This is a genomic window from Flagellimonas sp. B-3, assembly GCF_056857835.1.
Genome location: NZ_JBSXNW010000011.1, coordinates 1 through 57,671 on the forward strand (window position 1 = coordinate 1; position 57,671 = coordinate 57,671).

The 57,671-nt window shown below is 41.0% G+C and carries 54 protein-coding genes and 1 other RNA gene (1 of these 55 running past the window's edge); 27 read left to right on the top strand and 28 right to left on the bottom strand.

What is annotated here, in order from left to right:
* Positions 1–1,634 (top strand): BspA family leucine-rich repeat surface protein (locus AC13CS_RS01100; RefSeq protein WP_482888330.1); only part of this gene is annotated, 1,634 nt, incomplete at its 5' end.
* A gap of 783 nt (positions 1,635–2,417) precedes the next feature.
* Here AC13CS_RS01100 and AC13CS_RS01105 read toward each other — a convergent pair.
* Entirely contained in the window at positions 2,418–3,329 is a 912-nt protein-coding gene (locus AC13CS_RS01105) for a metallophosphatase (protein ID WP_293163901.1), read from the bottom strand.
* Between the two features lie 204 nt (positions 3,330–3,533).
* Positions 3,534–4,355, bottom strand: a complete 822-nt coding sequence (locus AC13CS_RS01110) for a 5'-nucleotidase (protein ID WP_293163898.1) — start codon at positions 4,353–4,355, stop codon at positions 3,534–3,536.
* A gap of 7 nt (positions 4,356–4,362) precedes the next feature.
* On the opposite strand from AC13CS_RS01110, the gene AC13CS_RS01115 reads away from it, so the two are divergent.
* The 15 genes from AC13CS_RS01115 to AC13CS_RS01185 all read left to right on the top strand — a co-directional run bounded on the left by AC13CS_RS01115 (position 4,363) and on the right by AC13CS_RS01185 (position 18,626).
* The gene (locus tag AC13CS_RS01115) at positions 4,363–4,896 is read left to right on the top strand and encodes a DUF6913 domain-containing protein (RefSeq protein WP_293163895.1); all 534 of its coding nucleotides are present in this window, start codon (positions 4,363–4,365) and stop codon (positions 4,894–4,896) included.
* Between the two features lie 4 nt (positions 4,897–4,900).
* The gene (gene dapA / locus AC13CS_RS01120; protein ID WP_293163892.1) at positions 4,901–5,791 is read left to right on the top strand and encodes a 4-hydroxy-tetrahydrodipicolinate synthase; all 891 of its coding nucleotides are present in this window, start codon (positions 4,901–4,903) and stop codon (positions 5,789–5,791) included.
* Positions 5,792–5,899: 108 nt separating this feature from the next.
* On the top strand, positions 5,900–6,733 hold the full coding sequence (locus AC13CS_RS01125) for an outer membrane protein assembly factor BamD (RefSeq protein ID WP_293163889.1): 834 nt from the start codon (positions 5,900–5,902) through the stop codon (positions 6,731–6,733).
* Between the two features lie 24 nt (positions 6,734–6,757).
* Positions 6,758–7,084: a DNA-directed RNA polymerase subunit omega gene (locus AC13CS_RS01130; protein WP_163627834.1), complete on the top strand. Its 327-nt coding sequence runs from the start codon at positions 6,758–6,760 to the stop codon at positions 7,082–7,084.
* Between the two features lie 3 nt (positions 7,085–7,087).
* Positions 7,088–8,293: a bifunctional phosphopantothenoylcysteine decarboxylase/phosphopantothenate--cysteine ligase CoaBC gene (gene coaBC, locus AC13CS_RS01135; RefSeq protein WP_293163884.1), complete on the top strand. Its 1,206-nt coding sequence runs from the start codon at positions 7,088–7,090 to the stop codon at positions 8,291–8,293.
* Positions 8,286–9,176 carry a type IX secretion system protein PorD gene (gene porD / locus AC13CS_RS01140; protein WP_293163881.1) on the top strand — a complete coding sequence of 297 codons (891 nt, stop codon included), beginning with the start codon at positions 8,286–8,288 and terminating at the stop codon, positions 9,174–9,176. The genes coaBC and porD overlap by 8 nt, the downstream gene beginning before the upstream one ends.
* Positions 9,177–9,434: 258 nt before the next feature.
* Entirely contained in the window at positions 9,435–11,087 is a 1,653-nt protein-coding gene (gene recN, locus AC13CS_RS01145; RefSeq protein WP_293163879.1) for a DNA repair protein RecN, read from the top strand.
* 127 nt (positions 11,088–11,214) lie between these two features.
* Complete coding sequence (locus AC13CS_RS01150) at positions 11,215–12,027, top strand: SDR family oxidoreductase (protein ID WP_293163876.1); 813 nt, start codon at positions 11,215–11,217, stop codon at positions 12,025–12,027.
* A gap of 54 nt (positions 12,028–12,081) precedes the next feature.
* Positions 12,082–13,089 carry a glycosyltransferase gene (locus tag AC13CS_RS01155; protein ID WP_293163873.1) on the top strand — a complete coding sequence of 336 codons (1,008 nt, stop codon included), beginning with the start codon at positions 12,082–12,084 and terminating at the stop codon, positions 13,087–13,089.
* A gap of 1 nt (position 13,090) precedes the next feature.
* Positions 13,091–14,047 carry a CdaR family protein gene (locus AC13CS_RS01160; RefSeq protein ID WP_293163871.1) on the top strand — a complete coding sequence of 319 codons (957 nt, stop codon included), beginning with the start codon at positions 13,091–13,093 and terminating at the stop codon, positions 14,045–14,047.
* On the top strand, positions 14,044–14,637 hold the full coding sequence (gene coaE, locus AC13CS_RS01165; protein WP_293163868.1) for a dephospho-CoA kinase: 594 nt from the start codon (positions 14,044–14,046) through the stop codon (positions 14,635–14,637). The genes AC13CS_RS01160 and coaE overlap by 4 nt, the downstream gene beginning before the upstream one ends.
* A 64-nt stretch (positions 14,638–14,701) precedes the next feature.
* Positions 14,702–16,285: a sensor histidine kinase gene (locus AC13CS_RS01170; protein ID WP_293163865.1), complete on the top strand. Its 1,584-nt coding sequence runs from the start codon at positions 14,702–14,704 to the stop codon at positions 16,283–16,285.
* A gap of 9 nt (positions 16,286–16,294) precedes the next feature.
* The gene (locus AC13CS_RS01175; RefSeq protein WP_163627842.1) at positions 16,295–17,011 is read left to right on the top strand and encodes a response regulator transcription factor; all 717 of its coding nucleotides are present in this window, start codon (positions 16,295–16,297) and stop codon (positions 17,009–17,011) included.
* A 539-nt stretch (positions 17,012–17,550) separates the two neighbouring features.
* Positions 17,551–18,015: a hypothetical protein gene (locus tag AC13CS_RS01180; RefSeq protein ID WP_293163861.1), complete on the top strand. Its 465-nt coding sequence runs from the start codon at positions 17,551–17,553 to the stop codon at positions 18,013–18,015.
* A 266-nt stretch (positions 18,016–18,281) separates the two neighbouring features.
* Positions 18,282–18,626 carry an IS1/IS1595 family N-terminal zinc-binding domain-containing protein gene (locus AC13CS_RS01185; protein ID WP_482888331.1) on the top strand — a complete coding sequence of 115 codons (345 nt, stop codon included), beginning with the start codon at positions 18,282–18,284 and terminating at the stop codon, positions 18,624–18,626.
* Between the two features lie 160 nt (positions 18,627–18,786).
* Here the strand turns inward: AC13CS_RS01185 and AC13CS_RS01190 are convergent, their stop codons facing one another.
* The 8 genes from AC13CS_RS01190 to AC13CS_RS01225 form a co-directional block, all read right to left on the bottom strand.
* Positions 18,787–19,278 (bottom strand): gluconokinase, encoded by a 492-nt coding sequence (locus tag AC13CS_RS01190; protein WP_293163858.1) that lies wholly within the window; start codon positions 19,276–19,278, stop codon positions 18,787–18,789.
* Positions 19,271–20,194 carry a tRNA (adenosine(37)-N6)-dimethylallyltransferase MiaA gene (gene miaA / locus AC13CS_RS01195; RefSeq protein ID WP_293163853.1) on the bottom strand — a complete coding sequence of 308 codons (924 nt, stop codon included), beginning with the start codon at positions 20,192–20,194 and terminating at the stop codon, positions 19,271–19,273. Before miaA ends, AC13CS_RS01190 begins: the two co-directional genes overlap by 8 nt.
* Entirely contained in the window at positions 20,191–21,036 is an 846-nt protein-coding gene (locus AC13CS_RS01200; RefSeq protein WP_293163850.1) for an ion transporter, read from the bottom strand. The genes miaA and AC13CS_RS01200 overlap by 4 nt, the downstream gene beginning before the upstream one ends.
* Before the next feature lie 3 nt (positions 21,037–21,039).
* Entirely contained in the window at positions 21,040–22,374 is a 1,335-nt protein-coding gene (locus tag AC13CS_RS01205) for an exonuclease domain-containing protein (RefSeq protein ID WP_293163847.1), read from the bottom strand.
* 14 nt (positions 22,375–22,388) lie between these two features.
* Complete coding sequence (locus AC13CS_RS01210; protein WP_293165244.1) at positions 22,389–23,048, bottom strand: YggS family pyridoxal phosphate-dependent enzyme; 660 nt, start codon at positions 23,046–23,048, stop codon at positions 22,389–22,391.
* A gap of 313 nt (positions 23,049–23,361) precedes the next feature.
* Positions 23,362–24,597, bottom strand: a complete 1,236-nt coding sequence (locus tag AC13CS_RS01215; RefSeq protein WP_293163844.1) for a DUF1015 domain-containing protein — start codon at positions 24,595–24,597, stop codon at positions 23,362–23,364.
* A 6-nt stretch (positions 24,598–24,603) separates the two neighbouring features.
* Positions 24,604–25,491 (bottom strand): 3-hydroxybutyryl-CoA dehydrogenase, encoded by an 888-nt coding sequence (locus tag AC13CS_RS01220; protein WP_293163841.1) that lies wholly within the window; start codon positions 25,489–25,491, stop codon positions 24,604–24,606.
* Between the two features lie 53 nt (positions 25,492–25,544).
* Positions 25,545–26,510, bottom strand: a complete 966-nt coding sequence (locus AC13CS_RS01225; RefSeq protein ID WP_293163838.1) for a Gfo/Idh/MocA family protein — start codon at positions 26,508–26,510, stop codon at positions 25,545–25,547.
* A gap of 114 nt (positions 26,511–26,624) precedes the next feature.
* Here AC13CS_RS01225 and AC13CS_RS01230 point away from each other — a divergent pair, with 114 nt between their 5' ends.
* Positions 26,625–27,266 carry a protein-L-isoaspartate(D-aspartate) O-methyltransferase gene (locus AC13CS_RS01230; RefSeq protein ID WP_293163835.1) on the top strand — a complete coding sequence of 214 codons (642 nt, stop codon included), beginning with the start codon at positions 26,625–26,627 and terminating at the stop codon, positions 27,264–27,266.
* A gap of 486 nt (positions 27,267–27,752) precedes the next feature.
* Here AC13CS_RS01230 and smpB read toward each other — a convergent pair whose 3' ends face one another.
* On the bottom strand, positions 27,753–28,214 hold the full coding sequence (gene smpB / locus AC13CS_RS01235; protein WP_293163832.1) for an SsrA-binding protein SmpB: 462 nt from the start codon (positions 28,212–28,214) through the stop codon (positions 27,753–27,755).
* An 80-nt stretch (positions 28,215–28,294) separates the two neighbouring features.
* Here smpB and AC13CS_RS01240 point away from each other — a divergent pair, with 80 nt between their 5' ends.
* The gene (locus AC13CS_RS01240; RefSeq protein ID WP_293163829.1) at positions 28,295–29,041 is read left to right on the top strand and encodes a DUF6503 family protein; all 747 of its coding nucleotides are present in this window, start codon (positions 28,295–28,297) and stop codon (positions 29,039–29,041) included.
* A gap of 158 nt (positions 29,042–29,199) precedes the next feature.
* Here the strand turns inward: AC13CS_RS01240 and AC13CS_RS01245 are convergent, their stop codons facing one another.
* Positions 29,200–29,724 carry a histidine phosphatase family protein gene (locus AC13CS_RS01245; RefSeq protein ID WP_293163826.1) on the bottom strand — a complete coding sequence of 175 codons (525 nt, stop codon included), beginning with the start codon at positions 29,722–29,724 and terminating at the stop codon, positions 29,200–29,202.
* Between the two features lie 72 nt (positions 29,725–29,796).
* On the opposite strand from AC13CS_RS01245, the gene AC13CS_RS01250 reads away from it, so the two are divergent.
* Positions 29,797–31,242, top strand: a complete 1,446-nt coding sequence (locus AC13CS_RS01250; protein ID WP_293163824.1) for a PorP/SprF family type IX secretion system membrane protein — start codon at positions 29,797–29,799, stop codon at positions 31,240–31,242.
* Position 31,243: 1 nt separating this feature from the next.
* Here the strand turns inward: AC13CS_RS01250 and AC13CS_RS01255 are convergent, their stop codons facing one another.
* The 5 genes from AC13CS_RS01255 to clpB form a co-directional block, all read right to left on the bottom strand.
* Positions 31,244–31,840, bottom strand: a complete 597-nt coding sequence (locus AC13CS_RS01255) for a TetR/AcrR family transcriptional regulator (protein ID WP_293163821.1) — start codon at positions 31,838–31,840, stop codon at positions 31,244–31,246.
* 175 nt (positions 31,841–32,015) lie between these two features.
* Positions 32,016–33,080, bottom strand: coding sequence for a membrane dipeptidase (locus tag AC13CS_RS01260; protein ID WP_293163818.1), 1,065 nt, complete (start codon positions 33,078–33,080; stop codon positions 32,016–32,018).
* A gap of 8 nt (positions 33,081–33,088) precedes the next feature.
* Complete coding sequence (locus AC13CS_RS01265) at positions 33,089–33,556, bottom strand: RidA family protein (protein ID WP_293163815.1); 468 nt, start codon at positions 33,554–33,556, stop codon at positions 33,089–33,091.
* Positions 33,557–33,567: 11 nt separating this feature from the next.
* On the bottom strand, positions 33,568–34,881 hold the full coding sequence (locus tag AC13CS_RS01270; protein ID WP_293163812.1) for a gluconate:H+ symporter: 1,314 nt from the start codon (positions 34,879–34,881) through the stop codon (positions 33,568–33,570).
* 161 nt (positions 34,882–35,042) lie between these two features.
* Entirely contained in the window at positions 35,043–37,643 is a 2,601-nt protein-coding gene (gene clpB, locus AC13CS_RS01275; protein ID WP_293163809.1) for an ATP-dependent chaperone ClpB, read from the bottom strand.
* Between the two features lie 142 nt (positions 37,644–37,785).
* Between clpB and ytxJ the strand changes: the two genes are divergently transcribed.
* Positions 37,786–38,175 carry a bacillithiol system redox-active protein YtxJ gene (gene ytxJ / locus AC13CS_RS01280; RefSeq protein WP_293163807.1) on the top strand — a complete coding sequence of 130 codons (390 nt, stop codon included), beginning with the start codon at positions 37,786–37,788 and terminating at the stop codon, positions 38,173–38,175.
* A gap of 77 nt (positions 38,176–38,252) precedes the next feature.
* On the opposite strand, the gene AC13CS_RS01285 is transcribed toward ytxJ, so the two are convergent.
* Positions 38,253–39,437, bottom strand: a complete 1,185-nt coding sequence (locus AC13CS_RS01285) for a hypothetical protein (RefSeq protein ID WP_293163804.1) — start codon at positions 39,435–39,437, stop codon at positions 38,253–38,255.
* Positions 39,438–39,690: 253 nt separating this feature from the next.
* Between AC13CS_RS01285 and glyA the strand changes: the two genes are divergently transcribed.
* Positions 39,691–40,965 (top strand): serine hydroxymethyltransferase, encoded by a 1,275-nt coding sequence (gene glyA, locus AC13CS_RS01290; RefSeq protein ID WP_293163801.1) that lies wholly within the window; start codon positions 39,691–39,693, stop codon positions 40,963–40,965.
* Positions 40,966–40,981: 16 nt separating this feature from the next.
* On the opposite strand, the gene AC13CS_RS01295 is transcribed toward glyA, so the two are convergent.
* From AC13CS_RS01295 to AC13CS_RS01325, 7 genes are all read right to left on the bottom strand, one after another.
* Complete coding sequence (locus tag AC13CS_RS01295; protein ID WP_293163799.1) at positions 40,982–41,647, bottom strand: hypothetical protein; 666 nt, start codon at positions 41,645–41,647, stop codon at positions 40,982–40,984.
* Between the two features lie 175 nt (positions 41,648–41,822).
* Positions 41,823–42,491: a response regulator gene (locus tag AC13CS_RS01300; RefSeq protein ID WP_293163797.1), complete on the bottom strand. Its 669-nt coding sequence runs from the start codon at positions 42,489–42,491 to the stop codon at positions 41,823–41,825.
* A gap of 28 nt (positions 42,492–42,519) precedes the next feature.
* On the bottom strand, positions 42,520–44,580 hold the full coding sequence (locus AC13CS_RS01305; protein WP_293163794.1) for an ATP-binding protein: 2,061 nt from the start codon (positions 44,578–44,580) through the stop codon (positions 42,520–42,522).
* A 353-nt stretch (positions 44,581–44,933) separates the two neighbouring features.
* Positions 44,934–45,107 carry a hypothetical protein gene (locus AC13CS_RS01310; RefSeq protein WP_293163791.1) on the bottom strand — a complete coding sequence of 58 codons (174 nt, stop codon included), beginning with the start codon at positions 45,105–45,107 and terminating at the stop codon, positions 44,934–44,936.
* Between the two features lie 138 nt (positions 45,108–45,245).
* Positions 45,246–45,980, bottom strand: coding sequence for a LytR/AlgR family response regulator transcription factor (locus AC13CS_RS01315; RefSeq protein ID WP_293163788.1), 735 nt, complete (start codon positions 45,978–45,980; stop codon positions 45,246–45,248).
* Between the two features lie 607 nt (positions 45,981–46,587).
* Positions 46,588–46,977 carry an acyl-ACP thioesterase domain-containing protein gene (locus tag AC13CS_RS01320; protein WP_293163785.1) on the bottom strand — a complete coding sequence of 130 codons (390 nt, stop codon included), beginning with the start codon at positions 46,975–46,977 and terminating at the stop codon, positions 46,588–46,590.
* Positions 46,978–47,140: 163 nt separating this feature from the next.
* Positions 47,141–48,184 carry a glutaminyl-peptide cyclotransferase gene (locus AC13CS_RS01325; protein ID WP_293163782.1) on the bottom strand — a complete coding sequence of 348 codons (1,044 nt, stop codon included), beginning with the start codon at positions 48,182–48,184 and terminating at the stop codon, positions 47,141–47,143.
* Between the two features lie 98 nt (positions 48,185–48,282).
* Here AC13CS_RS01325 and ffs point away from each other — a divergent pair.
* The 3 genes from ffs to fsa all read left to right on the top strand — a co-directional run bounded on the left by ffs (position 48,283) and on the right by fsa (position 49,911).
* Positions 48,283–48,381: signal recognition particle sRNA small type (gene ffs / locus AC13CS_RS01330), an RNA gene on the top strand.
* 24 nt (positions 48,382–48,405) lie between these two features.
* Positions 48,406–49,215 (top strand): SDR family oxidoreductase, encoded by an 810-nt coding sequence (locus AC13CS_RS01335; RefSeq protein WP_293163779.1) that lies wholly within the window; start codon positions 48,406–48,408, stop codon positions 49,213–49,215.
* Between the two features lie 39 nt (positions 49,216–49,254).
* Positions 49,255–49,911: a fructose-6-phosphate aldolase gene (gene fsa, locus AC13CS_RS01340; RefSeq protein WP_163626312.1), complete on the top strand. Its 657-nt coding sequence runs from the start codon at positions 49,255–49,257 to the stop codon at positions 49,909–49,911.
* Between the two features lie 396 nt (positions 49,912–50,307).
* On the opposite strand, the gene AC13CS_RS01345 is transcribed toward fsa, so the two are convergent.
* Entirely contained in the window at positions 50,308–51,666 is a 1,359-nt protein-coding gene (locus AC13CS_RS01345) for a transaldolase (RefSeq protein WP_293163775.1), read from the bottom strand.
* 202 nt (positions 51,667–51,868) lie between these two features.
* On the opposite strand from AC13CS_RS01345, the gene AC13CS_RS01350 reads away from it, so the two are divergent.
* Positions 51,869–53,497 carry an ATP-binding cassette domain-containing protein gene (locus AC13CS_RS01350; protein WP_293163773.1) on the top strand — a complete coding sequence of 543 codons (1,629 nt, stop codon included), beginning with the start codon at positions 51,869–51,871 and terminating at the stop codon, positions 53,495–53,497.
* Here the strand turns inward: AC13CS_RS01350 and AC13CS_RS01355 are convergent.
* On the bottom strand, positions 53,494–54,207 hold the full coding sequence (locus tag AC13CS_RS01355) for a hypothetical protein (RefSeq protein WP_293163771.1): 714 nt from the start codon (positions 54,205–54,207) through the stop codon (positions 53,494–53,496). The genes AC13CS_RS01350 and AC13CS_RS01355 overlap by 4 nt on opposite strands.
* Positions 54,208–54,423: 216 nt before the next feature.
* Between AC13CS_RS01355 and AC13CS_RS01360 the strand changes: the two genes are divergently transcribed.
* On the top strand, positions 54,424–54,954 hold the full coding sequence (locus tag AC13CS_RS01360; protein ID WP_293163768.1) for a fasciclin domain-containing protein: 531 nt from the start codon (positions 54,424–54,426) through the stop codon (positions 54,952–54,954).
* Here the strand turns inward: AC13CS_RS01360 and pheT are convergent, their stop codons facing one another.
* On the bottom strand, positions 54,955–57,366 hold the full coding sequence (pheT, locus tag AC13CS_RS01365; RefSeq protein ID WP_293163765.1) for a phenylalanine--tRNA ligase subunit beta: 2,412 nt from the start codon (positions 57,364–57,366) through the stop codon (positions 54,955–54,957).
* A gap of 129 nt (positions 57,367–57,495) precedes the next feature.
* Here pheT and AC13CS_RS01370 point away from each other — a divergent pair, with 129 nt between their 5' ends.
* Positions 57,496–57,671, top strand: partial view of a TlpA disulfide reductase family protein gene (locus AC13CS_RS01370; protein WP_293163762.1) — the 5' portion only. It continues 1,069 nt past the right edge of the window; 176 of the gene's 1,245 nt are visible here — the first part of the coding sequence; its start codon is at positions 57,496–57,498; its stop codon lies beyond the right edge, outside the window.

Here is a 57,671-nt window from a genome sequence, read left to right on the forward strand (position 1 = left end):
CCGATGGCACGGCCAAAGTAGATGCCACGGTGACCATAAAAGTGACAGCGGTCGACCCAGATAATCAGTCCCCGGTGATCGAGGCACAGGAATTTACAGTGTCCGAAGCGATCACCGATTCCGATGAGATCGGACAGGTAGCGGCCACCGACCCAGAGGATGACGACCTTACCTTTGAGCTGATCGCGAACGACAACGACCTCTTTCTACTGACCACGGCAGGGATGCTGACCTTGGCCGAGGGCAAGACATTGGACTTTGGGACCGCCACGGAGCACAGTATAACGGTAAGGGTGAGCGATGGCAACACCACGGCCAATGCGGAGATCACCATAAAAGTGACCCAGGGCGCCACCAACTCGGCCCCGGAGATCGAGGCACAGGAGTTTACCGCAAAGGAGGACATAGCCGATACTGATGTAATAGGTACGGTGACCGCCACCGATGCCGACGAGGACGAGCTTACCTTTGAACTGACCGAGAACGACAACGACCTCTTTATGCTGACCGCGGCAGGGGAACTTACCCTCGCCGAGGGCAAGACCTTGGACTACGAGACCGCTACGGAGCACAGCATTACCGTAAGCGTAACCGATGGCGAGGAGACCGCCGAGGCCACAATAACGATAAGCGTGGAGAACGTGATAGAGGGCATGGCCGAGGACCCAGACTCCTTTATTACCACTTGGAAGACCGAGACCGATGGAGAAACCATTCATATGGGAATAAACAACGATTACAACTATGACTTTACCATTGACTGGGGCGATGGTACGGTGGAAGAGCTTACCCAAGCTAATAATATCCAAGAAACCCATACCCATATCTATGCCACAGCGGGCACCTATACCGTGGCCATACAGGGTGAGTTTTCAGCTATTGATATGTCTTTTCCTGCTAGTTATGAAAACCTTATAAGCTTGGAACAATGGGGCAACATACAATGGAAGTCTTTTAATCGGGCTTTTTACAATTGTGAAAATATGGTGTACAATGCCACGGATGTCCCCGACCTTTCCAATGTGACCGATATGAGTAATATGTTCGATGGAGCCACTTCCTTTAACGGGGATATCAGCAGTTGGGATGTAAGCAGTGTGACCACGATGTATCAAATGTTCTATGATGCCACTTCCTTTAACGGGGACATCAGCAATTGGGACGTAAGCAATGTGACCAGTATGAGTTATATGTTCTATAATGCCACTTCCTTTAACGGGGACATCAGCAGTTGGGACGTAAGCAATGTGACCACGATGAGTGGTATGTCCCGTGATGCCTCTTCCTTTAACGGGCATATCAGTCCTTGGGATGTAAGCAATGTAATCTATATGGGCAAAATGTTCAAAGGGGCTACCTCTTTTAATAGAAATCTTGGCAGTTGGGGTATTGGCAGTGTAACAGGCATGAGTAATATGTTTGATAACTCTGGGATGTCCAAGGCCAATTTGGGCAGTACATTTATAGGATGGAACAACTTTGTGGAACAGAACAATGGCCCCCAAGGAATTACTTTGGGATTGGACAATCTAGCCATTTGTTTAGGTAGTGAAGGTTACAGTGCTTTCCAAAACCTGTACGACAACCATTCGTGGGATTATACAGGTCAATATACATTTGAGGAATGTAATTGATTTTTCAAAATAGATTTTGAGACATACCACTGAGAGGCCTAGATGCTTCTCGGTGGTTTTGTTTTTGGTTGTTTGCTGCTCGATGCTCGGTGTTAGAAGTCGGGTGTTCGTTTCTGGTTTTAGGTTTCAAGTTGCTGAGTTATTGGTTGTTTGATGGCTGATGCTCGGTGTTGGAAGTTGGAACATGCACTTGACACTTGATGTCTGTCATTCTGAAAGAGCAGAGCGATTGAAGAATCTCCCAGACATTGAGGAGGTGGAGATTTTTCGCTTTCGCTCAAAATGACACTGTTGACCGCCCACTGCGTTATTCGGTTATTTGCTGCTCGATGTTGGAAGCCCGATGCCCGAAGCCCGAAGTTCAAAAGCAAATCTGTTCGTGCAAATTCGAGAAATTAGTGTCAAAGCGCAATAACCGAATAACCCAATAACTTTGTAACTCCGAACTTGATGCCTGAGTTTGTCATTCCTGCGAAGGCAGGAATCCATTTTTTAAAGAAAGCTGGGAACACATCATAAAAATAGATTTCTCACGCTCCCGTTGGTCGGTTCGAAATGACATAAAGCAATTCGTGGCCATTCGTGGAATCCGTGTCTGCCGTAGGCAGGAAATTTACTTTGCTGCACTCGTCCCCTCTCTGGTCTCCCCCAAAGGAGAGAAGAAGGATTATGGGAGGACTTCAAACCTATCACTTCTTGTCTGCCTTTGCCAGCAGGCGGGCGCTCGAAAAGTTATTTTTTGTTTCTTACAAACATCAAACATCAAACATCAAACATCAAACATCAAACAGCAATACTTACACCATTTGCAGAAGCATTTTTGTCCGTATCAAAATAGAAATCGATGCGGCCCAGATTAATGCCGAAGCACCCCACTTGATTCACTAACACGGAATTTCCGTTTTGGTTAGTGCGTACATCGGGTTTGTCCAAAAAGGTATGTGTGTGTCCGCCAATAATCAAATCAGTATGGTAGGTTTGTTGTGCCAATCGGGTATCGCACGGTCTATCGGTATTTTTGTAATCGTAGCCCAAGTGCGAAAGGCAGACTATCAAATCGCATTGTTCTTCCTCTTTCAGTTGCTTCTCCATATCAAGGGCAATTTCGTAAGGGTTCAAGTATTGGGTTTCTTTGTACAGTTTTTGGGTCACCAATCCATCCAATTCAATACCAAGTCCGTATACTCCGATTTTTACACCATCGACCATGTAGATTCTATAAGGCTTTACATAACCATCCATCACGGTATTGGAAAAGTCGTAGTTGGCGGAAATCATTTCAAAAGTGGCATGGGGCATCTGTGCCAACAGTCCATCTATGCCATTGTCAAAATCGTGGTTCCCAATGGTGGATGCGTCGTACTTGAGCTTGCTCATTAGTTTAAATTCCAATTCGCCCCCATAAAAGTTGAAGTAGGGCGTACCCTGGAAAATATCCCCGGCATCAAAAAGCAGCGTATTGGGATTTTCGTTGCGGATCTGTTCCACCAAAGTGGCCCTGCGCGCAATTCCTCCCAAGTTTGGAAATTTGGAGTGGGAAGCGGGGAAGGTATCAATATGGCTGTGCACATCGTTGGTATGCAAAATTGTGATGTGCTTTTTCCCTAAATTGGAACACGAACTTAAACTAAGGCCTCCCAAACCAATTAAGGTGGAGGCAGCAGTGGTGTTGGTAATAAAGTCCCTTCTTTTCATTGGTCACTTGTTAGTTTATATTGCACTTTAGTGCAAGGCTTTGGGGTTCTGTACATATCATCATAAGAGTTATTGAGCTATAGATTATTGAGTTATTAAAGTGTACCGTCCAAATAACTTAATAAAGGTTTACAGTTTCATTGTTTTTCAAAACCTATGGATTTTCAATCAATAGTAGTTTTAAATTTTGTTGCTCAGTTTAGCTTAATCCAATTGTATAAAACGATTATCTACCACAGCTTTTAAGGTGTCTACTTTTTTAAAGTAATCGATTATGGCATTTCGTAAAAGATAATCGGTCTCGGTCGTTGAAATAATTTCATCAAAAAAACCAACACTGGGACCGCCATTTACCAAATAATCGGATGTAGCCACGTAGTAATTCCGGTTTTCGTCAAAAGGTTGTCCCTGTATATTCACGTTTTCCAGGGAACGGTTCTTGTCCGTAATAATTTGAATACCCGATACAGGGTGCCTGCGGGAAGATTTTGCCACAAAATTGATCAACTGTCGTGTAGCAGAACCGCTTAGTTCAACCACTTCAATATAGTTTTCAAAGGGCATTACTTCATAAGCATTGCGGGCACTTACATCGCCTTCGGAAATTATAGAACGTACCCCGCCAGCATTCAACACCACAAAATCCAATTTTTTTCCTGTTCTGGAATTGAAAATAGGGGAAGCCTGTTCAAAAACAATGTCCGCCATTAAGTTGCCCATGGATGAGGTGCGTTCTCCATCGTTCAGTAACAGCGGTTTTGGAGCGTAGGCCAAGGTGCTGTCCAGTACTTCGTTGATTCTGTTTTTGTAGGGTTCCACAAAGCTGGCTATGGAATCGGTTTGGGCAATGGTAGAGTCGATGGGAATTTGCTTGCCTTTGATTTCCGTAAGTTTCCCCGTATCATTTTTACAGGAGAGCAAAAAACAAAAAGTTATAAATATAACAAATTGTTTAAATTTTAGATTATCCACGTGCGTATCTTTGTTAAGTCGTCTTGGTAGATTATTTACCTTTGTAAAAATCATCAAAAATATGTTTTTGAAAGGACTCCAAGACAAATTTAAGGTTAAATCCGGGCTTAAATATTTACAGGGAGAAATGGAAAAGCCCTCGAAGTCCGTGACCAGGGAGAAGGGAATAACCAGCGTTGGCTGCATAGTGGATGTTGATAATTTCCAGAAGGCGGAGACCTTTTATGAGCTTATTGATGAGTTCGGATTAAGGCCCAACGCTATAAAAATTATTGGCTATAAGCGGGAGTACGACAAAAATTCACCGTATACCATACAAATGTTCTCTGATAAGGACTTAGGTTGGAAGGGCCAAATAGAGAACAGCTACGTTCTTGAGTTTTTGGGCAGGGAATACGATATGTTGGTCAATTATTACGAGGAGGACAATTTAATGATGAAGCTGTTGTCCGTAAAAACCCCCGCTCGGCTCAAGGTTGGATTAGGTGCCCAAGACCCCAAGCTCAACGATTTGATCTTAAACATACCCTTGAATGATTTTAAATTGTTCAAGAGTGAGTTGAAAAAGTATTTAAAGATCTTAAACGAAATTTGAACAAATGGAACAGTTGATCGGAACAGGAGTAGCATTGGTAACCCCGTTCAGAGAAGATTTATCGGTAGATGTAGCTGCCTTGGAAAGGATAGTTGAACACAATATTCAAGGAGGTGTGGATTATTTGGTGGTATTGGGAACAACAGCCGAATCCGCAACCCTTTCCCAAGCAGAAAAGCAATTGGTGGTCGATATTGTAGTGCGCACCAATGCTGGCAGGCTTCCATTAATACTTGGTGTGGGAGGAAACAACACAATGGCCGTGGCCAACGAATTAAAAACATTGGATCTGTCCGAGATTGATGCCATTCTCTCCGTATCGCCATATTACAACAAACCTACGCAAGAAGGCATATACCAACATTTTAAAGTGATTGCCGAAGCATCGCCCATACCAATTGTACTATATAATGTGCCTTCTAGGACAGGAAGCAATATGTTGCCCGAAACGACCCTAAGGCTGGCCCATGAATTTTCCAATATCGTGGGAATTAAAGAAGCATGCGGGGATTTGGTGCAGATTGGTGAAATCATCAAAAACAAACCGGAAAGCTTTTTGGTGATTTCCGGTGACGATGCCACAGCCTTGCCAACCGTTTTGGCCGGTGGGGCCGGAGTTATCTCGGTTTTGGGCCAGGGATTGCCTACGCTTTTTTCGGATATGATCAAACTAGGTTTGGAGGGCAATGCAAAAGAAGCTTATGGAATACACCATAAACTGTCGGCGTTAATGTCGCTTATTTTTGAGGAAGGTAATCCGGCAGGGATCAAAAGTATTTTTGAAAGCAAGGGTGTTTCAAAAGCAACAGTTAGGCTGCCACTGGTTGAAGCGACCCCTGTATTAAAAGAAAAAATAAGTGCTTCGCTAAAGTCACTGGACAGGGCACATGTTTAAAATTCGTTAAATGTTGCCCAAATTATTGGGGATTGGCCATTGTACCCTTTACATTTGAGTGGTGAAAATTCATTTTTTATATCCATTCAATATCACTAATTTTGCAAAATGTTTTTGAATATGAGGTCAATACTCCTTTTTTGTTGTGCAATGGCACTCCTTGTATCCTGTAGCGAGTACCAAAAGGTACTGAAGGAAACCGATGTGAAGGCCAAATACGATATGGCCGAAAAGCTGTACAACGAGGGTGATTATAAAAGGGCAGTTCGTTTGTTCGAGCAAATTGCGCCCAAATACGTTGGTAAGCCCCAAGGAGAGCGGGTAATGTTCTTTTTTGCCGACAGTTATTTCAAAAACGGTGACTATTATTTGTCAGGCTATCAGTTCGAACGCTTTATAAAATCGTATCCACGAAGTGATAAAATCCAAGAAGCGAGCTTTTTGGGAGCAAAAAGTTACTACATGCTGTCTCCAAGATATTCTTTGGATCAAACGGAAACAGACAAAGCCTTGTTGAAACTCCAAACCTTTATCAACAATTATTCCGAATCGGAATATTTTGAGGAAGCCAACGCCATGGCCAAGGAGTTGACCACCAAGAAAGAGAAGAAACAGATAGAAATAGCGAAACAATTCAACAAATTAGGAAAATTTAACCTACCTGTTTTAATTTCAGCTATAACTGCGTTCGATAATTTTATAACTGATAATCCAGGTTCGGTATATAGGGAAGAAGCCCTTTATTACCGAATTGAAGCCGCTACAGAGCTGGCTTTGAACAGTACAATGGACAAGAAGAAAGAGCGATTGGAAGACGCTCTTGACTCCTATAATAATTTAATACGCTATTTTCCGGAATCGAAATTCAAAAAAGAAGCAGACCAACTTGCTGAAACGATTCAACAGGAATTGAGCGTATATTCAACTTCCTTATCCAAATAAAAATTAGTTTTTAAACCACTGCACATGCAAGATTTGAAAAACACCAAGGCCCCGGTTTCCACAGTAACACTCAATAGAAACGAGTTTGACGAAAAAACCGAAAACATTTACGAAGCCATTTCCATCACGGCCAAAAGAGCGATCCAAATCAATTCAGAAATAAAAAAGGAGTTATTGGAAAAGCTTGAAGAATTCGCCACATACAGCGACAGCTTGGAAGAAGTGTTCGAAAACAAAGAACAAATCGAAGTTTCCAAGTTTTACGAAAAGTTGCCAAAACCACACGCTTTGGCAGTACAAGAGTGGTTGGAGGATAAAATTTACTACAGGAATACAGCGAAAGACGCTTAAGAAATGCTTGGCGGTAAAAATATCCTTTTAGGAATTTCCGGGGGAATTGCCGCGTACAAGACCACATTTCTTGTTCGTTTACTGATTAAAGCTGGTGCCCAGGTCAAAATTGTAATGACCCAGAGCGCCAGCTCTTTTGTTTCTCCACTTACGCTTTCCACACTTTCCAAGAACCCAGTTTTGATGGATTTTGTGAACGAAGAGGATGGAAGCCTGTCCTGGAACAACCACGTGAAACTCGGTCTTTGGGCAGATATAATGTTGATTGCGCCAGCCACGGCCAACACGTTATCGAAAATGGCCAATGGAACCTGCGACAATTTGCTTTTGGCAACCTATTTATCGGCCAAATGCCCTGTTTACTTTGCTCCTGCCATGGATTTGGATATGTACAAGCATCCTTCCACCAAGAACTCTCTGGATAAACTTGAATCTTTTGGCAACACCATGATTCCAGCGGAATCTGGCGAATTGGCTAGCGGCTTGCACGGAGAAGGTCGTATGGCAGAACCTGAGAACATTGTAACATTCATTCAGGAAGATTTAGCCAAAGGACTCCCGCTATCAGGAAAAAAAGTACTGATTACGGCAGGCCCAACACAGGAGGCTATTGATCCCGTTCGTTTTTTGGGAAATCGCTCCACCGGAACCATGGGATTTGAACTGGCCAAAAAAGCAGGCGATTTGGGAGCAAAGGTTATTTTGGTTTCAGGTCCAACGCATTTGAACATCAACCACAATTCCATTCAACTGATTCGGGTAACTTCTGCACAGGAAATGTACGAAGCATGCCATAATTATTATGCAGACATGGATGTTGCCATTTGTGCTGCTGCAGTGGCTGATTATCGACCTAAATCTATCGCAGCGGAAAAAGTAAAGAAAAAGGAGGGTGAAATGTTCATAGAGTTGGAACGTACTCCGGATATTCTCATGTCGCTCGGCGAAAACAAAAAGAATCAATTTTTGGTAGGTTTTGCCTTGGAGACCCAGAACGAACTGGAAAATGCCAAAGGCAAGCTCAAAAGAAAACATTTGGACGGCATTATCCTTAACTCATTAAAAGATGATGGTGCGGGATTTGGAGGCAACACGAATAAAATCACCTTTATAGATAAGAATTCGAACATAAAAACGTTTGATTTGAAGACGAAGCCCGAAGTGGCTTCCGATATTTGGCAAGAAATTATCTCCAGAATCCATGCGTAACATACTGTTTTCCATTTTTCTATTGCTTGTTACCCTTGCTCTCCCAGCGCAAGAACTGAATTGTGAGGTAACCGTGAACTCTGACCAAGTGGGACAGACCAACCAGCAGATTTTTAGGACTTTGGAACGTTCCCTCAACGATTTTGTGAACAAAACAAAGTGGACGAACAGGACTTATCGTGAAAATGAGCGGGTAAATGCACGTATGTTTATTACGGTAACTCAATACGAATCGGACCATTTTGAGGCCAATATCCAAATTCAGTCTACACGACCCGTATTCAATACCACTTATGAAAGTCCCGTGTTCAATTACAAGGACAATTCCTTCAATTTTCAGTATCAGGAATTTCAACCTTTGGTGTATAATCCAAACAATTTCGATTCCAATTTAGTAGGTGTTATTTCGTACTACATGTATATTATTTTAGGGTTGGATGCCGATACCTTTTCCTTGGAAGGCGGAAACGATTTCTACCGCCAGGCCCAAAATATTGTAACACAGGCACAAAGTTCCAGTTACAGCGGATGGAGTCAGGATACAGGTGATCGTAGCCGTTTTGAATTGGTCGACAACCTATTGAGCAACTCTTTTAGGGAATATCGCATCGCCATGTACAACTACCACAGAAAAGGGCTCGATATCTTGGCGGACAATAACAGTACGGGCAAACAAATCATTGCAGGAAGCCTACGTTTATTTGAAACCCTTATAAGCCGAAGGCCCAATGCCTTTTTGATTCAGACTTTTTTTGATGCCAAGTCCGAGGAAATCCAGAACATCTTTTCCGATGGTCCCAAAGTGGACATTGTAAAACTCAAGGAAACCCTAAACAAAGTGGCTCCATTTTATTCCAGCACATGGAATGAAATAAATTACTAGTTCAATCTGTTGTGCATTTTGAACATACAGCTCAGTTCTAGGCGTCAGTTCGAGTGATTTTGAGGAACGAAAAATCGCGTTGCATTGAGCGGTGCCGAAATGTATCGAGAACTTTTTTAGACAAAAATTCTTTTTCTCGATACAAATTTCACTCATGCTATCGTGAAATCCACTCGAAATGACGAATTTTTTCAAAATGCACAATGGGTTAGTGCAGTTCTATAAAGAGGTTTATCTTTACGGGTAAAATCTTCGATATTGCTAGTAAATCTATCCATCCAAAATTATGCACTCATTGATGATGTAAGTGTTTCGTTTTCCAACGGATTCACTACAATAACGGGTGAAACGGGCGCAGGGAAATCAATTCTTTTGGGAGGTCTTTCCATGGTATTGGGAAAACGCGCCGACCTATCATCGTTAAAAAATACGGCACAAAAATGCGTGATAGAGGCAGAGTTCGATGTGTCCAAATACCAACTCCAGTCTTTTTTTGAGGACAATGATTTGGATTATGATGACAAAACCATTCTTCGTCGGGAAATACTGCCCAGCGGAAAATCCAGGGCATTTGTGAACGATTCCCCCGTTACTTTGGATGTGATGCGGACATTGGGCGACCAATTGGTGGATGTGCACTCCCAGCACCAGACCATGCGACTTACCGAAAATGATTTCCAGATGAAGGTATTGGATGCTCTGGCCGACAACTCAGAAAACTTGTCAACATACGCCGAAGAGCTTGAAAGATTACGAACGGCATCCAAAGAACTTCAAAAATTGGAAGATTTTCAGACTGAAGCAGATAAGGAACACGACTACAACAGTTTTTTGCTTGAAGAATTAGAGGCTGCAAAGCTCAAAGAAGGCATGCAGGAAGAGTTAGAGGCCGAATATGAGCAATTGAACAATGTGGAGCAGATTATGGAGCAATTGTCCGCAGGCCATCAATTGTTGAACGATGAACAATTGGGCATTGTGGGCCGCCTTACCGATTTAAAACGGGCATTTCAAGGTTTAACGGATTTTGGGGCTGACTATAAATCGTTGAGCGATAGAATTCAATCCGTATTGATTGAAACTGACGATATTGCTTCTGAACTGGAGCAATTACAGGAAAGTGTGGAAGCTGACCCAGAACGTTTGGAAGTAGTCAATGGGAAATTGCAGCAACTCTATGATTTACAGAAAAAACACCATACCGATTCAGTATCCGAATTGATTGCCATTCGCGAAGATTTGACTCAAAAAGTGGATGCCGTGGCCAATATTGAGTCCAAAATCAAAGCAAAAAGAGAAGAGGTTTCTGAGATTACCAAAAAAGTGGAAGCATGGGCCCAAAAAATAAGCGATGGTAGAAAAGCCGTCATTCCAAAGTTGAACGAAAGGCTTCAGGCAAACTTGGCATCTTTAGGTATGCCATCAGCTACTTTTAATATTAAGGTAAATCCGTCCAAATCGTTCAAAACCAATGGAAAAGATGATCTGGTATTCTTGTTTTCTGCGAACAAGGGTTCCAATTATGGCGAACTGAAAAAAGTAGCATCAGGCGGGGAACTTTCCCGTATTATGCTGACTATAAAATCTATTTTGGCCGAGTATGAAAATCTGCCCACCATGATGTTCGATGAAATCGACACAGGGGTTTCGGGAGAAATATCAAACCGAATGGGGGAGATTATGCAGCAAATGAGCAGTACCATGCAAGTCTTTTCCATTACCCACTTGCCGCAGGTCGCATCAAAAGGAAAATACCAATTCAAGGTCTATAAAGAAGAAGGTGCGGAAGGAACAAGCACACACATCAAACAATTAAGCACGGATGAGCGTGTACGTGAACTGGCCGAAATGTTAGGTGGTAAGTCCTTATCCGAATCCGCTTTGGCCCACGCCAAGGAGCTATTGCAATAAAGTATTTTGATGAAAAACTCGTCACCCTGAATCAAGTTCAGGATGACAGAAATCTATATTCTTAAGGATGTTAACAATCAAAATAGTTTAAATATCTTTGTCACACAATCAACAATTGCAAGAAATTATGGCATACAATCTTTTAAAAGGTAAAAAAGGAATCATTTTTGGTGCTCTGGATGCAAACTCCATTGCTTGGAAAACTGCAGAACGTGTTCATGAAGAAGGGGGTGAGTTTGTGCTTACCAACGCACCCATCGCCATGCGAATGGGGCAAATAAATGAACTTGCGGAAAAAACCAATTCAGAAATTATTCCCGCCGATGCCACTAACGAGGAGGACTTGAAAAACTTGGTGGAGAAATCCATGGAGATTTTGGGAGGAAAACTGGATTTTGTGCTCCATTCCATCGGTATGTCCGTAAACGTTAGAAAAGGAAGACATTACACAGATGAAAACTATAGCTTTACGGAAAAAGGCTGGGACGTATCGGCATTATCTTTCCATAAAGTTATGCAGTCGCTTTATAAAGCTGAAGCGATGAACCAATGGGGAAGTATAGTTGCTTTGACCTACATGGCTGCGCAGAGAACATTCCCAGATTATAACGATATGGCGGACAACAAGGCCTATTTGGAGTCCGTGGCAAGAAGCTTTGGTTATTTCTTTGGAAAAGAACACAAGGTGAGAGTGAACACAATTTCCCAATCTCCGACCCCGACCACAGCCGGACAGGGTGTAAAAGGGTTTGATGGATTCATCAACTACGCGGAAAAAATGTCGCCATTGGGCAACGCCACCGCAGATGATTGTGCCAACTATACGGTATCACTTTTCTCGGATTTGACCAAAAAAGTGACCATGCAGAACTTGTTCCATGATGGTGGGTTCTCCAATACAGGGGTAAGTCAAGAAGTAATCGATGAGTTTTCGAAATAAACTTTAAAAAATATATGGGAAGCCACTCTTTTTAGGGTGGCTTTTCTGTTTGAGATGAACACTTTTTTTTCCATAGTGGTCCCGGTTTACAATAGACCCGAAGAAGTTCGGGAACTCTTGGAAAGCCTTCAAAAACAAGACTTCCAGAAAGATTTTGAGGTGGTTGTTGTTGAGGATGGGTCTTCACAAAGTTCGGAGGAAGTAGTGGATAGGTTTCAGGGCAAGTTGAACATTTCCTACTACTTCAAGAAAAATTCGGGACCCGGGGACTCCAGAAATTTTGGAATGCAACATGCCAAAGGAAATTATTTCATCATTCTGGATTCGGACTGTATCCTGCCAAAGCAATATTTGTCCGAAGTGGACAAGGAACTAACAAGGGAGTTTGTACACTGTTTTGGTGGCCCCGATTCCGCAGATGCTTCGTTCACCACTGTACAAAAGGCCATAAACTATGTAATGACCTCTTTTTTTACCACTGGAGGCATAAGGGGAGGGGAAAAGGCTGTAGGAAAGTTTCAACCCCGTAGCTTTAACATGGGCATTTCCAAAAATGCTTTTGAAAAAACGGGAGGTTTTGGCAGAATTCATCCGGGCGAAGACCCGGACCTTACTTTCCGGGTTTGGAAAGCAGGGTTTGAAACCCGATTGTTCCCAAAAGCTTTTGTGTACCATAAAAGGCGTATAAACTGGAATAAATTCTATATTCAGGTGAATAAATTTGGGATGGTTCGCCCCATACTCAACAAGTGGCATCCCGGAACGGCAAAACCGACTTACTGGTTTCCAACTTTGTTTATGTTGGGATTGTGCGTTGCCATAATCTTGGCTATTGCAAGGCTTTGGTTGCCTTTAATGCTGTATGTGTTTTATTTTTCAATATTGTTTTTGGATGCTTTAATACGGAACAAAGACATAAAGGTGGCCATTTTAGCCATTTATGCGGCTTTGACCCAATTTACGGGATATGGAATTGGTTTTTTCAAGTCCACAATGTTGCTTAACTTTAGTAATAAGAATCCAGAGGAATTGTTTCCCAAACTATTTTTCAAGAAAAATTAAAGTGTTTAAAAAGGTATTGAACGGCCTCAATCAAAAGAAAGCGAAAGTGTTTTCGCTGTTTCTGTTATGCTCTTTTTTGGCGTGGTTTATTAGCAACCTGTCCGAAACGTATGAGTCTCGTACCTACTTTACGCTAAACTATCGTAATCTTCCGGATTCGTTGTTGTTGGGGAAGAATTCAAATGATGAAATTGAAGTCAAACTCAGAACCAGCGGTTTTCAATTTTTATACTATAAAATTTTTAAGCGCCGTATTGATGTTGATGTCTCTGAAGTAGAATTCCAAAATGGGGATTATGTGTTGAGCAAGGAGGTGTTGAGGAGACAAATGGATCAGCAATTATCACAGAACATATCGCTTTTGGATTTGGACAGGAACCAACTGGAAATAGACTTGTACCAAGTGGATTCCAAGAAGATACCCATACAGGCGAGAGTGGATTTACAGCTTCAGCAAAACTATATTCTGGATGGGAAAATTAAGGTTTCACCGGATTCGGTTGAGGTGAAAGGACCAAAAAATGAAATTGATACCATTAAATCAATAAAAACATCATCCATACAACTAACCAACGTCAATGCCGATTTTTCCAACGAAGTTACCCTGATCTTCCCAAAAGGATTGGACAACAGTATTTTTTCGGTAGGTAGGGCAAAGGTTTTTGGTAAGATCTCAAGGTTTTCAGAAAAGATTTTTGAGGTACCTGTGCAAGTGCTGAATATTCCAGAAGGGTATCAAGTAAGGACCTTTCCCAATTCAGTAACCGTGTTGTGCAAGGCGACTATTGAGCGTTTGAAGGAAATTTCGGCCTCCGACTTTGAAATTGTTGCAGATTATGGACAATTAAATGGGGCTGAAAGCAGTACTTTGTTCTTGGAGATTACACAAAGCCCACAAAAAGTATACGATATAAGGCTTGAAGAAAACACTGTAAATTTTGTTTTGGAACAGCAATGATGATAGTTGGACTCACAGGAGGGATAGGAAGTGGAAAAAGTACCGTGGCCAAAATGTTCAAGGAACTTGGTATTCCTGTGTATGATTCTGATATGGAGGCCAAAAAGTTAATGGAGACATCAACAGAAGTTAAAGCAACCATCATGGATTTGTTGGGTAGGGAGGCTTATGGTAAAGATGGTTTGAACAGGCCGTACATAGCGGATAAAGTGTTTAAGGACCCTGAGTTGCTCGAAAAACTCAATGGGATTGTACATCCGGCGGTTCGAAAGCATTTTTTGGAGTGGGCCAACCGTCAAAAATCGCCCTATGTAATACAAGAAACTGCATTGATTTTTGAAAATGATGCCCAGGACAAATATGATTGTACTATCTTAGTAACAGCACCTGTAGAAACTCGGATTAAAAGAGTAATGGACAGGGATAAAGTTGAAAAGCAAGCTGTTGTTGATCGGATAAACAACCAATTGAAAGATAAACAAAAGCTCGATTTAACCGATTTTTCAATAGAAAACCTTGAATTGGGCAAAACCAAAAGAAAGGTTAAAGAACTACACCTCAAACTTTTAGCTTTAGCATCTAAATTTTAACATTTATGTTAAGTTTTGGTTAAACGCTAAAATTACTAAATGTTAAATTTTTAATTTTACACCAATGAACAAGAAGCTATTCGTTCTTCTGGTTGTTCTTATGAGTTTATCCCTTTTAGGGATAATTTTCGTGCAAGTTTATTGGATACAGACGTCCATAAACGATAAAGAGGAACAATTCTCAAGAACAGTCACAGATATATTGGACAAAGTGGCAAGTAGGGTGGAGAAGCGGGAGATGAAGGAATACTCCGACCGTTTGGCTTCTCTGGCGGATAGCGTTGGTGAACCTAAAAGTGCACAATACAAAAATTTCATGTTTGTAGAACGGGATCTCAATTCCGATGAAATTCTTTTTTACTCCCATGGAATTCTTGAAGAAGATTACAATATAACCTCAGCGTTCTTTGATAATACATTGGGTGGCAAGGATACCACTACTCTTAAAAACATTACAAGCCGAAGAACCAAAAGTGTTTTTAAAGAGGAGTTCGGTCTTGATGGAAAAAGTTATAACCTAACCCCCATAGAAAAAGTAACCAATATTGGTAAGCTAAGCAGTATTGAAAAGGCCCAATGGGAGGATGTTTTTATGGAATACGCCAAAATTCAACCTATCCATAAACGGGTCTCCAAGCAAGAACTGGAACTGCTCCTTAGCCAAGAACTTAGCAATAGGAACATATATATAGACTATGAATATGGAGTGTACAGCCAAGGTTACCCCACCAAAGTACGGTCTAGGAAATTTAAATTTTCGGGCTCTAAAATGTACAAGGCTCCCATTTTTAAGGATAGTGAAGGCATGTCCAATTTTTCACTATTGCTAACATTCCCCAGTATGAAGCGCTACATATTTGGTTCTGTAATGGGAATGGCATTACTCTCACTGGTTTTTACATTGGTGATTATGCTGGCATACTCTAGCGCCATTTACCAATTGATCAAGCAAAAGCGCATCTCTGAGATCAAGTCAGACTTTATCAATAACATGACGCATGAGTTCAAAACACCCATTGCGACCATAAATTTGGCGGTAGAGGCAATTCGAAATCCAAAATCCATTGAGGACAAGGAAAAAGTGTTGCGCTATTTGGGCATGATTCGAGATGAGAATAAACGTATGCATGCACAGGTGGAAAATGTTCTGAGAATATCCAAATTGGAAAAAAACCAGTTGGACATTAGTAAGGACAGGGTCAATATGCACGATATTATTACTGACGCCATCGCTCATATTGAACTGATTGTGCAGGATAGGGGAGGATATGCAAAAGCCCACCTTGATGCCGAACGCTCGGAAGTATTGGCGAACGATATGCACATGACCAATGTGATGGTGAACATTCTGGACAATGCGGTAAAGTATTCTCCAGAAACACCTAAAATTGATGTATACACCGAAGTGGTGAAAAACAGCATCATTATAAAAGTGCAGGACCAAGGAGCAGGTATGAGCAAGGCTGTGCTCAAAAAAGTATTTGAAAAATTTTACCGGGAACATACCGGCGACATACACAACGTTAAAGGCCACGGATTAGGGTTGGCCTACGTAAAACGAATTATAGATGATCATCAAGGTGAAGTTTATGCAGAAAGTGAAAAAGGAAAAGGAAGCACCTTCTTTATTAAACTACCTTTAATTTAAAAGCAAACTATGGAAACAGAGAAAAAGAAGATACTATTGGTAGAGGACGATCCAAATTTTGGAATTGTCCTGAAAGATTATTTGAACATGAACGATTTTGATGTTGTTCTGGCCAAAAATGGAATGGAGGGTTTTGAGAAGTTCAAAAAAGACAACTACGATGTCTGTATTTTGGACGTAATGATGCCTTATAAGGATGGATTTACCTTGGCAAAGGAAATCCGTGAAAAGAACGAAAACGTTCCGATTATCTTTCTTACTGCCAAGACCATGAAAGAGGATGTTCTAAAAGGGTACAAAGCGGGAGCGGACGATTACCTGAACAAACCTTTCGATTCTGAGGTTTTACTTATGAAATTGAAGGCTATCCTTCAAAGAAAAGCTTCAAGTTCTTTGGCCGATAGCAAGCAATTTGAATTCGAAATCGGAAATTTCCATTTAAACTCCAAACTTCGTTTTTTAAAATATAAGGAAGAAGAGCCCATCAAACTATCTCCAAAAGAGAACGAGCTGTTACGTTTGTTGGCACTTCACGAAAACGATTTGATGCCAAGGGAGTTGGCGTTGACCAAAATCTGGCGAGATGACAACTATTTCACTTCCAGAAGTATGGATGTGTACATCGCCAAGTTGAGAAAATATCTCAAAAAAGACGACTTGGTAGAAATCCTTAACATTCATGGAGAAGGTTTTAGGCTTGTTGTAAAAGCTGAAAACGAGCAATAGAACAAATTTCACCTCTTGTTGGCGCGAGCCTCATGGCTCGTGCCATAATTAAGTGAAAAAGACAGCGTAGGCACAAGCATGATGCTTGCACCAGCGAGGGGAGTAGTCTAATTACAGTCGCTCTATATGGGGGCACAGCAAAGTTAACTTATTTGAATTCATTGGTATTTGGAAATAGCTTTGCTGATTCTCCAGAAATTGATGATGTTGTGTGGGGTAAAGTACTTGCTACTGATAAATTATCATCATTAATGTTCAAGACAAAGCCTATTCAGTCTACTAATAACTTTTTACTCATAGTGATCAAAATAGATTAAATGCGATCATTCTGAGGTTTACAAGACCTGAGCCGCTAAACAAAAAAAAGGCTGGTTATTTGGATGCCTATTTTGCGTCCAAACTTAATCCAAGTAATTTTAACAGCTTAGATTTAGGAAACCTACAACACCTTTTTTTTTTCGTTAATTTGTAGAGCTAGTTAGTCAAAAACAAAACAGAATTATGTTTCGAAATGGAAGATATATTATAAACAAATGACAATGCATTTAAGCAACAACCTTTTAAAATACGTAATTGTAGTTGGGATTATGAGCAATTGTGTAGCTACTGATAAATTTCAAGAAGGTGGTTCACTGAGAGGTGATTGGTATATTTCTAAAAATACGATTGACCATCAATTTTCATATCAAGAAGTATTCTTTGATGGAAAAGAAGTACATTTCTTTGTCTCTGAAGTATTAGATTTTAGGATACCAATCGACTATTCTTTTTCTGGAGGAAAACTACATTTTTTGAAAAATCAAAGGATGGATACGGTTAATTCATTTGAGGTACATTTTTATAATGATAGTTTTAGGTTAATTACTGAAGAAGGCGAAATAGAATATTCCAAGATTTTTGGGGAAAACACCCTGTCAAAATTATTTTCAAATGGAATATCTAGAGAGAAATTTGAATCCTCATTTATAGAAAGAAGAATGGAAATCATGGTAATAACTAGCTAGTAGTTTTAAGAAGTAAGTTTTCAAGTAAAATTCGATCATTTAGTAAAACATTAATTTTAACACAATATCCAATAATCAACAGCAACTCATTTTGGTAATGTAGTAAAATAGTTGTTTTTTCAATTATTGAATTTAAATAATTAAAAACCAGTATTTTGGATGCTTTTCGGATACTGGTTTTTGTCGTTGTATGGGGTTCTTTGTAACAAGAACATTCATTAAACCTTATGATATAAGGTTTCTTCTTACCATCGTGTAGTGGATTAGTGGATGGAAAAAAACGCTGCCCCAACTGTAATAGATATGCCATAAAGAATGGAAAACAAAAAGGCAATCAGCGCTACAAGTGCAAACTATGCCAAAAATCGTTTCAACTACAATACCATTTTAAAGCCTATGAGCCCCAAGTGGATCCACTTATTAAAGCGTTGTTAAAAGAAGGTTGTGGGGTGCGGGGCATTTCAAGAATCTTGGGGATTTCTCCCAAAACAGTACTCACCAGAACAATAAAAATAAGTAAGTGTATAAAGTCGCCATGCATAGCAAAGCACGGTTGCATTTACGAAGTTGATGAGCTTTGGAGTTTTATAGGGCAAAAGACCGAACTTTGATTCGGAATCCCATACGAGTGAGACCCTGAAGCCAGTTCGTTCAGGGTGACGAGATTTTCCATATTCCATTCGGCTACGCTAGGATAAACTAAAGTCAAAACCCATTGATTATCAATATGTTTAAGATTATCGGCTGTAATCGTACTAACCAAATCAGAATTTAAAGCTTTTTCATGATCTCCTCAACAATCTTTTTTGGTGGGTGCTCTATGGAAACGGTAATTGCTTTGGATGGGGGTTCCAGTGTATCAAATTGTGATTGCAAAAGTTGAGCACTCATAAAATGCCCTTTTCTTTTGTTCAATCTAGATTGTATTAATTTAAAAGACCCGTTCAAATAAACAAAGGCCATATTATCCCCCATACCTGCACGTAAAATGCTCCTGTAGTTCTTTTTTAGTGCGGAACAAGCAATTATGGCACCCTTGTCCCGATGTTTTACGGCCAATTTATTGAGCTGTATCAACCATTCTTTACGGTCGTCATCATTTAGAGGGTTCCCAGAGCTCATTTTTTTTATGTTCGCTTCGGGATGAAAGTCGTCACCATCGTAAAATGGGCGGGAGAGTTTTTGTGAAAGCAGTTTTCCGATTTCTGTTTTTCCGGAGCCACTCACTCCCATAACTACTATCACTGTTTTACCGTTAGGCATAAAGGTTGGTTTTTAGTTGGTCTGTAACCATTTGTAGTACCTGGTTTGGCTCACCATCATAAGGCACCCACAAAATAGCTTCATTTTTGCGCAACCATGTAAGTTGCCGCTTTGCAAATCGTCTTGTGTTTTTTTTAATTTCTGAAACAGCAAAGTCTAAACCGCAATGCCCACCAATATATTCAAAAAGTTCTTTGTAACCAACTGTTTGCAAGGCATTCAGTTTTCTGTACGGATATAGTTTTTTTGCTTCCTCCAGCAATCCTGTCTTCATCATAAGATCTACTCTGGCATTTATCCGTTCATAAATAACTTCTCTTGGTGCTTCAATGCCAATATAAAGCGTTTTGAACCCCCTTTTGGCTTTGGGTTGGCCCAAGAAAAAAGAGTAAGGTTTGTTGGCGGCTACGCACACCTCCAAAGCTCTAATCAGCCTATGTGGGTTGCCCCGATCAACAATTTTGTAATAGTCGGGATCTCTTTGCTTCAATTCTTTTTGAAGACTTTCCAATCCTTCCTCCTGTAGTTTTTTATTCAACAATTCCCTTATTTTCGGGTCAACCTCCGGGAATTTGTCCAATCCGGATACAACCGCATCAACATAAAGCCCACTACCGCCAACCATTACGGCAATATCTTTTTTTTGAAATAAACTATCCAATAGCTTAATGGCTTCCTTCTCAAAATCACCAACGGAATAGGGTTCAAAAATGCTTTTGTGCTGTATAAAATGATGGGGTACCTCGTTCAATTCCTCTTTGGACGGAACAGCCGTCCCTATTTCCATTTCCTTAAAAAACTGTCTGGAGTCGGCGGAGATTATTTCAGCACCAAAGTGCTTTGCCAATTGGATTCCAAGTGAGGTTTTCCCAATAGCGGTAGGCCCTACCACAGCTAATAAAATTTTTGTACTCATAACGGGTGTCCACAATTATAGCAATGCGTAGCATCATCTCGATGGCCTTCTGCCGAACAACTGGGACAGGCTTGCGTGTTTAAATGAACTGTACCCTTGTTACTTGCCTCGTTGCCTTTTTTGTTTCGGGTAAATTCCGCAGTCACGATTCCAGTAGGTACGGCGATGATTCCGTAACCCAAAATCATGATCACAGTAGCAAGGAGTTGGCCCAAATTGGTCTGTGGAGCAATATCTCCATACCCAACGGTAGTGAGCGTAACTATAGTCCAATAAATGCTCCGTGGAATACTGGTAAACCCTGCCTCGTCCCCTTCAATAAGATACATTAAAGTGCCCATGATTACCGATAAAATCAAAACCACGTAGATAAAAACAACAATTTTGGCCCGACTGGCTTTTAAGGCTGACTGTAACTGGGAAGCTTCGCCCATAAATTTAACGAGTTTCAGTATTCTGAAAATCCGTAGCAAGCGGAACGCCCTTACCGCCAACAAGACTTGTGAGCCCGCCAATATATAGGAGAGGTAAAGGGGTATAGTTGATAAGAAATCGATGATCCCATAAAAACTAAAAACGTACTTCCATGGTTTTTTAATACTGATCAAGCGTGCAATATATTCCAAGGTGAAGAAAATCGTTACCACCCATTCAAGGGTTAACAAGGTTTTATGGTAGTGTTGGTCAAATTCATCAACACTCTCCAACATCACCAAAATAACACTGATAATGATCAGGATAAAAAGAACAATGTCAAAAAGCTTACCCGATGGAGTGTCCGCCTCATAAATAACCTCATGAAGTTTGTTTTTCCATTTAGATTGTGGCTTATATTCTTTCAACGATCAAGGGGTTAGTGGTATGGTCTTAAGTCGGTTGTTTTTTCTCAGATAGGTTTCCACGATAAAAGTGGTGTTTTCATCACTCCGCATTGGGGTCATAATAGACTCCAAGATATGAATATTATTGATTTGATGGTTGAGTTCCACATAACCAAATCCTTGAAGTTCACCATTCTTGATTAATATAAAACTGCGCTCCCCGGTTTCCCTGCCGCGGTCTATCAACGCCATATTTTTATTTTGGATGCTGTACCGATCAAAAGCGGAAAGCACTTTTTCGTTACAGTCTAATGCGTTGATGCCTACTGACTCTTGATGGGAATTTGGCACATCTGTCCCCAAAGAGGAAGGGCAAAGCTCAAATTCGTCCGATATTTTGTTTAAAAAGCTCTTTGCCGCTTGAGTTCCGTTAAATGCCATTTTTTTAGGTTCGAGCGACTTGTTTTTTTCTACCTCCAAAACAATATGTTCGGTTCCATTTTGACTAAAATCTATGGTGTGGGTAAAAAGTTTTTTATTGGAAACGTGGTTGTATCTTGGTTTGTTCTTTTTTTGCTCCAAATAAGCCTTCAATATGGCTATAAGCTCACTTCCCGTGGTTTCGTATGTTACTCTTTTTGTTTCTTTTTGAAGTTTCCGTGCCAGTTTGCCCACATTGGTAAAATGTTGGTTTACCCGCTTCTTGATATCCTTTGTTTTTCCCAAAAAGATGATTTCTCCGTCTTTGTCGTGCATATAGTACACACCCGTTTCCGATGGCAGACTAAAAACCATATCCAACTGGTTGGGAGAAAGCTCCCCATGGGTCTCCTCGCGGATGACCTCGGTAATAATTCTTTTGTCCGAATCTTTGTTCAACAACAACTTAAAGAGTTTCAAAGTAGCCAGTGCATCACCGTTGGCACGGTGCCTATCGCTCATGGGAATACCGAGTGAACGGGCCAACTTTCCCAAACTGTGCGATTCTGCTTCTGGAATCAGTTGTTTGGATAGGTCGACAGTACAAAGCGTTTTTCGTTGATAATCGTAACCAAGTCTTCTGAACTCAGTTCGGAGGATACGGTAATCAAACTGCGCATTGTGTGCCACCAAAATAGTTCCTTCCGTTATTTCCACAATGCGTTTGGCCACTTCGTGAAACTTGGGTGCGGAACGTAGCATTTTGTTGTTGATACCTGTCAACTTTGCTACAAAAGGTTGTATTTCCCTTTCAGGATTGACCAAACAGATGAATTTGTCAACTATCTGGTGCCCATCAAACCTATGGATGGCAATCTCGGTAATGCCTTCCTCATTGTATTTTCCTCCCGTGCTTTCAATGTCGAGTATAGAGTACATGGAAAATGAATGGTTTATGAATAGTTTCTAGCCCCAAATATACTGCTTCCGATCCGTACCATATTGCTGCCTTCCTCAATGGCAATTTTGTAATCGCCGCTCATGCCCATGGAAAGTATGGTAATATCGTCCAATTTTGATTTGAGGTCATCGAACATGGATTTAAGTTGTGCAAACTCCTTGCGCACTTGGTTTTTGTCATCTGTAAAAGTCGCCATACCCATCAAACCTACAATTTTGATGTTTTCCATCGCCTTGAAGTCATCAGAGCTGATAAGCTCGTACAATTCCTTTTCGTCCAGACCAAATTTGGTGTCTTCTTCCGCAATATGGATTTGGAGCAAGCAGGGAATCACGCGATCATGCTTTTTAGCTTGTTTGTTGATTTCCTTCAACAACCTTGGGCTGTCCACCCCGTGGATCAAGGAAACAAACTCGGCCATGTATTTGACCTTATTGCGCTGTACATGGCCAATCATGTGCCATTCGATGTCCTTGGGCAAATCTTCCCATTTTTGAACCATCTCCTGCACTTTGTTTTCACCAAATATGCGTTGTCCGGCTTCGTAAGCCTCCAAAATGTCCTCTTTAGGCTTGGTTTTGGAAACAGCGACCAAGGTAACTCCCTCGGGAAGTTCAGATTTTATTTTATTAAGATTATCTTTTATAGGCATAATGTTCTTAATGTCATTCCGCACTTGATGCGGAATCTTTTTTGGTTAATGGATTCCTGCTTTTTTATCCCGTTGAAGAACGGGGCGCAGGAATGACAATAAAATTACTCGTAGTGCATTTTGATGAAAAATTCGTCATTTCGAGTGGTTTTTTGAACCGAAGGTCAAAAAAATGTATCGAGAAAAGAATTTTCTTAAGCATAAACCTTGTTCTCGACCTGCCGGCAGGCAGGCAGGTACTTTTTCCTTCTGAAAAAACTCGAACTGACGGTTTTTGACCATAATATTATCAAAATACACTATGGGTTAAAATTTACAATTCATAAATAGCCAGCCCACTACGGAGCTTAGGCTCAATATACGTGCTTTTTGGGGGCATTACCAAACCTGCATCGGCAATTGCCTTAATTTCTTCAATAGTGGTGGGGACTAGGCTAAAACCAACGGCGTAGCTGCCGGAGTCCACCAAATCTTTCATCTGGATAAGGTTGTTTTTGCCATACCCGTAGCAAATCCGTTTGTCGTTCCTCAAATCGGTAATGCCCAAAATGGGCTCTAAAACGGTCTTGTACAGAATTTGAGTATCCAATTTACTCAGGGCATCGGTAAACTCGTGGTTTGTTTTTCTAAAATGGAGCGTGTAGAACTCACCTTCCAAATACATGCTAAACTCATGTTTTTTAGAAGGTTTGCAAAGCCCATCATCCCTTTTTTCGATTCTAAAATGTTGATCAAGTTTTATTAAAAACTCTTTTTTGGAGAATCCGTTCAAATCTTTCACCATACGATTAAACTCAGAAATTCGCATTTGTGATTCCGGAATCAGGTAGGCCATAAAATAGTTGTAGGCTTCCTCACCCGTGTGATTCTCGTTCTGTGATTTTTTTAGGTTTGCCAACAAGTTCGATGAGGCACTGCGGTGATGTCCATCGGCAATATAAAGCGCATCGAGGTCGCCAAAGGCCCTTTCCAATTTTTCAATCCCTTCGGGATACGAGATTTTCCAAAGTTTATGGTTGACTCTATCGGTGGTGGTAAAATCGTACTCGGGTTTCCGTTCTATTTTACGCTGAAAGATTTCATCCACTAATTCATTGTCCTCATAGGTCATTAAAACCGGCTCTGCGTTAAAGCCTACGGTATGCAAGTAGTCGGCAAACAACTCTTCACGATCTTGAATGGTGTCTTCGTGCTTTTTGATGACATTGTTTCGGTAATCATCAACGCTGCAAGCACAAAAGAACCCCAAGCTCTTAAAATCATCTTTTTCAATTTGATATAGATAAAAACTTGGTTCCTCATCTTTTTGAAAGATGTTTTCCTCCAAAAACTCCAAATACCGATTGTGCACGAGACCAAATCGTTCTTTGCCTTTGATGTTCTTTTCAAACTTGAATCCCGGGTTGATGATGTGCAGAAAAGAGAAAGGATTGTACTGAAGTATCGCCTTTAACTCCTCTTTGGAATACTCTTCGTAGGAGCGCGATGCAACAAAAAAAGCTTTGTCCCTTGTAGGGCGTATGGCCTTAAAAGGCTTTACAATGGCCATGAATTCTTATTTGAATTGAGCGGAAACCTTTTCTGCTTTTCTGGATTCGGAATAATCGTAAAAACCTTCACCTGATTTTACACCGAGCTTGCCCGCCATCACCATATTAACGAGTAGGGGACAAGGAGCGTATTTTGGGTTTTTGAATCCATCGTACATCACGTTCAAAATGGAAAGGCAAACATCCAACCCAATAAAATCGGCCAATTGAAGCGGGCCCATGGGGTGTGCCATGCCCAATTTCATTACGGTGTCAATTTCCTCAACCCCAGCTACGCCATTGTAAAGTGTCTCGATGGACTCATTGATCATGGGCATTAAAATACGATTGGCCACAAATCCAGGGTAATCGTTTACCTCGGTTGGGGTTTTACCCAATTTTTTCGATAGATCCATAATGGTCTCCGTTACCTCGTTCGATGTGCTGTATCCACGAATGATTTCCACTAACTTCATAATCGGAACAGGATTCATAAAGTGCATTCCGATTACTTTTTCAGGGCGATTGGTGGCAGCACCAATCTGAGTTATTGAAATGGAAGATGTGTTGGTGGCCAAAATGGTTTCTGCTTTGCAGATGTTGTCCAATTCCTTAAAAATCTTTAGTTTAATGTCTAAATTCTCCGTAGCAGCTTCAACCACCAAATCCGTATCGGAGACGCCTTCTTCTAAATTGGTATAAGTGGAAATATTGCCAAGAGTAGCCTCTTTTTTGGCTTCATCAATTACCTCTTTGGCAATCATTCTATCCAAATTTTTGGTAATGGTGGCCAAACCTTTGTCCAAGGAAGCCTGTGCAATATCCACCAAATTGACCTTATATCCGTTTTGTGCGAAAACATGGGCGATTCCATTTCCCATGGTTCCAGCACCGATTACCGCTATTTTTTCCATAGTATATTGTTTAAAGTATTGTCAATTCGAGTATGGTCGAGAACGACAATATATTAATTATCGAAAGATTCAATTATCTGAAGGGCCACGCGGAGTGCTTTGGTGCCTTGTTCCAAACTTACAATGGGATCAGTATCGTTGTTTATGGCATCGGCAAAGGTTTCCAACTCGTCCAAAATGGCATTGTTGACGTCTATCTCGGGGTTTTCAAAATAGATTTGTTTCTTTTCTCCTTCGGCATTTTGAAGGATCATATCAAAATCCCCTGGGTTTTCGGGAGCGTCCTTCATTTTTACCACTTCCACTTTTTTCTCTAAAAAGTCAACAGAAATGTAAGCGTCCCGCTGAAAAAAACGAGACTTACGCATATTCTTCAAAGAAATACGGCTAGAGGTAAGGTTGGCCACACAGCCATTTTTAAACTGAATGCGCGCATTGGCGATATCGGGCGATTGACTGATTACGGAAACGCCACTTGCATTGATTTTTTCCACTTCGGAAGGAACCACGCTCAAAATCGCATCAATGTCGTGGATCATCAAATCCAAAACTACGGGGACATCCGTACCTCTGGGGTTGAACTCCGCCAAGCGATGCGTTTCGATGAACATGGGGTTCTCGATTTTGTCCTTCACGGCCAAAAATGCGGGGTTGAAGCGCTCCACGTGTCCTACCTGACCTTTTACGCCATGTTTTTTGGATAGTTGCAGTAGCTCCTCGGCTTCTTCCAGCGTGTTGGTAATGGGCTTTTCTATAAAGACGTGCCTCCCTTTTTCAATGGCTTTTTTTGCACAATCAAAATGGGACAATGTTGGTGTTACAATGTCAACAACATCCACAGCATCTATCAAATTGTTGATGTTTTCGTAATGGGAATAACCAAATTCGGCAGCTACTTTTTTAGCATTGATCTCGTCCGGATCGTAAAACCCTACAAGTTCATAGTTGTCCGATTGGTTTAAGAGCCTTAGGTGTATTTTTCCTAAATGTCCTGCTCCCAGGACACCAACTTTTAGCATATTACCTGTTTTTGTCAAAAATACGGATATGAAGCCAGTTTCCATAAATTTTTGATCGGAACTAAGGGGATATTTTGGGGAACTTTATAAATTCGTGCCACCAGACCACAGACGATGAAGGATACGCTCAAACATAGGGGAATGCGCAAGAACTTGGCCGAGATTGTTGCCGCCAAAGGAGTTACGGACAAAAAAGTGCTCGAAGCGATCAAAACCATTCCCAGACATTTGTTTTTGGATAGTAGTTTTGAAGACCATGCCTATCAAGATAAGGCGTTTCCCATTGGTGCCGACCAGACGATTTCACAGCCCTATACGGTTGCTTTTCAGACTGAGTTGTTGGAAGTAAAACCCAACGCCAAAATTTTGGAAATTGGTACGGGAAGTGGTTACCAAACAGCGGTTTTACTGCATTTAAGAGCGAAGGTTTACACGATTGAGCGTCAGTTGGAATTGTTCAAGACAACTCGCTTGTTCTTCAATAAAATGCATTACCGCCCCAAGAAGATGATTTTTGGTGATGGCTACAAAGGTTTGCCCGAAGAGGCTCCTTTTGATGGTATTATTGTAACCGCTGGTGCGCCAGAAGTCCCCAGACCGTTGTTGTCGCAGTTGAAAGTAGGGGGCAGGTTGGTAATTCCTGTTGGAGTTAATGAGCAAATCATGACTTTGTATGTGCGAAAATCGGAAAAAGAGTTTGAAAAGAAAGAATTCGGTTCGTTCCGTTTTGTGCCTTTGTTGGAGGACAAGAATTGATAGCTAACTATTTGATTGACCATGTATGTGCAGTAAGCAGTTACAGTAACTCAGTGATTGAACAATCTTGTCATTTTCGAACCGACCGACGGGAACGTGGGAAATCTCACTACCCTGAACTGGACTACCGGCAGGCAGGAGTTTGGAATAACGATTGGTTATAATTGACACGGATTTCACAAATGACCACGAATAGATTGTACTCTTGAATTTTTTTCTTCGTGCTTCCGACCTCCGACTTCTGACTCCCAACAACAAAATAACCAAAATAACAGAGTAGGCAGTGACAGTAGGCAATCATCAAGTGCAAGCTCAAGTATCAAGTTTAAGCTCAAATACAAATAACCCAATAACAAAACAATCGAATAACGCAGTGGGCAGTAACCTGAAACTTGAAACATCGAACTGCAGGTAAACATTAAAGGCAGGAATTACTGCTGACTGCGCACTGTATACTGACTTCCAACTTCTAACACCTCAACAATTTTAGTTATTGAAACTCTTTTTGATTCGGTCCAAGTTTCGTTTGCTGTCCCGACTTTTGATAGTTTCCCGTTTGTCGTAGAGTTTTTTACCCTTGGCCAGGCCAATGTTCATTTTGGCCAAACCTCTATCATTGATAAAAACCTTGAGCGGAACAATGGTGAGCCCCGTAGTGGCAACCTCCTTTTGAAGCTTTTTTAGCTCCCGTTTGTTGAGCAACAATTTACGTACAGCCTTGGGGGCGTGATTAAAATGACTTGCGTGGCTGTATTCATCAATCTGCATATTGACCACAAAAAGTTCGCCTTTGTCATTGAATTCACAAAAGCTTTGTGAAATGGAAGCTTTGCCCAATCGGAGCGATTTTATTTCGGTGCCACCCAATACTATCCCTGCCGTATAGGTGTCCAAAATTTCGTAATCAAATCGGGCCCTTCTATTTTTTATGTTGATATTTTTCTGCATCGTGGACAAAAATATAAACTCTTTGCCAAGAAAATTGTAATGTTATGGTAGATTTTACGAATAACTATCAAAGCAACCTTATGAAACGAATTTTAATCCCCCTATTGCTTGTTTTTGCCATTGGATGCAAACAAGAACCCAAGAAAGCATTGACGGCCCAAGAAATTATTGACAACTCCATTGCCGATAGTGGTGGAAAACTGTTCAATAGCCATAAAGTATCTTTCGACTTTAGAGATAGAAAATACATTTCTGAAAATATTGATGGGCAAAGAGTGTTCAAACGAATTTTTGAAGCGGATTCCACAACAACCATCACCGATGTGAAGCGTGGAAATGATTTTGAAAGATATGTGAACGATTCCCTTGTTATGGTGCACGATACCATGGCCATAAAATATGCCAACTCGGTAAATTCGGTCCATTATTTTGTGCGGTTGCCCTATGGTTTAAACGATGCTGCGGTAAATAAGGAGCTTTTGGGCAAAGAAACCATCAAGGACAAGGAATATTACAAAGTAAAAGTAACTTTTGACCAACAGGGCGGGGGCGAAGACTTTGAGGATACGTACTTGTATTGGTTTGATTTAGAATCTTTTAAACCCAATTACCTGGCTTATGACTTCCATACTGATGGGGGTGGGCAACGTTTCAGGAAAGCCTATAATGAGCGTTATGTAAATGGTATCCGTTTTGTGGATTATGAAAACTATAAACCTAAAAATGACTCCTCAGGAATTTTGGAGATCGGTCAACAATACAATGAGGGCGGGTTGGAACTATTATCAAAAATAGAACTCAAAAACATTGCTGTAACAGGTGAATGAAAATTCGTCAGTTCGAGTTCATTTTCATAACAAAGCGGAGAAAATGAGTATCGAGAATAGAATTTTTGCATCAAAAAAGGTATTCTCGGTATAAATTTTTTTAAAAATTCCGATCCGAATTGACGCGGTTTTAGAATCGTACTATCTGTAGTAAAAATCTAGTCCATTTTTAAACGGATATCCGTTGGTACCCCATCAATAATCCGAACAATAAAGAGACTGCTGTTGTCCGTATCGTCCATTTGGTCGTATTTTTCCAAGCCTATTATTTTGTTCACGAGCATGGGGGTGGTGTTGCTATGACCTACCACTAACACATTTTTGCCCTCGTTTGCAAGCTTAAACTCTTCCATATCCAAAGCATTTGGGTCGTAGTACTTAATGTCAATATCTTTTTTTATCGATGTTGGAGCGGCCGTCATTGAAGTACGCTCATAATTCGTTGAATAAACCATATCCAAAGGAATGGGGTCGAATACCTCGGCCCATCGAATGGCCCTGTCCAGTCCATTTTGGTTTAGTTCTGGGTCCGGATTTTCTGGGTCGGTTCTGTCTTTTTCGGCATGCCTAATAAAATAGAAAGTGGAAATAACAGGGTCTTCTACAATTTTTGTATCTTTTTTGCAGCCAATACTTCCAACGAGTATAATTGCAAGGGCAATTAGAGGTTTGATGGTTCGCATAGTTCTATTCAAAGTTCCCGTATATTTTTGTTATTCGGTTTTAAAAGTAACGTTTAATTTTCATTTTCTTGTATGCCTAAGTTTTTGGTTTGTCTGATTTTATTGGTGATTTACAACACAAGTTGGGGTCAAGAAGTTGTTTTGCCATCCGATTTTAGACAACACTCACTTACGCAATTCAATGCCAGTTTGTTCAATCCAACGTACGCTTTGGATTGGAACACCCCGAATTCCCTTTCCGTTTGGACCCGTTGGCAATGGCAAAGTATAGACGGTGACCCAACATCCATTTTTGCCAATTACACACATCAATTAAACTCAGCTTCGGTTGCCTCGGCCGGCTTTTTGCAACACAATACAGGGGTATTCCTCTATACAGGTGCAAATTTGACATTTGCGCAAACTTTTGAACTGGATAAAGGAGTGAGCTTAATGGCGGGGCTGAATATATTTGCTTTTCAACAGACCGTAGCGGATGAACAATTTGTTCAAGGAGATGTGGTAGACCCCATAGCTTTGGAAGATTTCGAGGGCTTTAAAGTTCAATTTTCACCTGGATTACGTTTGCTGGTCAACCAATTTAGCGCAGGATTGGCTTTTGAGAATGCCATTGGTTTTAACGTTTCTGGTAATAATAGCGAAAGTATGGAGAGCTTTCAAAGCATTACGGGAACCCTTAGCAACGATTTTCCTGTGATGCTATCCGAAAGTTTGGGGAATAGCTATGTACGACCTGTGCTTTACCTTAAATCAGTTCCCAATGGCGATACCCAATTTGGGTTGAACGGATTGTTCTCCACATCAAAATTTTGGGTTCAGGGCGGATATAATAGTTTTTACGGACCTTCTGGCGGATTGGGTGTTACCATATCCAATGTATTCTCTGTTGGTGGGCTGATGGAATTTGGTACGGATGATTTATTGAGTGAAGAAGACCCCACAATAGAGATTGTTGTCTCCTATCAATTTGGAAAAACAAAATCTAAAGATAAAGTGCCACCCGAGGAACCTGAAGAGATTTTGCCCGAACCTGAAGAAGAGGAAGAAGCAAAGCGAAGGGAGGAAGAAATCGAGCAACAGCGTAGGGAGCAGGAGAAAAGGGAACTGGAAGCAAGAAGACAGGTGCAACGCGAAAAAGATTCGTTGGCCGAAGTACAACGAATTAAGAAAGAACTGGAATTACAGCGCGAAAAAGACAGCATTGCTCGCCGACAGAACCAAAAAGTAGTGGTGCGACCCAACGAAAGGTATGAGGAGGTGGAAAATGAGGACGGTCTAGAGCCTGGCTTCTATTTGATTGCAAACGTTTACGGTACCAAAAAGTATTTCGATAATTTTATGAAGACCCTTAGGGAGCAAGGTTTGGAACCAAAATCTTTCTACAGGAGCTTCAACAAATATAATTATGTGTATTTGGAGCGCTATAATACCATGGATGAGGCTAGAAAAGCCCGTGATAGCAAGTTTTTTGGAAAATACGAGGACAAAACTTGGATTTTCCGTGTGAAAGGGGATTGATTTACTTTTTAAGTTCCTGCTTCACCAAATGCTCCAAATAGGTGATGGTGTTGACTAAATATTTTCGGTCCTGGGTCATGGTACTCATGGCAACTGCACCTTGAATCATGGTAAACAATTGCTTTGCAAATTGCAAAGGAGGTACGGGAAGACGGATTTCATTCTTTTTTGCGCCGTTCTCCAAAACAAGGGCAATCTTACCTTCAATTTCTTTAATAGTTTCCTTTACCGCAGCAGCCAGGAGTTTATTGTTGCCTTGGGCATCCACTCCAACATTCAATATGGGGCATCCACCAAGGGGAAGCGTGAAAACATCATACTGTTTGTAAAAACTCAATAGGGAAAATAATTTATCGAACGCTCCAACACCGATTTCCAGTTTGTTGTCAATTTCTTGAAGCAATAAGCTCCTATTGTGCTCAAAGGCGGAAAGCGCCAAGGCTTCTTTGTTTTCAAAATTCCCGTAAATGGCACCCTTGGTAAGGCCGGTGGCTTCCGTAAGGTCGCTCATACTTGTGCCGATGTAACCATGCTTGTTGAAAATAGGAGCTACGGTCTCAATGATGTAAGCTGTGGTTCTTTCTGCTTTCTTGGTCATTTTGTGGGTTGCTGTTGGTCGAATCTAAGATATAAAAAATCAAATACCCTTTGGTATTAAAAAAGGCAAAAGCCTGTATTTTAACAGGTTTCTTGTTGTTTTTTGACTGAATTTTGGAGTAATTGGGTCGACTTTATCAATCTAAAGCGAACAAATCAACTACCGACCATCTTTTTTACCTCCAAACTTTTCTCAAGAAGTTGATAAAGTTTTGACTCATGATTTTTTCAATATCCAACCCACTGTAACCTCTTTTTCTCAAAAGATTTGGAATTTTTTGAAGGTCGGCAATAGTTTCCAAATCCCATGGACTCTGTTCTTTCCCAAAAGCTCCGTCCAAGTCGGTTCCAATGCCAATGTGATCGGTGTTGCCTGCCAATTGGCATACATGATCAATATTGTCAACGGCAATTTCCAAGGTCACATCCATTTCTTTTGGGGTTGATTTGCCACGGACCCAATTGGGTACCATCATCCAAGCATCCAAAGCAACGCCGATTACAGCATCCCTACTAATGAGTTCCTTGATTTGTTCATCGGAAAATTGGCGGTTGTGGTCCACTAATGCCCTGCAATTGTTGTGGCTGGCCCAAACGGGACCGTTGTACACCTTCATGGTTTCCCAAAAGCTTTTGTCGCATAGGTGGGTGGCATCCAAAATTAGGTTGAGTTCCTCCACTTTTTTGAGCAACTCACGGCCCTTTTTCCCAATGCCGCCTACGGAGTCAGTTCCATGGGCGTAAACCCCAGGCCCATAATGTGCAGGACCAATCGCCCTTAGCCCCGACTCATACGATTTTTCCAAATAGCTTAAATCCACAATGGAATCGGCACCTTCCAAACTTAAAATGTATCCGATTGGCTTTTTGGGTTCATCCCTGCTCCAAAGTTTGAGATGTTTTTCCAAACTTTCGACATCTTTAATTTGGGCCATCTCCCCAGCCTCTTCCATAGTTTTGTACCACGCGAGTTGACCTTGGGTCTGTGCCCAAGCTTGATGCTGGGAATTCCAACCGGGTATTGGACTGTCTTTTTTTACAAAACGAGCAATTTGGGTGGCCATGCACAGTCCAATATTGCCTTCTCGCATTGCCGGAAGGGACACGGTGTTCTTAGCTCGATCTGGTTTGTCGCTCATTCCTTCCTCACGTTCCCTAATTTCCGAAACGGGAAGGGTAAGGTCGCGGTTCCATTCCAAGGCATTCATGGCCAAGTCTAAATGCGCATCAAATATGAACATATACTTTTTTAAGGGTGAAGTTCAAAAATGGCTTCAATTTCTACGGCAATATTTCCTGGGAGCATCATACCTACGGCACTCCGTGCCCCGATACCGTTTTCTTTTCCAAAGACATCCGCCATCAATTCACTAAAACCATTGATTACATAAGGATGCTGGCCAAAATCTTGCGTACAATTTACCATTCCCAATACTTTCACCATTCTTTTGATTTTGTCTAAACTCCCAAAATGCGTAGTAATAGTAGATAACATGGTCAAACCGACTTGTCTGGCTGCCAATTTTGCCTGTTCTGCATCGAGGTCATCGCCGGCTCTGCCCGTCATTAAGGAGCCATCAAGATTAACAGGGCCTTGGCCCGATACGTACAAAAAGTTATCGACCACTAAAACGGGTCGGTAAACTCCTGCAGGAGACGGGGCAGGAGGCAATTGAAGGTTTAACGCTTCCATACGTTGCGATGGTGATTTTTCCATAAATTATATTGTTAGATTATACTGTTGATGGCCAAAACGCCCAAGAGTCCCATAACACCTACCAAGGTTTCCATGACGGTCCATGTGGAAAGTGTTTCCTTGACGGACAGGTTGAAATATTCCTTGAACATCCAGAAGCCCGTATCGTTGACGTGGGAGAGCATCAAACTTCCTGAACCAATGGCCAATACCATTAATTCTGGACTGGTGCCCGTACCGGAAGCCAATGGGAGTACAATCCCCGCTGCCGTAAGTCCTGCTACGGTGGCCGAACCCACACTTACGCGTATGGCGGTGGCAATAAGCCATGCCAGTACCAGAGGTGATATGCTTGAACCCTTAAGGCTATCTGCGATATAATCGCTTACTTGACTATCTATCAAAACTTCTTTTAAAGCCCCAGCCCCTGCAATGATCAATAGGATCATCGTAATACTGGAAACCGAAGCAGAGAGCGAATTCATAAGGGTACTCATTTCTTTACCCTTGGCCAGCCCTAAGGAGTAGATGGCGATTAGGACAGAAAGCAGCAAAGCAATCACTGGATTGCCGATAAAGCTTAGTATGTTCCGTAGCAGTCCTTCTTCCAAGAATTGTTCGGCTCCAATACCTATTCCAATAAAGATAATAGGGGAGAGCGCGCTTAAAATACTAACTGCTGTCGATGGCAGTTCATCTTCAGGAATGGGTTCTGCGTTGTAAAATTCCTTTAAGGGTTTGGCCTCAATTTTTTTGATGGTACGTGCAAACAACGGACCAGCCACGATAATGGCGGGAACAGCTACGATGAGTCCGTACAACAATGTTTTTCCAATATCCGCATTAAACATGGCTGCGATGGCCGTAGGAGCAGGGTGGGGCGGGAGATACCCATGCGTAACCGATAAAGAGGTGAGCATTGGCAATCCTACATAAAGCAAGGGCAGTCCCGTGGAAAATGCTATGGTAAATACCAAGGGGATCAAAATAACAAAGCCAACGGAGTAGAACATAGGTATTCCCACGATAAATCCAGTGACCACCATGGCCCATTGGACGTGCTTTACCCCAAATTTGGCCACGAGTTGTGTGGTGATTTGTTGTGCAGCCCCACTATCGGCGACCAATTTCCCCAACATGGCACCAAGCCCAAGTATTAAAACCAGAAAACCTAAGGTGTTACCAATACCTCGTTGAATGGATTGTACCAGACTTTGCAGTTCCATCCCTTGAAAAATGCCTACAAAGAGGCATACGATAATGAAGGATAGGAAGGCATTGAGTTTGAATTTGGCAATAAGCAAGAAGAGCAATAAAATACCTAGAACGGCAATAATTAGTGGCATATTTAGGGTTTGGTTTTGAAGCTAAAATAAGGATTTAAATATAATAGGCATTCATTATTGCGAATTTCTAAGGATATGGTTTGAGATTGTGAAAGAATTAAAAAACCTCCCCCAAAAAGTTATGGGAGAGGTTTTTACTGACTGAAATGTATTTTGAGAACTTACTCTACAAGTTCATCTTGATTTCTAAATACCAATTGATCATCAAAAGAGTCTAGGAGTACAATGCTATCAGTAGTTATTTTTCCTGAGAGCAACTCTTTGGATAGGTTGTTCAACACTTCTTTTTGAATCAATCGTTTTACGGGTCGTGCACCATATTGAGGGTCAAAACCTTTTGCGGCCAAATAGTCTATTGCCTCTTCGGTGGCATCCAAGGTGATATTTTGCTTGGTCAGCATTTTCTTTAAGTTGTCCAATTGAAGCCCTACAATATCCTTAATATCAGATTTGCTCAATGGAGTAAACATAATGATGTCATCAATGCGGTTCAAGAATTCGGGTCGGATGGTCTTGCGAAGCAATCCCAACACTTCCACTCGTGCAGACTCCGAAGCACTTTCCAAGTCTATGGCATCTTCAAACTTCTCTTGAATAATGTGGCTACCCATATTACTGGTCATAATAATGATGGAATTCTTAAAATCTGCCACCCGGCCTTTATTGTCGGTCAACCTACCTTCATCCAACACCTGCAATAGTATGTTGAAGGTATCGGGGTGTGCTTTTTCAATTTCATCCAATAATATTACAGAATAGGGTTTCCTGCGCACCGCTTCTGTCAACTGTCCGCCTTCATCATAACCCACATATCCTGGAGGTGCACCAACCAATCGGCTCACGGAGTGACGCTCTTGGTATTCGCTCATATCTATTCGTGTGATGGCATTTTCATCATCGAACAGATAGGCTGCCAAGGTTTTGGCCAACTCGGTCTTACCTACCCCGGTTGTACCCAAAAACAGGAATGAACCGATGGGTTTCTTGGCATCCTGTAAGCCCGCTCTACTCCTTCGAATAGCATCGGAAACAGCGATAATGGCCTCATCCTGACCTACCACTCTTTTGTGCAGTACATCTTCGAGTTGCAACAGTTTTTCGCGCTCGCTCTGCATCATCTTGTTCACTGGAATACCGGTCCATTTGGCCACTACTTCGGCAATATCTTCATAAGTTACTTCTTCTTTGATCAAAGTACCTGCGGTTTGCTGCTCTGCCAATTCATCCTGCAACTTTTCCAGCTTTTCTTGGGATTCCTTGATTTTACCGTAGCGCAGTTCGGCCACTTTTCCGTAATCTCCATTTCGCTCGGCACGTTCTGCTTCAACCTTATAGTTTTCAATAGCCTCTTTTGTTTTTTGGATATTGTCGACCACGGTTTTTTCGCTTTCCCACTTGGCAAATATTTCGTTGCGCTCTTCTTTAAGGTTGGCCAAGTCCAAATTCAGGGTTTTCAATTTAGAGGTGTCGTTTTCCCTTTTAATGGCTTCTATCTCAATCTCCAACTGCATTATTTTACGGTCCAGCACATCCAATTCCTCTGGTTTGGAATTGATTTCCATTCGAAGTTTGGAAGCGGCCTCGTCCATAAGGTCAATGGCCTTATCGGGCAAAAACCTGTTGGTAATGTAACGTTGCGATAGCTCCACGGCGCCGATTACAGCATCATCTTTAATACGGACCTTGTGGTGTGCTTCATATTTTTCCTTGATACCCCTTAGAATGGAAATGGCACTCTCGGTATCGGGTTCGTCCACCACAACCTTTTGGAACCTACGCTCCAAGGCTTTGTCCTTTTCAAAATATTTTTGGTACTCGTCCAATGTGGTTGCACCAATGGCTCTCAATTCACCACGGGCCAAGGCAGGTTTCAGTATGTTTGCGGCATCCATTGCCCCTTGACCGCCACCGGCACCTACCAAGGTGTGGATTTCATCAATAAATAGGACAATGTTCCCATCTGATGAGGTTACTTCTTTAATAACGGCTTTTAAGCGTTCCTCAAATTCGCCTTTATATTTGGCACCAGCGATAAGCGCACCCATGTCCAAAGAGTAAATTACCTTGTCTTTTAGATTTTCGGGTACGTCGCCTTGAATAATTCGGTGTGCCAGTCCTTCGGCAATGGCAGTTTTACCCACTCCGGGCTCACCTACGAGCATAGGGTTGTTCTTGGTGCGTCTGGATAAAATTTGCAATACCCTACGGATTTCTTCATCTCTTCCGATTACAGGGTCCAATTTACCACTGTCGGCCATTTGGTTGAGGTTGTTTGCGTATTTGTCCAGTGAGTTATAGGTTTCCTCGGCACTTTGCGAGGTGACCTTACCGCCCTTGCGCAGTTCTTGAATGGCAGCTTTCAAATCTTTTTCGGTTACGCCTTGATCTTTTAGGATTTGCGCAATTTTGCTTTTGGACTTGAAAATGGCCAATAACAAGTGCTCAACGGAAACGTATTCATCGCCCATGTTTTTGGCAACAATGCTCGCTTCGTTGACGGTTTTTCCAGCTTCTCTGGAAAGCATTATTTCCCCTCCCGAAACTTTTGAAAAGCTTTGAAGTTCCTTGTCCAATATTTGGTTGATGAGGTTGGTGTTAACGTTCAATTTTTTCAAAATGAAAGGCAACACGTTTTCATCGACCTCGGCAATGGCCTTGAACAAGTGTTCGTTTTCGATTTGTTGGTGTCCAAATTCTTGGGCCAATTGCTGGGCCCTTTGAATGGCTTCCTGTGATTTTATTGTAAAATTATTAAAGTTCATAGTCATCGTTTTCCTCTAATATGTCAACAACCCTACCAATGCATCCACACCGTCAAAATGTCTTGTAAATTCAACAAATACAGGACATTTAGTCAGTTGTAAGCTTTTTGTTCGCTCACGACTTATCTTATAAATTTGCAACATGGGAATATTTGACAGCGTTTTCGGGAAGAAGGATAAAACCGTTAAGGAAAAGAAAGAATTGCCTTGGATTCAATTGGAGTCCACGGCCCAGTTGGAAACAATTGTGGAAAACTCAAAAAGTAAAGCACAAGTGATTTACAAGCACTCCAGCACTTGTGGCATTAGCAGAATGGTGTTGAATATGTTTTCGGAGGGATATGACACGGACTTGGATATTGACCTTTATTTTTTGACGATTCAGCACCATAGGGATGTATCCAATGCAATCCAAGATAAGTTTGGTGTTCGACACGAATCTCCCCAATTATTGGTGATAAAAAGCGGTGAGGCTGTTTTTCATACTTCGCATGGTGCTATTTCGGATACGGACTTTACGAAGTATTTATAAATAAGAAGAAGTGTGTGTCAGTTCGAGCGCAGTCGAGAACTTAAGACATCTCGACTGCGCTCGATTTGACATTGTTTTTAGTTGAACTGATATTTGGAGACGATGTTCTTGAGACGTAGTTTCAGGTCTTCCCCGGCATCGTAAACCATTTGTTCGTTGGAGGGGAATGGGACTTCCCTAGCGTTTAGGTACAACAATAAATCGCTTTCCAACGCTCTTTTATCACCTTGGTAATTGGCGAAAATGTGCTCAAATATAAATTCGCTGGATAGGGGATAGGAATTGATTTCCTGCCCGCTCCTCAAGTCTGTGAAACTTACTTTGGCCCCAATTTGTGCGCTCTTGGTTTGGGTAAATTGGAACAATTTACAAGTAACGGTCCGCATCTTGTCCACTTTTATCTTGTTACCCAAACTATCTTTTACCACATTGCCATCACGATCCAAAAGATATTCCCAGCCATCTTTAATTTGTTTTTCCTTGATTACCTGGGTTTCGTTGATTCGCTCTGGGGACACATTGATTTCCATAAAATCCAAGTTCATGGCGTAATCATATTGGACATTGGAAAGTGGATTGGTATGGTACTGCAACCAGAAGTTGTCGATTCCAAAAGCATTAAAATCCAAAAGTTCCGATTCCAAACGTTCGGGAATGATCTGTTGGGTTTGGTTTGCAATTTCCACCCTTACGAATTCCACCCCTTTGTTATAGGCTTCGTCCATTTTGGACACGGTTTCTTTATACCCAGGATTTATTTCCTGCAAATATTTTAAATCTTCGTAGGCGGCTCTATAATCCGCTTTGTACTTGGCCGATGCCAACAGATTGGAAGCATTTTGGTACAAATGTTCGGAAAGATCGTCCTTGGTGTTGAGGATTTTATTGTCGTAATTCACAAAATTAAACTTGGCATTCCTGCCTTCATCATTAATGTACAACGGCAATAATGGCCTAATGCGCTGTTGAATCTGCTTCAACTGCAAATATTTGTTGTATATGGTCTCCAAGTTGGCCGGGTTTCCATCATTCTGAAGAAATGTAATTTCCTGTTGTTCTCTGGCCGTATTCTTGGCAAATGCTTCTTCCAGCAAAATAATATATTCCTGATGCCCTTTTTTGGTCTTGTTCTCGGCCAAATTCTTAATGGCCTTGTTCATGGCGGTGGAATAATTCCCCGTATTCAAGGCCTCTTGGGTTTTTTTTACGCCGCTACAGGCACTAAAAACTATGATTGCGGTTAAGAGTATAAATCTTTTCATACTGGTCAACTTTATGGATTGGTATTTTTGGGAATTCAATAGCTGTGCCAAAAAACCTTAATCTTTAAACGTAAAAGCGTGAACGGTAGTATATTTTGGTTAAAAAGCTTGAAAAACCAATACTAGTAAGGGAATGGATTGTTTTAAAAATTGTTAATTGTCGTTTAATAAAATTAAGTTCCAATTGTTTTTTTATTAATGAAAATCCCCTTTCAATTCGTAATTTTACGCCCTTAATTAAACAATGGGCAACATGCAACGAGATCACAAGATTTTTGAACTAATAGCGCAAGAGAAGGACAGACAGTTGGAAGGCATTGAACTGATAGCTTCCGAAAACTTTGTAAGTCCACAGGTAATGGAAGCTGCTGGCTCCGTGCTTACGAACAAATATGCCGAAGGATACCCAGGAAAGCGCTATTATGGTGGTTGCGAAGTAGTGGACCAAGTGGAGCAGTTGGCCATTGACCGCGCCAAGGAATTGTTCGGGGCTGTTTATGCCAATGTTCAACCGCACTCGGGTTCACAGGCCAATGCCTCGGTGTATCATGCCTGCCTTAACCCAGGAGATACCATATTAGGTTTCGATTTGTCACACGGAGGTCACCTTACCCATGGCTCTCCTGTTAATTTCTCTGGAAAATTATACAACCCTGTTTTTTATGGGGTGGACGAGGAAACAGGCTTGTTGAACTATGATAAAATCCAAGAGATTGCCGATAAGGAAAAGCCCAAATTGATCATTGCAGGGGCATCCGCTTATTCCAGGGATATGGATTTTAAACGATTCAGAGAAATTGCAGATAGTGTTGGGGCTTTGCTCTTGGCCGATATTTCACACCCTGCCGGATTGATTGCCAAGGGAATCTTGAACGACCCCATTCCCCATTGCCATATTGTTACCACCACTACGCACAAAACCTTGCGTGGCCCCCGTGGAGGCCTAATTTTAATGGGCGAGAACTTCGAAAATCCGTTTGGTATCAAACTAAAGAACGGAAACCTAAGAAAAATGTCCGGTTTGTTGGATTTGGCGGTGTTCCCTGGGAACCAAGGCGGACCTTTGGAACATATTATCGCCGCTAAAGCAATAGCCTTCGGAGAGGCACTTACCGATGAATATTTACACTATATGGTCCAAGTAAAGAAAAATGCCGCTGCTATGGCCAAAGCCTTTATGGACAAGGATTACAAGGTAATTTCCGGTGGGACGGACAATCACATGATGTTGATTGACCTTAGAAACAAGGATATTTCGGGCAAGGAGGCAGAACAAGTGTTGGTTAAGGCAGATATAACGGCCAACAAAAACATGGTTCCGTTTGATGATAAATCGCCTTTTATCACATCTGGAGTGCGTTTTGGCACATCCGCTATCACTACTAGAGGCCTCAAGGAGGAAGATATGGAGACCATTGTTGGATTTATCGATGAAATTATCACTGATGCCGGGAACGAGAAAAAAATAGCAGGTATAAAACAAAAGGTCAACGATTTAATGAAATCGCGACCTTTGTTCAGTGTTTAGTATTTGCTAGTGGATTCTACTCAAAGAGGAAAATATTCTCTTCGTAAAATTTCTTTTTTCTAAGGGAGTATATTAAAGCTTCGTGTTCTTGTCCTTTATCAAAAAAGTATAGCCCCCAATAGTTATAATATCCACATTTATAGCTTGTGCTTGGTTGTTTGGAAAGTATGGAAGTATCTTCAAAAATCGGAACAAAAATTTCACAGGGCATCTCTGTCAATCCTTTGGTAAAATATATAAAGTGTTGATTGATCATTGATATTATTTTTCCCAAATGTTCCGGAATGCTATTTGGATAGAGTCTGGATATAACAATGGAAGTATCCGTAAAATGAAGGGATGTTTCCATAATATCGGCGGGGTAGGTGCTTTTTTCGTTTAAATTTTTCAATGCATTAGCCATTGTCATGCACACATCGGATTTACTTTCGTCGGTAATGGTGTAACCGCTCCAGTCACCGTTGTTAAAATGGCGAAGACAATCAGAAATACTAAAATTAAAATGTAGTTCCACCACCAAATCCAGACGGTTGTTCAATACATCTTGCTTGCATTTAAGCTTCGCAGTTGCAAAAAAGTATCTTTCCAGATCCTTTATAAAATCGTCTAAACCTTCTGTGGCCTGAAAAACTTTTGGGCCTAGATGGTTGTTTTTACCATTGTTTTTATTGGGGAAAGCCATGCTGATAGAATTCTAATTTTCTTTCAACATAAAATTAGGATGAATCTTTTTTATAGTATTATAGATAATCCTTAAAAATTCTGGGGGTTTCCCTCTGTTTGTAAGATTTTTATGATTTATTAGGTTTAATCAAGCCACAAATGCACTGTTCGCTACATGACAATTGTCAATTTTTTTAAATAAAGCCTCTGTTTTTGGCAGCCAATATTAGGGCCATATCATTTTCGTTCTCAGTGCCGAACAATGTTTTTAAATGTCGTTTTCTATTTTCAATGGAGGAGGGGGAAAGCCTGATAAATTTCTCCAGGTCTTTGTTCTTGGTTCCTTTGGAAAGGTGGTAAAGTATCTGTTTGTCTTTTTCATCAATTTCGAGGTCGTTGGCCATTTTCTTTCTAATGGCACCAAGAGCTTTGGATGAATAATAGGGAGGGTCTAGCATAATGGTCTTCACCGCATCTTCAAGGGTTTTGGGATCTATATCCGTTTTTACCAGATAACCGTCGGGGTCAACGGATTTTAGAATACTGTTGATCCTAAAATTATCACTGAAAGAAGACATGAATACAATCTTGCTTTCAGGAACGATTTTCCGGGCCAATATGCCCAAGTCCTCACCCGTGTAGGGTTGTTCCTCGTTTGGTGCAAACAACTGCACATCCAAGAATAAAATATCGTACCGGAACGTATTTACAGAGTCCTCAATAAGTTTTTTGCCTGTTTGGTAAGATGTTGCAGTATCCACAATAATATTATGACCTTCAAACTCTATGCCTTCGAGTATAAACTTATACCCGAGCATGGTCATTTCATGATCATCAATAGCTAATATTCTCAGTGTTTTCATGGTAGGTTTATTGCTTTATTTGGGGGATTTAAGCGTTTAATGCGTTTGTTTTCTCGGGAATTTGCAATTCCACGTATTTAACAGGGATGGTTACCTTAATTGTTGTGCCTTTTCCGGATTCACTGTCAATATCCAAGACTCCTTTTATCTTTTTTGTTCTCGAAATAATGTTTCTAAGGCCAATTCCTTTCTTTTTTCTGTTGATGTCAAACCCAACGCCGTCATCTGTAATAACGAGTTTTAATTGATTGTCCATGGCTTGAAACGAAATGGACACATGTTGACATTTTGCGTGCTTAACACAGTTTTTGAGCGATTCTTGTATGATCCTGTAAGCATTGATCTTGATGTCTCCCAACAAATTGTCCCAAGGAACCTTGTCGCTATAGGTAAAGGAACACGAAATGCCAGAAGATTTTTCTATGCCCTGGATCATATCTTCCAGCGACACGATAAAATTATGAAATTTTTCATACGAAGCGTGGTTCAGCTCGTGGGAAATGGTCCGTATTTCTTCTTCCAATTCTCGTAGTTTCTCGATAAGGGCTGCCCGTTGCTCAATGGAAGCTTGATCTTCGCGTTCGTTAAGGCCGCTCAATATTAACCGGATACCGAGCATTTCACCCAAAATACCATCGTGCAGTTCTTCGGAAATACGTTTTTGCTCCAATTGTTTTCCTTCTTCCAGTTTTCCTTGTTGCGAAAGCATTAAGTTGTAGATTTCCTGGTTACTTTCTTGCTGTTTTTGTTTAAATTTTAGCTGGTTGTTGCTTACATAGAGCGAAACAATGATCATAGCGGTTGTCCCAAACAAAACGAGCAGTAGGGAAGCCCCCACCCAAATTTGTTTTTCTTTGGTAAGGATTTGGTTTTCCTCTATAATGTCGTCCGTTTCCATTCGGATTCGTGCAAATTTATCTCTTTTGGTGCGTTCCTCAACTTTAATGGCTTCGTTGAGTTGGTAATATTCTTCCGCGTAGGCGTTGGCATTGGCCGTGTCCAACTTGGTCAACAACCGCAAAGCATCCAACGAACGGTCGTTGTTATAGGTTTCCTTTGCGATGGTATAGGATTCCTTAGCTTGCGAAATAGCCCTTGTTGTGTCGCCTTTGGCTGCCAAAACCTCGGCGTAAAAGTAGTTGAGTCGAGCCTTGTCGTATAGGTCGCCCGTTGCCACGTTAACTGCAAAGGCTTCATTTAGAAGTTTCTCTGCAAGCATTACATCTTTGTCCGCATTTAGGATAGAATAGGCCAAACTGCCCAGGGCTTTTTCGTATATGGAAGGAAGGCTTTCTTTTATATCTATGGTAGAAAGTAGTTGCTCATAGGCCTGTTTTGCTTTAACAAAATCCTTGTTATTTAGATAAACACTTGCAATATTATTTTGGATTTTCCATATAAGTTCAGGCTTATCGGATCTATTGGATTTGGTCAAGTATTCCTTAGCTTTATTATAGGACGCTATGGATTTTTCACTGTCACCCATTCCGTTGGCCAAAATCCCAAGCACATTGTAAGCATTGTATAGCCTGTAATCATCTTCTAATTCGTCAAATATTTTAATAGCAGCAGTGGCACTGATTTCTCCTCCCAAATAATCTTTATAGGAATCTTGAACCCGTGCCATTCCATAAAGCATTCTTCCCTTTAGCGATTGTGAAGTAGAATCCACGGGTAACTGACTGAAACTGTTCAGTGCCCTTCTGTAGTTATAGAAAGCACTGTCCATAACCCCTTTCCCTTCCAAGAAAGTAGCAAGATCCCAATAGGAGTACCCCAATATTTTATTTGCGTCAGCTTTTTCGGACAATTTTAAAAGTTCAGCGTTGGATTTTCTAAAACCAAGGGAGTCTTTTAATTTCAAATATGCCAAAGAAATCTTGGACAGTTGTTCCAGTTGAATACTATCCTTAGATAGTTCCATGGCCTTGGATTCGGCTTCTTTTACATACGCTATGCGATCTTCCAATGATAGTTCTTTGGCTGTTTTGGCGATAGTCAACAGTTTTTGAATAGAGTCTATCTGTGGACTGGCAGTCACTTCCTCTTTAGGTTTTTGCATGTCGCATCCCCAAAAAAGTATTAGCATTAGTATGAAGGCTCCGTTTTTCAAGCTGATTTGGTTCAATTATAAATCCAAGGTAACAAAAAACCCCCAAATCCTTCAAGGATTGGGGGTAGGGTTCTATTTTGAACACCAACTAAAGTTGACGATAATCGTTGGTACTTTGTTGTAATCTGAGCAATTTATATTTGGAAAAGCCAAAATGAATATTACTCTTTAAAGATTCTCTTTGGAAATGTTCCAAAAAATCTACTTTATTTAATGTGGTATCATCCTGATATTTTGCTTCATCTCTTTGACAAAAAAGCACAATTGTTAATAAAGAAATCGAAACAATATTTCTTGGAAAGTTGGTTATTGAGGTAAAGAACATTTATTTATTCATCATCGCCACGTCCATCAACTTCTGAAATCTCATCATCCGAAGCATTTTGATCCACGGTTATTTGTTCGAACATGGCTTCGGTTTCTTGTACGTCGGTTTCGGTTTCACAAGAGTAGAAACCAACTGTTAATAATGTCATGGCCAAGATGCTAAATACTTTTTTCATAATGTTAGGTTTTAGGTATGAATGTTAAGTTTGTACCGCTAAAGTATGTGGCATTTTTAGTGGCCCGGGTATTTTTGGGAAGGGGATAGTATTCTTGTATAATCTGCTAGTATTCTTGTATAATCTGCAAGAATTTTGCTAATTAAGGGCCTTTGCTGCCGTTTTGGAGAGCATTTGCTTTAAGCTGTCTATCTTATCTTTATAGGTTTTGGAGAAAGGAAGCTCTTCCTCTCGCCCATAATTTAAACTGCAAATGGATTTTCCATAATTGATCCGCGATACATAACGGCTGTTGAGAATGTAACTCTGGTGTACGCGGATAAAGTCTTTGGGGAGTTTGTTTTCGAAAGATTTCAAGGTTTTAAAGGCACTTATCACACTGCCATCTTTCATAAAGAAATCCGTGGTGTTATTATCAGATTTAAGGTAAAGGATGTTTTTGGTGTCCAAGTACCGATAATCCTTGTAAGATTTTAAGCAAATCGTGGATGGAGTCTCCTGTTTTGGGTGCAATTTTTTTAAGCGCAGCATTGTTTTGCGTATATCGAACTCGTTGTGCGGCAAGATCCAATAATCAAAAAAACCGCTTTTAATGGCATTATAGGCGTATTTTTTGGATTTTGCATATCCTATTATTATAGGAAGGCTTTGCATATACTGGTTGAGTTCGGTAACCATTTGAAAGTAATCCATGCCACCTTCCCCAAGATTTACAAGTACAAGGTCCGGATTGTATTTTAAAATGGAATTGAGTCCTGCCGAAGCATTGGTTTCCACCCCGGCACAAACCAAGTCATCATACTCTTCCAAATAAAGCTGCAACTGAAGCTTTGAGGAGGCATCCGAGTCGATTATGTTATAGGTGTATTCCATGTGCAAAATGCTGATTGCAAGTTACTAACGTAGAAAAAAAACTCATTGCAGTTTTCCCTTAAAAAAACTATGGGTTTCTCCCTAAAACGGGCTTTTTTCCTACAATTTTTTATAAAAAATCGTTAAAACAAGGATGACAGCACCAAATTTGAAAGTTTAGTGTGCTTGTTCCACATCATATTCAATCGCGAAAAGGGAACTGTTTTTTAAAGAGTCAAATCAAGGGAAATATAAAATGTAAAAAGGGGATGTTTTGGGTTTAATTGGTTCAACAAATAGGTTTAGTTTGTGTTTTGGCTATGTACTATATTACAATTTGTTGCGTGGGCATCAAAATTTTGGTTGGTGCTTTTTTAAAGATTCGCTTAAAATTCGATGAAATGCACAGGTTTTTTATTAAAAATGCGAAAACAGCTTTTCAAAACTTTGATTTTGTTTAACCTTTAGGATTACGCCGGTAGTTTTTTTTAGTCTGTTGGGTGTTTTGGAGATTTCAATAGTAAAGAGTGCCTGTTTGAGTGGTTTTTCTTTGGTTTCGACTTCGCCCAACCATCAAAAAATCACTCGAAATAACGAATTTTAAGCATAATGCAAAGCAGGTGTTCCTTTACACAAAAAGCGATTGTATTTCCTCGGGAACTCTTTTGGGGCGGAAAGTCTTTGCATCCAACAAGCACCACTCGGTAACTGATTTGACCAATAGCTCATCAGTGTTATTGTTCTTAACTTCTACCACACGGGTAGAAATAGGTCCTCTGTTACTTTTAATATAAGTGCTTATTTTAATGGTGTTGCCCAAAACGGCAGATTTGTGGTAGGTAATGTTGTGGTTGCGGACCACCCAAATCATGGATTGTTGAATGTCTTTGGGAGCGACCTGCGTCCAGTGCTTTTTGGAAATATCCTGAATCCACTCCACATACCTTATATTGTTTACATGGTCAAGGTCGTCCAGGTCATCGGGAACCACATCAAAAACTTCGGAGTAGTTTTTCATTAGAGCATGTTTAAAAAAGATTGATTGAAGCGAAAAATGATAATTTTTGTTTTATATGAAGGCTTTTTTGAATCACATAGCCGTAGCCATGGGGTGATAAAAAGACGAATAAGGGGCAAAAAGGGGTTTTTTTTAGCCAATTGAATTGTTTTTAAACATGCTCTTATTCCTTTTTACGGATTTTCACCTCAAAGAGTTTGTTCCAGTTTTTTCCGGTAACAAAAAAAGTTTCTCTTTCTGGGTGGTAAGCTACACCGTTTAGCACGGAATTTCCTTCGTCCCATTCCGGCCCCTTGTTCACCTTGTTTTTAAGACCACCAAAGTTAATGACGCCTTCAATGGCACCGGAAGTGGCATCAATGATCATCATACTTTCTTTTTGGTACACATTGGCATAGATTTTACCATTTACATATTCCAGTTCGTTGGCGCTGTTAAATATAGATTTGTTGGTCACGATTTCAATATGGCCTTGTTCTTCCAAGGTCTCTGGATCCAGGAACCATATTTTTTCAGTACCATCGCTTTTAAATATTTTTTTACCATCGTTACAGAGCCCCCAACCTTCACGACTTTTACCATAGGTAAAGTTTTTTATCTTTTCCAAGTTGGAGACATCATACACATACCCCATACCACTTTGCCAAGTAAGTTGGTACAATTTGTCGTTCATTATAGTAATTCCCTCTCCAAATACGGAATCGTCCATATTTATTTGCTGAAGGACTTCGCCCGTTTCAAAATTTACTTTCCTTACCGTTGAAGCACCTCGTTTACCAGTGCTTTCATAAAGTGTTCCCTTGTAAAACTCAAGTCCCTGTGTGTAAGCACCCGTATCGTGCGGATAACTGTTCACGATCTCGTAGGTGTAAACTTCTGGGGCAGCGGCAGCCAGTAGTCTTAGTTTTTTTTCAACCGCTACGGTCTGTTCCTCAATTTTAAATTTGGCCACCAAGGTTTTGTTTCCCAAAGTTGGTAGGCCTAAGGTCAATTTTCCGTTTTCAACGGGCAATTCTTTCCCGTCCATATAATAACGAAGGTCGGAAATTTCAATGTCCTTTTTGTTCTTCAGTGTCACACCCACTTGCTGGTTTTGCTGTATGTTTTTGTTTTCCAACTGAATGGAAAAGTGCTTGGCGGGATCGGCACTTCCGCCACAGCCCAAAAAGAAGAGCAGTGCCCCGGTTATAGAAAAAAGTTTGCCCATTGTTCTTATTGCTTGTGTCATAAATCGTTAATCCAAAACACCGAAATTAAGAAGGAATTAGGATTGCCACAAATATAAAAGGTCGTATATTTGCAGCTGGGCAAGTCCTACACGACCAGCTCCTGCAGAATCCCCCAGGGCGGGAACGCAGCAAGGGTATGTGGTCGTAGCGGTGCGATGTAGGTAGCTTGCCTTTTTTTGTACCCAAAAATCAGATGATCATGGATAAAAAAGTTGTACTGATCACCGGCGGTTCTTCAGGTATTGGCAAATCCATCGGAACATACTTGGCCCAAAAAGGATTTACCGTTTATGGTACTACACGCAATCCAAAAAACTATCCAGACTTTAAAACTTTTGAACTTGTTCAGTTGGATGTAAAGGATGTGGAGAGCATTCAAAAGGCAGTTTCCTATGTAATTTCCAAAGAAAACAGGTTGGATGTGTTGATCAACAATGCAGGTGTCGGCATTACAGGCCCTATTGAAGAAACGCCCCACGAGGAAATCCTTCATGTTTTTGACACCAACTTCCATGGCCCCGTACATGTGATGAAGGCCGTTTTGCCACAAATGCGCAAGCAGGGTAGTGGAGCCATCATCAATATAACATCCATTGCTGGTTATATGGGGTTGCCCTATCGCGGATTTTATTCCGCCACCAAAGGTGCTTTGGGACTCATTACCGAAGCATTGCGAATGGAAACCAAGGATTTTGGTATAAAGATAACCAATGTAGCTCCGGGAGATTTTGCCACCAATATTGCATCGGGCAGGTACCATTCTCCTGTGATAACGGGTTCTGCCTATGAAGAAAAGTACAGTCAAACCCTAAAAGGGATTGACGAGGACGTGGATGGCGGAGGAGACCCGATACAAGTGGCCGAAGCTGTTTACAAAATCATCAACCAGAAAAAACCGAAGGTGCATAACCCCGTCGGAGCATTTTTGCAAAAGTTTTCCCTTAGGTTAAAGAAGATTTTACCCGACAAAGTCTACGAAAAGTTACTCCTCAACCATTATAAGTTGTAATTTTACACGTATTAGTGAACAATTTATAAATACTTAGAAATGAAGTTTTTTATTGATACTGCCAACCTTGATCAAATTAAGGAAGCCCAAGAACTGGGTGTGTTGGATGGTGTGACCACCAATCCTTCCCTTATGGCGAAAGAGGGTATTACCGGAAAAGATAATATTTTAAAGCACTACGTGGACATCTGCAATATTGTTGATGGAGATGTTTCTGCCGAAGTAGTGGCCACGGAGTTTGATGCCATGGTTAAAGAAGGTGAGGAGCTAGCGGAACTACATGATCAAATTGTAGTGAAGGTTCCCATGATCAGAGATGGCGTAAAAGCATTGAAATATTTTTCAGATAAAGGTATCCGTACCAATTGTACTTTGGTGTTTTCGCCAGGTCAGGCACTTTTGGCGGCCAAAGCTGGTGCCAATTATGTTTCCCCTTTCTTGGGAAGATTGGACGATATTTCCACAGATGGCCTTAACCTAATAGCGGAAATCCGTTTGATCTATGATAACTACGGATTTGAAACAGAAATATTGGCTGCATCCATCCGCCATACCATGCACGTAATCGATTGTGCCAAATTGGGTGCCGATGTTATGACAGGACCGTTATCTTCTATTGATGGATTGTTGAAGCACCCATTGACGGATATTGGTCTTGCCAAGTTCTTGGAAGACTACAAAAAAGGAAATTCCTAAAAAAGGAATTTGTATAGAATTTAAAATGGGCCCTGAATGTAAATTCGGGGCATTTTATTTTCTATTAGTTAAAAGTTAAAACATCCGAAGTATCTGAGCAGGCCTACAAACTTGCCCGACGGCAGTCAGGTTTAATTGCAGTTACTTTAGTTTTTATAAATTTTATGGATAGTCCCCTCTCCGGTCTCCCCAAGGGGAGAAGTTTCCCTCCTTTGGAGGGATTAAGGGAGGACTTGATGCCAGATGACAAAGAATTTCATTTTTCTTTAAAACTATGGGTTTCAAATCTATAGTGGTTTATTTTCTATTAATTAAAGGATAAAACCTTCGAAGTATCGGGGCAGGCCTGCAAACTTGCCCGACGGCAGTCAGGTTTAATTGCAGTTACTTTAGTCTCTATAAAGAAGTAAAAAGGTTGGCAAAGCCATCAACCACCACGGTGTCCTTTGCAATAACGCACTTATTGAGCCCGTCAATGATCATGGCCATTTGCAGCTCTTTGAAGTTTTCCCCGTAAAACTGCTTGTTCTTGTCCAGTTTATACTCGTCCATAAGTTGTTTCCATTGAGAGTGACTGGTTCTTATATTAATGCCTACAAAGTTGTAATGCGGATATTTTTCTTCGAGAGAGATAATGTGTTTGTTAACGTTGATAAAATGTCTCTTTTGACCAGCAGTCCAAAAATAGAATACGGTGCTCTTTCTTTTGTTGGCCAAATCTTTTAGAGAGATATCTTCGTCATTAAAATTTTTGACCGTGATGTCCGGGAGTGTCGTGTTCGGCTGTAGGTTTTTGATACCATTGTACAGCAGTTCAATTTCTTCCCTGTGTTCCTCATTGGTGGAGAGAGATTTGAACTTATCAATAAAAACAACGGCTTCTTTGCTAGGGTTGTGTTCCCGTAGTAGATAGTCCACGACAACGTTCCTAAAAAGAATGTCCCTAAGCTCTGTTTGATTAACCAAACTATCCACAAGGGCAAGTTTATGTTTGTTAAAATGCAGGCGGTCGCTTACAGGTTTTTTATCTGTGGAGCAACCTTCCAAACAAGTCATGTAGGACATATTGCCAAAATGCCACTTCATAAAATCAAAATAGGGCCTAAAATAGGTAAGGTCCTTATTGTTAAAGTCTATTCTTTTTCGGTAACCATAAAAATCATCCCCAAGTTCATGAATGGTTTCTTCACCAGTTTCCTTTTTGTGATAGAACGGATACTTTTCTTTATTGATATAGGTGTTGTAATCTATGGAAGCCTCTGCCATGGCCAAAACTTTGGTCGAGAGCACATTGTCTTTTGATAACTCTTCGAGCTGTTTGACTTTTAGGGCATGTAAGGAATCTATCTTTTTACTAAAATCTTCAGGATCTAAACCGTAATAGCTTTTTATGATCGGTTCTTCTTTTTCGGTGGCCAAGAAAATCTCGATTAAAAAATTATTGATTTCGCTACCTGTTCCCGAGAATACCAAAGATTCATCAAACTCTACAGTGTTCAAGCGCGCCAAAAGGCTATCCCCTTGGCTCAAATATACATATTGAAGTTCTGGTGCATGGTCAAAATGATAAAGCCCATCCTCAATGTTATTCAGGTTGAAAGAAAAGTGGTTTTTATCGTCGAGCTTTACGGAATCCACATAAGAATCGTTGTGGTAAAGCACCACGTAATCGCTAGTCGGATTTACAATTTCACCACCAAAAAAAACTGAGGAACCGCTTTCTGAAGAATCAGAGCACGATACAAAAGTTGACATGAAGGTGAGGCCGAGTAAAAATCTTACCATAAACAGGGAACGATTCATTAGACAACCAAAAGTAAGCAACCCATGAAGCTAAACTTGTTAAGGGGTAGTTAAATGTTGCTGAACGGTTATTTTACATCGTTTAAATATGCGTTTTAAAATTAGAATTACGAATCACATTTAGCTACTTTTGCAAAAAAATAAAGATAGTTGCATGTTATCAGTATCGAATTTATCCGTACAGTTTGGCAAAAGAGTTTTGTTCGATGAAGTTAACGTAACCTTTGCCCAAGGGAATTGTTACGGTATCATTGGCGCCAATGGCGCCGGTAAATCCACATTTCTTAAAATTTTATCCGGGCAGATAGATCCCACTTCGGGCCATGTGCATTTAGAGCCAGGAAAACGGATGTCCATCTTGGAGCAAAATCACAATGCTTATGATGAATACCCTGTTTTGGAAACCGTGGTGATGGGAAACAAGCCTTTGTTCGAGATAAAAAAGGAAATTGATGCCCTGTATGCCGATTATACCGACGAGAATGCAGAAAAAATTGGCGAGTTACAGGTAAAGTTCGAGGAAATGAACGGTTGGAACGCCGATAGTGATGCCGCTGCCATGCTTTCCAATCTAGGAATCACGGAAGACCTCCACTATACCAACATGGGCGATTTGGATTCCAAACTTAAGGTACGGGTACTTTTGGCCCAAGCCCTGTTCGGAAGCCCGGATGTGCTGATCATGGATGAGCCTACCAACGATTTGGATTACGATACCATCAACTGGTTGGAAAACTTTTTGGCCAACTACGACAACACGGTGATCGTGGTCTCCCACGACAGGCACTTTTTGGATGCAGTTTGTACTACCATTGCCGACATCGACTTTGGAAAAATCAACCTATTTTCAGGAAACTATACATTCTGGTACGAGAGTAGCCAATTGGCTGCCCGTCAACGTGCGCAACAGAACAAAAAGGCAGAGGAAAAAGCCAAGGAACTCAATGAGTTTATTCAGCGTTTTAGTGCCAACGTGGCCAAAAGTAAACAGGCTACATCCCGTAAAAAAATGCTGGACAAGCTTAAGGTAGAGGATATAAAACCATCGAGTAGAAGATATCCCGCCATCATTTTTGATCGTGAGCGCGAAGCTGGTGATCAAATATTGAATGTAGAAAAACTATCTGCCACTTCTGAGGATGGAGATTTGCTGTTCAAAGATGTGAACATCAACTTGGCCAAAGGTGATAAAGTAGCCATCCTTTCCAAAGATTCGCGAGCCACCACAGCTTTTTACGATATTATTGCCGATAAGATCAAGCCCGATAGCGGCAAATTCCAATGGGGGGTGACCACTACGCAATCCTATTTGCCCGCGGACAACTCATCCTATTTCCAAGAAGATATCAACCTTGTAGATTGGCTGCGCCAGTGGGCCAAGACCGAAGAGGAAAGGGAAGAGGTTTACATTAGAGGATTTTTGGGCAAGATGCTTTTTAGCGGAGAAGAAGCCCTGAAAAAATGTACTGTGCTTTCCGGTGGGGAAAAAGTACGTTGTATGCTCAGCCGAATGATGATGCTCCGTGCCAACGTTCTTATGTTGGACGAACCCACAAACCACTTGGATTTGGAAAGTATTACCGCTTTCAACAATTCATTAAAAAACTTTAAGGGCACCATCTTGCTCACGACCCATGACCACGAGTTTGTAAATACAGTGGCAAACAGGATCATTGAGTTGACACCAAATGGAGCCATTGACCGTTACTTGACGTTTGACGATTATATGTCTGACAAGTCCATAAAAGAACAGCGCGAAAAAATGTACGCTGTAACTGCTTAAGCGTTAAAGTATTTGCTTTTCCAAATAGCTGGGTTAAAATTTTTGCCCAAGGCAAATCCGTAGAAAATAACTATGGATGCTATGCATTTGAACATAAAAAAGTAAATGATCCAAAACTCTGCCGTGGTATTTTTTTTGGAGAACAATCCTTCGGGAACCATAAGTGTAACCAAGTAACTGATCAAAAGAACCACAACGACCAGATTGGCAATATTTTTAAAGGGCCATGCGAATAACTTTCGAAGCGGATGTAGGTCGTTGCCCCATTTGTGGACCAAATAGTAATAGTCATTTCCGATAGGGGCGAAGAGAAGCGGATCGTCTTTATCTTCCAGCTTGAACAATTTGGAAGGGGCCATAATTCTGAAGCCTTCGAGCTTGGTATTATGGGCAGCCTCCAGTTGTTTGATTTTGGAAATGGCTTCTTGTGGAATCTCACCTTTAAAATAAGAACTGTTCAAAAAGCGTAGTCGGTAATCAATGCAAATTTCTTTGATTTGATCAATATGAAAGATTTTTTCAGTTTCCAATTGGTCAAAATCAAAATCATTGGCGCTAACATTGCTTTTTGAGCCCAATTGATGAGCAATTTGCTCTTCTTTCTTGGAATCTTCGCTCAAAATTTGCTGGACTTCGGCCAGAATATGTCCGCTATCCCATTTCTTATCTCTCCTGTTTTGAAGTTTGTGCTCTATGTTTATTCCTTTCAAAATCGTGCAGTTTTTTTAGTAATACACTCAAATTTAAGGAATTGAATTTTCGATCCTGACATTTGTCAGAAAAACACAATGTTAAGTTTGTGTTAAATGGATTTTAGGGGTGAAAAATGTGGATAATATCATTAAAAAAGATGTATCTTATCGAAGTTTTTGGTAGTTAATCGTATAATCATACTAAGAAAACAAGCCTAAAATTCGAACAACTTTATGAATACCCCCGTAACCAAATTTTTGCTTGGCCTTTGCTTTGCTTTTTCTATTTATACGACTACTGCCCAAAATACATCCAACGCATTATCATACGCGAGTAAGCTGGACAATCATAAAATTCTATTGAGTGCGGTAAATGCAACGGAATTGGGTGCTTTACTTCAAAAATCAGGGCCTTTTACCATTTTTGCTCCTTCTGATGCCGCCTTTGAGAAATTTTCGAACAATAAAATAGCTGAATTGATCAAATCGGAAGATAAAAAAGCCTTGAAATCTTTGTTGTCTTACCATATTGTTGCCGGGCAACTTACCGCTTCCCGTATGTTGCGAGCCATTGGAAGAGGTAATGGAATGGCCAGTTTTACAACCGTTCAGGGCAAAAAATTAACGGCACACTTGGATGGATACGATATTGTGCTTACCGACCCCATTGGCAATACCGCAAGAATTACGGCGGCCGACCTTAATCTGGAAAATGAAGGTGTGGTTCACGAAATAGACAGTGTTATCCTACCTGCACAGATGTAATTAGCGAAGTTCCGCCCCCAATTCCTTTTGGTATTGCGACAATAGTTTACCCATTATCTTTTCGATCTGCTTGTCTGTCAAAGTCTTTTTCTCATCCATTAGGGTAAAGCTCACCGCATAGGATTTTTTCCCTTCAGGAAGATTTTTGCCGGTGTACACATCGAACAGGTTTACTTTTTTAAGCAGTTTTTTTTCTGTGTTCCAAGCAATATCGTATACCTTTTGGAAAGAAACGGAATCGTCCAATAACAAAGCAAAGTCCCTTGTTACCTCTGGGAACTTAGGGATTTCCTTGAAAGCTATATTTTGGGTGCTGATACATTCCAGGATGGCATCCCAGTCCAAATCGGCATAAAATACTTCTTGCTTAATGTCGAATCGCTTTAGAGCTGCCTTTCCGACCAGTCCTAAAGACACCAAAACCTTGTCGTTTTTCACATAGGAAACTCCCTCTGCAAAATCCGAATCCGTAAGTGGTTTTGTGTCAATGTCCCTTATGCCCAAACGCTCAAAAACATTCTCTACAATACCTTTTAAATAGAAAAAATCAGATCTTTTTGAGGCAACGGCCCAACTACTTTGTGTGCGTTCCCCAGAAATGAAAATGGCCAAGTGCTGCTTTTCTTGATGGTTACCGTCCACTTTGTGGTAGGTTTTACCAAACTCGAACAGTTTAAGGTCTGTTTTTTGTCTATTGTGGTTGTAGCTAACCGTTTGTAGGCCGGAATGTAGCATGGAAGTTCTTAAAACCGATAAATCGGAGCTCAGCGGATTCAACATCTGTACGGCGCTTTCATCTTCTGAAGCAATATCGGACGAGACCAGGCTATTGGTCATAATCTCAAAGAACCCTTTCGCGGCCAATGTATCTCCGATCACATCTTGAATCCTGTAGTTTTCAAAACGTGATGATTTGGCAATGGAGGCGTTCAGTTTTTCCTTAAAATCAATATTGTTGTAACCATAAACCCTTAAAATCTCCTCGATCACATCAACCTCTCTGGTAACATCTACCCTGTATGTTGGTATGGTAAGGCCCAGTCCGGACTCCGTAACGTTGTTGATTCGTATTTCCAATGCGGAAAGTATGGATTTTATGGTATCCTGCGGAATTTCCTGTCCAATCAAAGAGTTGATTTTGTTGAAGGTCAAGAATACCTGTCTCTCCTGTGGCTTTTTGGGAAATAAATCGGCAATTTCGGAAGTAATATATCCGCCTGCGATTTCCCTAATCAAAAGAGCAGCCCTTTTTAGGGCATATTTGGTCATGTTGATGTCGATACCCCTTTCGAACCTAAAGGAAGCATCAGTATTCAATCCATGTCTTTTTGCTGTTTTTCTTATGGAAACTGGGTCAAAATAGGCACTTTCCAAAAAGATAGAAGTAGTGTGCTCGGTAACTCCGGAGTGAAGCCCCCCAAAAACACCGGCAATACACATAGGGCTGCCTGAGTCGCAGATCATCAGGTCATCTTCGTGCAGTTCGCGCTCCACTTCGTCCAAGGTGGTAAACTTGGTTCCGGCCGGCAAAGTTTTGACCTCAACTTTGCTTCCTTTTATTTTGGATGCATCAAAAGCGTGCAAAGGTTGACCCAATTCGTGAAGTACGTAGTTGGTAACATCCACAACATTGTTGATCGGGGCCAATCCAATCGCCTTCAATCTGTTTTTTAACCAATCTGGAGAGTCTTGAACTACAAGATTACTGATCGTAACCCCGCAATATCTTGGGGCAAGGTCACTTTCCAGAACCTCTACATCGACTTTTAACGATCGATTGTCAATAGAAAAATTACTAACCGAAGGTGTTACCAACTCCTTTTGAATCTCTTTTTGCTCCAATCCTGCCTTAAGGTCGCGAGCCACACCAAAATGGCTCATGGCATCGGACCTGTTGGGGGTGAGTCCTATCTCAAAAACTTCATCGTTTTCAATTTCAAAAACTTTGGAGCAAGGCGTACCGGGAACCAGCTCTTCGTTTAGTACCATAATTCCATCATGGCTTTCTCCAAGGCCTATTTCGTCTTCGGCACAGATCATGCCTTGGCTCACCTCGCCACGAATTTTCCCTTTTTTTATTACCCAAGCCTCTCCCTCTTTGGTGTAGAGCGTAGTGCCAACGGTAGCTACGGGCACTTTTTGTCCCGCCGTAACATTGGGTGCTCCACAAACAATTTGTAGCGGGGCTTCTTGGCCAACATCAACAGTAGTTAATTTTAATCTGTCCGCATTTGGGTGTTTTTCACATGTGAGCACATGTCCTACGACAATGCCCTTTAAACCACCCTTAACTGATTCAAATTGTGATATGCCCTCAACCTCTAGGCCTAAATCCGTTAAAAGTTCGCCTGTTTTTTGAGCATCCCAATCAATTTGCAAAAATTGCTTCAACCAGTTGTAAGAAATCTTCATACCCCATTTTTAGAGGGCACAAATATATAACAATAGGGGAACAGATTCAACGATAATAATGACCTTAAGCCGCAAGCAATGATTTGTTTTAAAATGTATTTCCTACATTTAGGTAAAATCTTTCACTTTATGAATAAGATAGGGTTGGCGATAGTAGGCCTTGTAGTTATATTGACCTCATGCGTAAATGCTGAAAAAAATAAATTGAATGTGGGCGATTGGCTGGGAAAAATTGAAGTTTCAGAGTCGCAACAGTTGCCTTTTGAATTTACACTTTCACAAAATGTAGATGGCGGATATGAGAT

Coding starts and splice junctions, on each gene's coding strand:
- AC13CS_RS01150 (WP_293163876.1), top strand. CDS start 11,215: ATGGCATACAATCTTTTAAAAGGTAAAAAAGGAATCATTTTTGGTGCT.
- porD (WP_293163881.1), top strand. CDS start 8,286: ATGCGTAACATACTGTTTTCCATTTTTCTATTGCTTGTTACCCTTGCT.
- AC13CS_RS01155 (WP_293163873.1), top strand. CDS start 12,082: ATGAACACTTTTTTTTCCATAGTGGTCCCGGTTTACAATAGACCCGAA.
- AC13CS_RS01315 (WP_293163788.1), bottom strand. CDS start 45,980: ATGGAATACACCTATAACATAATCGACTCGGATGCCTCCTCAAAGCTT.
- AC13CS_RS01335 (WP_293163779.1), top strand. CDS start 48,406: ATGGATAAAAAAGTTGTACTGATCACCGGCGGTTCTTCAGGTATTGGC.
- glyA (WP_293163801.1), top strand. CDS start 39,691: ATGCAACGAGATCACAAGATTTTTGAACTAATAGCGCAAGAGAAGGAC.
- smpB (WP_293163832.1), bottom strand. CDS start 28,214: ATGCAGAAAAATATCAACATAAAAAATAGAAGGGCCCGATTTGATTAC.
- AC13CS_RS01285 (WP_293163804.1), bottom strand. CDS start 39,437: ATGAAAAGATTTATACTCTTAACCGCAATCATAGTTTTTAGTGCCTGT.
- AC13CS_RS01250 (WP_293163824.1), top strand. CDS start 29,797: ATGCCTAAGTTTTTGGTTTGTCTGATTTTATTGGTGATTTACAACACA.
- AC13CS_RS01170 (WP_293163865.1), top strand. CDS start 14,702: ATGAACAAGAAGCTATTCGTTCTTCTGGTTGTTCTTATGAGTTTATCC.
- AC13CS_RS01125 (WP_293163889.1), top strand. CDS start 5,900: ATGTTTTTGAATATGAGGTCAATACTCCTTTTTTGTTGTGCAATGGCA.
- AC13CS_RS01320 (WP_293163785.1), bottom strand. CDS start 46,977: ATGAAAAACTACTCCGAAGTTTTTGATGTGGTTCCCGATGACCTGGAC.
- AC13CS_RS01115 (WP_293163895.1), top strand. CDS start 4,363: ATGTTTTTGAAAGGACTCCAAGACAAATTTAAGGTTAAATCCGGGCTT.
- AC13CS_RS01210 (WP_293165244.1), bottom strand. CDS start 23,048: ATGCCTATAAAAGATAATCTTAATAAAATAAAATCTGAACTTCCCGAG.
- AC13CS_RS01205 (WP_293163847.1), bottom strand. CDS start 22,374: ATGTACTCTATACTCGACATTGAAAGCACGGGAGGAAAATACAATGAG.
- AC13CS_RS01260 (WP_293163818.1), bottom strand. CDS start 33,080: ATGTTCATATTTGATGCGCATTTAGACTTGGCCATGAATGCCTTGGAA.
- AC13CS_RS01220 (WP_293163841.1), bottom strand. CDS start 25,491: ATGGAAAAAATAGCGGTAATCGGTGCTGGAACCATGGGAAATGGAATC.
- fsa (WP_163626312.1), top strand. CDS start 49,255: ATGAAGTTTTTTATTGATACTGCCAACCTTGATCAAATTAAGGAAGCC.
- AC13CS_RS01300 (WP_293163797.1), bottom strand. CDS start 42,491: ATGAAAACACTGAGAATATTAGCTATTGATGATCATGAAATGACCATG.
- AC13CS_RS01215 (WP_293163844.1), bottom strand. CDS start 24,597: ATGGCCATTGTAAAGCCTTTTAAGGCCATACGCCCTACAAGGGACAAA.
- AC13CS_RS01230 (WP_293163835.1), top strand. CDS start 26,625: ATGAAGGATACGCTCAAACATAGGGGAATGCGCAAGAACTTGGCCGAG.
- AC13CS_RS01305 (WP_293163794.1), bottom strand. CDS start 44,580: ATGCTAATACTTTTTTGGGGATGCGACATGCAAAAACCTAAAGAGGAA.
- AC13CS_RS01325 (WP_293163782.1), bottom strand. CDS start 48,184: ATGGGCAAACTTTTTTCTATAACCGGGGCACTGCTCTTCTTTTTGGGC.
- AC13CS_RS01175 (WP_163627842.1), top strand. CDS start 16,295: ATGGAAACAGAGAAAAAGAAGATACTATTGGTAGAGGACGATCCAAAT.
- AC13CS_RS01345 (WP_293163775.1), bottom strand. CDS start 51,666: ATGTCAACTTTTGTATCGTGCTCTGATTCTTCAGAAAGCGGTTCCTCA.
- AC13CS_RS01295 (WP_293163799.1), bottom strand. CDS start 41,647: ATGGCTTTCCCCAATAAAAACAATGGTAAAAACAACCATCTAGGCCCA.
- AC13CS_RS01350 (WP_293163773.1), top strand. CDS start 51,869: ATGTTATCAGTATCGAATTTATCCGTACAGTTTGGCAAAAGAGTTTTG.
- AC13CS_RS01130 (WP_163627834.1), top strand. CDS start 6,758: ATGCAAGATTTGAAAAACACCAAGGCCCCGGTTTCCACAGTAACACTC.
- AC13CS_RS01360 (WP_293163768.1), top strand. CDS start 54,424: ATGAATACCCCCGTAACCAAATTTTTGCTTGGCCTTTGCTTTGCTTTT.
- AC13CS_RS01180 (WP_293163861.1), top strand. CDS start 17,551: ATGCATTTAAGCAACAACCTTTTAAAATACGTAATTGTAGTTGGGATT.
- pheT (WP_293163765.1), bottom strand. CDS start 57,366: ATGAAGATTTCTTACAACTGGTTGAAGCAATTTTTGCAAATTGATTGG.
- AC13CS_RS01225 (WP_293163838.1), bottom strand. CDS start 26,510: ATGCTAAAAGTTGGTGTCCTGGGAGCAGGACATTTAGGAAAAATACAC.
- AC13CS_RS01105 (WP_293163901.1), bottom strand. CDS start 3,329: ATGAAAAGAAGGGACTTTATTACCAACACCACTGCTGCCTCCACCTTA.
- coaBC (WP_293163884.1), top strand. CDS start 7,088: ATGCTTGGCGGTAAAAATATCCTTTTAGGAATTTCCGGGGGAATTGCC.
- miaA (WP_293163853.1), bottom strand. CDS start 20,194: ATGAGTACAAAAATTTTATTAGCTGTGGTAGGGCCTACCGCTATTGGG.
- AC13CS_RS01240 (WP_293163829.1), top strand. CDS start 28,295: ATGAAACGAATTTTAATCCCCCTATTGCTTGTTTTTGCCATTGGATGC.
- coaE (WP_293163868.1), top strand. CDS start 14,044: ATGATGATAGTTGGACTCACAGGAGGGATAGGAAGTGGAAAAAGTACC.
- AC13CS_RS01310 (WP_293163791.1), bottom strand. CDS start 45,107: ATGAAAAAAGTATTTAGCATCTTGGCCATGACATTATTAACAGTTGGT.
- clpB (WP_293163809.1), bottom strand. CDS start 37,643: ATGAACTTTAATAATTTTACAATAAAATCACAGGAAGCCATTCAAAGG.
- ytxJ (WP_293163807.1), top strand. CDS start 37,786: ATGGGAATATTTGACAGCGTTTTCGGGAAGAAGGATAAAACCGTTAAG.
- AC13CS_RS01265 (WP_293163815.1), bottom strand. CDS start 33,556: ATGGAAAAATCACCATCGCAACGTATGGAAGCGTTAAACCTTCAATTG.
- AC13CS_RS01255 (WP_293163821.1), bottom strand. CDS start 31,840: ATGACCAAGAAAGCAGAAAGAACCACAGCTTACATCATTGAGACCGTA.
- AC13CS_RS01110 (WP_293163898.1), bottom strand. CDS start 4,355: ATGATTTTTACAAAGGTAAATAATCTACCAAGACGACTTAACAAAGAT.
- AC13CS_RS01190 (WP_293163858.1), bottom strand. CDS start 19,278: ATGCCTAACGGTAAAACAGTGATAGTAGTTATGGGAGTGAGTGGCTCC.
- AC13CS_RS01270 (WP_293163812.1), bottom strand. CDS start 34,881: ATGCCACTAATTATTGCCGTTCTAGGTATTTTATTGCTCTTCTTGCTT.
- dapA (WP_293163892.1), top strand. CDS start 4,901: ATGGAACAGTTGATCGGAACAGGAGTAGCATTGGTAACCCCGTTCAGA.
- AC13CS_RS01245 (WP_293163826.1), bottom strand. CDS start 29,724: ATGCGAACCATCAAACCTCTAATTGCCCTTGCAATTATACTCGTTGGA.